At 72.3% G+C, this 54494-nt stretch carries 61 protein-coding genes and 1 pseudogene (1 of these 62 running past the window's edge); 20 read left to right on the top strand and 42 right to left on the bottom strand.

What is annotated here, in order from left to right:
- Nucleotides 1–857: the 5' portion of an RNA polymerase sigma factor SigJ gene (gene sigJ / locus AMK13_RS17970; protein ID WP_079272249.1), read on the bottom strand. Its footprint begins 136 nt before the window's first position; only the first 857 of its 993 coding nucleotides appear in the window; its start codon is at nucleotides 855–857; its stop codon lies beyond the left edge, outside the window.
- 91 nt (nucleotides 858–948) lie between these two features.
- Between sigJ and AMK13_RS17965 the strand changes: the two genes are divergently transcribed.
- The gene (locus AMK13_RS17965; RefSeq protein ID WP_074003099.1) at nucleotides 949–1398 is read left to right on the top strand and encodes a hypothetical protein; all 450 of its coding nucleotides are present in this window, start codon (nucleotides 949–951) and stop codon (nucleotides 1396–1398) included.
- A gap of 8 nt (nucleotides 1399–1406) precedes the next feature.
- On the opposite strand, the gene AMK13_RS17960 is transcribed toward AMK13_RS17965, so the two are convergent.
- The 5 genes from AMK13_RS17960 to AMK13_RS17935 form a co-directional block, all read right to left on the bottom strand.
- A complete protein-coding gene (locus AMK13_RS17960; protein WP_074003098.1) occupies nucleotides 1407–3497 on the bottom strand; it encodes an alpha-galactosidase in 2091 nt (696 codons plus the stop codon).
- A 108-nt stretch (nucleotides 3498–3605) separates the two neighbouring features.
- Nucleotides 3606–6050 carry an RICIN domain-containing protein gene (locus AMK13_RS45960; RefSeq protein ID WP_158077719.1) on the bottom strand — a complete coding sequence of 815 codons (2445 nt, stop codon included), beginning with the start codon at nucleotides 6048–6050 and terminating at the stop codon, nucleotides 3606–3608.
- Nucleotides 6051–6356: 306 nt separating this feature from the next.
- Nucleotides 6357–6923, bottom strand: coding sequence for a rhodanese-like domain-containing protein (locus AMK13_RS17945; RefSeq protein ID WP_074003097.1), 567 nt, complete (start codon nucleotides 6921–6923; stop codon nucleotides 6357–6359).
- A 104-nt stretch (nucleotides 6924–7027) separates the two neighbouring features.
- Nucleotides 7028–7777: a sulfite exporter TauE/SafE family protein gene (locus AMK13_RS17940; protein ID WP_074003096.1), complete on the bottom strand. Its 750-nt coding sequence runs from the start codon at nucleotides 7775–7777 to the stop codon at nucleotides 7028–7030.
- Entirely contained in the window at nucleotides 7774–8178 is a 405-nt protein-coding gene (locus AMK13_RS17935; protein ID WP_074003095.1) for a rhodanese-like domain-containing protein, read from the bottom strand. Before AMK13_RS17935 ends, AMK13_RS17940 begins: the two co-directional genes overlap by 4 nt.
- A 494-nt stretch (nucleotides 8179–8672) precedes the next feature.
- Between AMK13_RS17935 and AMK13_RS17930 the strand changes: the two genes are divergently transcribed.
- Entirely contained in the window at nucleotides 8673–9827 is a 1155-nt protein-coding gene (locus AMK13_RS17930; RefSeq protein ID WP_241852924.1) for a tyrosine-type recombinase/integrase, read from the top strand.
- A 50-nt stretch (nucleotides 9828–9877) separates the two neighbouring features.
- Here the strand turns inward: AMK13_RS17930 and AMK13_RS17925 are convergent, their stop codons facing one another.
- A complete protein-coding gene (locus AMK13_RS17925) occupies nucleotides 9878–10069 on the bottom strand; it encodes a helix-turn-helix transcriptional regulator (protein WP_074003094.1) in 192 nt (63 codons plus the stop codon).
- 240 nt (nucleotides 10070–10309) lie between these two features.
- On the opposite strand from AMK13_RS17925, the gene AMK13_RS17920 reads away from it, so the two are divergent.
- Nucleotides 10310–11695, top strand: a complete 1386-nt coding sequence (locus AMK13_RS17920) for an MBL fold metallo-hydrolase (RefSeq protein ID WP_074003093.1) — start codon at nucleotides 10310–10312, stop codon at nucleotides 11693–11695.
- A gap of 246 nt (nucleotides 11696–11941) precedes the next feature.
- Here AMK13_RS17920 and folE read toward each other — a convergent pair whose 3' ends face one another.
- The 14 genes from folE to AMK13_RS17850 all read right to left on the bottom strand — a co-directional run bounded on the left by folE (nucleotide 11942) and on the right by AMK13_RS17850 (nucleotide 22139).
- A complete protein-coding gene (gene folE, locus AMK13_RS17915; protein WP_074003092.1) occupies nucleotides 11942–12538 on the bottom strand; it encodes a GTP cyclohydrolase I in 597 nt (198 codons plus the stop codon).
- A 51-nt stretch (nucleotides 12539–12589) separates the two neighbouring features.
- The gene (locus tag AMK13_RS17910) at nucleotides 12590–13210 is read right to left on the bottom strand and encodes a PIG-L deacetylase family protein (protein WP_074003091.1); all 621 of its coding nucleotides are present in this window, start codon (nucleotides 13208–13210) and stop codon (nucleotides 12590–12592) included.
- A complete protein-coding gene (locus AMK13_RS17905) occupies nucleotides 13204–14037 on the bottom strand; it encodes a 5'-3' exonuclease (protein WP_074003090.1) in 834 nt (277 codons plus the stop codon). The genes AMK13_RS17910 and AMK13_RS17905 overlap by 7 nt, the downstream gene beginning before the upstream one ends.
- A gap of 29 nt (nucleotides 14038–14066) precedes the next feature.
- Complete coding sequence (locus AMK13_RS17900) at nucleotides 14067–15200, bottom strand: glycosyltransferase family 4 protein (protein WP_198959378.1); 1134 nt, start codon at nucleotides 15198–15200, stop codon at nucleotides 14067–14069.
- Nucleotides 15197–15754 carry a phosphoribosyltransferase gene (locus tag AMK13_RS17895; protein WP_074003089.1) on the bottom strand — a complete coding sequence of 186 codons (558 nt, stop codon included), beginning with the start codon at nucleotides 15752–15754 and terminating at the stop codon, nucleotides 15197–15199. Before AMK13_RS17895 ends, AMK13_RS17900 begins: the two co-directional genes overlap by 4 nt.
- Nucleotides 15751–16698 carry a radical SAM protein gene (locus AMK13_RS17890; RefSeq protein WP_074003088.1) on the bottom strand — a complete coding sequence of 316 codons (948 nt, stop codon included), beginning with the start codon at nucleotides 16696–16698 and terminating at the stop codon, nucleotides 15751–15753. The genes AMK13_RS17895 and AMK13_RS17890 overlap by 4 nt, the downstream gene beginning before the upstream one ends.
- Nucleotides 16695–17732 carry a glycosyltransferase family 2 protein gene (locus AMK13_RS17885; RefSeq protein WP_074003295.1) on the bottom strand — a complete coding sequence of 346 codons (1038 nt, stop codon included), beginning with the start codon at nucleotides 17730–17732 and terminating at the stop codon, nucleotides 16695–16697. The genes AMK13_RS17890 and AMK13_RS17885 overlap by 4 nt, the downstream gene beginning before the upstream one ends.
- Nucleotides 17732–18175, bottom strand: a complete 444-nt coding sequence (locus AMK13_RS17880) for a hypothetical protein (RefSeq protein ID WP_079272247.1) — start codon at nucleotides 18173–18175, stop codon at nucleotides 17732–17734. The genes AMK13_RS17885 and AMK13_RS17880 overlap by 1 nt, the downstream gene beginning before the upstream one ends.
- Nucleotides 18172–18735, bottom strand: a complete 564-nt coding sequence (locus AMK13_RS17875; RefSeq protein WP_074003087.1) for a formylglycine-generating enzyme family protein — start codon at nucleotides 18733–18735, stop codon at nucleotides 18172–18174. The genes AMK13_RS17880 and AMK13_RS17875 overlap by 4 nt, the downstream gene beginning before the upstream one ends.
- Nucleotides 18736–18746: 11 nt before the next feature.
- Nucleotides 18747–19529, bottom strand: a complete 783-nt coding sequence (locus AMK13_RS17870) for a reverse transcriptase domain-containing protein (RefSeq protein ID WP_074003086.1) — start codon at nucleotides 19527–19529, stop codon at nucleotides 18747–18749.
- 160 nt (nucleotides 19530–19689) lie between these two features.
- Nucleotides 19690–20403 (bottom strand): 7-carboxy-7-deazaguanine synthase QueE, encoded by a 714-nt coding sequence (locus AMK13_RS17865; protein WP_241852923.1) that lies wholly within the window; start codon nucleotides 20401–20403, stop codon nucleotides 19690–19692.
- Nucleotides 20400–20801, bottom strand: a complete 402-nt coding sequence (locus tag AMK13_RS17860) for a 6-pyruvoyl trahydropterin synthase family protein (protein WP_198959375.1) — start codon at nucleotides 20799–20801, stop codon at nucleotides 20400–20402. The genes AMK13_RS17865 and AMK13_RS17860 overlap by 4 nt, the downstream gene beginning before the upstream one ends.
- Entirely contained in the window at nucleotides 20798–21514 is a 717-nt protein-coding gene (gene queC, locus AMK13_RS17855; protein ID WP_338016305.1) for a 7-cyano-7-deazaguanine synthase QueC, read from the bottom strand. Before queC ends, AMK13_RS17860 begins: the two co-directional genes overlap by 4 nt.
- Nucleotides 21515–21761: 247 nt before the next feature.
- Nucleotides 21762–22139: a hypothetical protein gene (locus tag AMK13_RS17850; RefSeq protein ID WP_074003085.1), complete on the bottom strand. Its 378-nt coding sequence runs from the start codon at nucleotides 22137–22139 to the stop codon at nucleotides 21762–21764.
- A 288-nt stretch (nucleotides 22140–22427) separates the two neighbouring features.
- On the opposite strand from AMK13_RS17850, the gene AMK13_RS45955 reads away from it, so the two are divergent.
- A complete protein-coding gene (locus AMK13_RS45955; protein WP_158077718.1) occupies nucleotides 22428–23738 on the top strand; it encodes a helix-turn-helix transcriptional regulator in 1311 nt (436 codons plus the stop codon).
- Here the strand turns inward: AMK13_RS45955 and AMK13_RS41040 are convergent.
- The 3 genes from AMK13_RS41040 to AMK13_RS17830 all read right to left on the bottom strand — a co-directional run bounded on the left by AMK13_RS41040 (nucleotide 23716) and on the right by AMK13_RS17830 (nucleotide 27582).
- Nucleotides 23716–25506 (bottom strand): prolyl oligopeptidase family serine peptidase, encoded by a 1791-nt coding sequence (locus AMK13_RS41040; protein ID WP_079272246.1) that lies wholly within the window; start codon nucleotides 25504–25506, stop codon nucleotides 23716–23718. The genes AMK13_RS45955 and AMK13_RS41040 overlap by 23 nt on opposite strands.
- A 176-nt stretch (nucleotides 25507–25682) precedes the next feature.
- Nucleotides 25683–26537 (bottom strand): IclR family transcriptional regulator domain-containing protein, encoded by an 855-nt coding sequence (locus AMK13_RS17835; RefSeq protein ID WP_079272245.1) that lies wholly within the window; start codon nucleotides 26535–26537, stop codon nucleotides 25683–25685.
- Nucleotides 26538–26634: 97 nt separating this feature from the next.
- Nucleotides 26635–27582 carry a quinone oxidoreductase family protein gene (locus tag AMK13_RS17830; RefSeq protein WP_074003082.1) on the bottom strand — a complete coding sequence of 316 codons (948 nt, stop codon included), beginning with the start codon at nucleotides 27580–27582 and terminating at the stop codon, nucleotides 26635–26637.
- A gap of 898 nt (nucleotides 27583–28480) precedes the next feature.
- Here AMK13_RS17830 and AMK13_RS17825 point away from each other — a divergent pair.
- From AMK13_RS17825 to AMK13_RS17785, 9 genes are all read left to right on the top strand, one after another.
- Nucleotides 28481–28804 carry a hypothetical protein gene (locus AMK13_RS17825; protein ID WP_074003081.1) on the top strand — a complete coding sequence of 108 codons (324 nt, stop codon included), beginning with the start codon at nucleotides 28481–28483 and terminating at the stop codon, nucleotides 28802–28804.
- 1 nt (nucleotide 28805) lies between these two features.
- A complete protein-coding gene (locus AMK13_RS17820; RefSeq protein ID WP_074003080.1) occupies nucleotides 28806–29855 on the top strand; it encodes a hypothetical protein in 1050 nt (349 codons plus the stop codon).
- Nucleotides 29855–30562: an ATP-binding protein gene (locus tag AMK13_RS17815; protein WP_074003079.1), complete on the top strand. Its 708-nt coding sequence runs from the start codon at nucleotides 29855–29857 to the stop codon at nucleotides 30560–30562. Before AMK13_RS17820 ends, AMK13_RS17815 begins: the two co-directional genes overlap by 1 nt.
- 116 nt (nucleotides 30563–30678) lie before the next feature.
- Nucleotides 30679–31251 (top strand): WhiB family transcriptional regulator, encoded by a 573-nt coding sequence (locus tag AMK13_RS17810; protein WP_074003078.1) that lies wholly within the window; start codon nucleotides 30679–30681, stop codon nucleotides 31249–31251.
- The gene (locus AMK13_RS17805; RefSeq protein WP_074003077.1) at nucleotides 31248–32231 is read left to right on the top strand and encodes a DUF2637 domain-containing protein; all 984 of its coding nucleotides are present in this window, start codon (nucleotides 31248–31250) and stop codon (nucleotides 32229–32231) included. The genes AMK13_RS17810 and AMK13_RS17805 overlap by 4 nt, the downstream gene beginning before the upstream one ends.
- A gap of 83 nt (nucleotides 32232–32314) precedes the next feature.
- Nucleotides 32315–32539: a hypothetical protein gene (locus tag AMK13_RS17800; RefSeq protein WP_074003076.1), complete on the top strand. Its 225-nt coding sequence runs from the start codon at nucleotides 32315–32317 to the stop codon at nucleotides 32537–32539.
- A 179-nt stretch (nucleotides 32540–32718) separates the two neighbouring features.
- Entirely contained in the window at nucleotides 32719–33144 is a 426-nt protein-coding gene (locus AMK13_RS17795) for a MobC family plasmid mobilization relaxosome protein (protein WP_074003075.1), read from the top strand.
- A complete protein-coding gene (locus AMK13_RS17790) occupies nucleotides 33141–34883 on the top strand; it encodes a relaxase/mobilization nuclease domain-containing protein (RefSeq protein WP_074003074.1) in 1743 nt (580 codons plus the stop codon). Before AMK13_RS17795 ends, AMK13_RS17790 begins: the two co-directional genes overlap by 4 nt.
- A gap of 85 nt (nucleotides 34884–34968) precedes the next feature.
- The gene (locus AMK13_RS17785) at nucleotides 34969–35361 is read left to right on the top strand and encodes a hypothetical protein (protein WP_074003073.1); all 393 of its coding nucleotides are present in this window, start codon (nucleotides 34969–34971) and stop codon (nucleotides 35359–35361) included.
- A 787-nt stretch (nucleotides 35362–36148) separates the two neighbouring features.
- On the opposite strand, the gene AMK13_RS17775 is transcribed toward AMK13_RS17785, so the two are convergent.
- A complete protein-coding gene (locus tag AMK13_RS17775; protein WP_074003071.1) occupies nucleotides 36149–37039 on the bottom strand; it encodes a helix-turn-helix transcriptional regulator in 891 nt (296 codons plus the stop codon).
- 209 nt (nucleotides 37040–37248) lie between these two features.
- Between AMK13_RS17775 and AMK13_RS17770 the strand changes: the two genes are divergently transcribed.
- From AMK13_RS17770 to AMK13_RS17755, 5 genes are all read left to right on the top strand, one after another.
- Nucleotides 37249–38265 carry a zinc-dependent alcohol dehydrogenase family protein gene (locus AMK13_RS17770; RefSeq protein ID WP_074003070.1) on the top strand — a complete coding sequence of 339 codons (1017 nt, stop codon included), beginning with the start codon at nucleotides 37249–37251 and terminating at the stop codon, nucleotides 38263–38265.
- Between the two features lie 92 nt (nucleotides 38266–38357).
- Nucleotides 38358–38495 (top strand): hypothetical protein, encoded by a 138-nt coding sequence (locus AMK13_RS43530; protein ID WP_158077717.1) that lies wholly within the window; start codon nucleotides 38358–38360, stop codon nucleotides 38493–38495.
- A 29-nt stretch (nucleotides 38496–38524) separates the two neighbouring features.
- Nucleotides 38525–39790: an MFS transporter gene (locus AMK13_RS17765; protein WP_079272243.1), complete on the top strand. Its 1266-nt coding sequence runs from the start codon at nucleotides 38525–38527 to the stop codon at nucleotides 39788–39790.
- Between the two features lie 28 nt (nucleotides 39791–39818).
- Nucleotides 39819–40586 (top strand): glucose 1-dehydrogenase, encoded by a 768-nt coding sequence (locus AMK13_RS17760; protein ID WP_074003069.1) that lies wholly within the window; start codon nucleotides 39819–39821, stop codon nucleotides 40584–40586.
- Nucleotides 40587–40626: 40 nt separating this feature from the next.
- Nucleotides 40627–41040: a (R)-mandelonitrile lyase gene (locus tag AMK13_RS17755; RefSeq protein WP_074003068.1), complete on the top strand. Its 414-nt coding sequence runs from the start codon at nucleotides 40627–40629 to the stop codon at nucleotides 41038–41040.
- A gap of 75 nt (nucleotides 41041–41115) precedes the next feature.
- Here AMK13_RS17755 and AMK13_RS17750 read toward each other — a convergent pair whose 3' ends face one another.
- The 4 genes and pseudogenes from AMK13_RS17750 to AMK13_RS46310 all read right to left on the bottom strand — a co-directional run bounded on the left by AMK13_RS17750 (nucleotide 41116) and on the right by AMK13_RS46310 (nucleotide 44462).
- Nucleotides 41116–41967 (bottom strand): aldo/keto reductase, encoded by an 852-nt coding sequence (locus AMK13_RS17750; RefSeq protein WP_074003290.1) that lies wholly within the window; start codon nucleotides 41965–41967, stop codon nucleotides 41116–41118.
- Nucleotides 41968–42035: 68 nt separating this feature from the next.
- Nucleotides 42036–43070, bottom strand: coding sequence for a zinc-binding dehydrogenase (locus AMK13_RS17745; RefSeq protein ID WP_074003067.1), 1035 nt, complete (start codon nucleotides 43068–43070; stop codon nucleotides 42036–42038).
- An 82-nt stretch (nucleotides 43071–43152) separates the two neighbouring features.
- Nucleotides 43153–43359 (bottom strand): annotated as a pseudogene (locus AMK13_RS44945) (MFS transporter); the annotation flags it as partial.
- Nucleotides 43263–44462 (bottom strand): MFS transporter, encoded by a 1200-nt coding sequence (locus AMK13_RS46310; protein WP_074003066.1) that lies wholly within the window; start codon nucleotides 44460–44462, stop codon nucleotides 43263–43265. The pseudogene AMK13_RS44945 and the gene AMK13_RS46310, both read right to left, overlap by 97 nt.
- A 107-nt stretch (nucleotides 44463–44569) precedes the next feature.
- Between AMK13_RS46310 and AMK13_RS17730 the strand changes: the two genes are divergently transcribed.
- The gene (locus AMK13_RS17730) at nucleotides 44570–45451 is read left to right on the top strand and encodes a helix-turn-helix transcriptional regulator (protein WP_074003065.1); all 882 of its coding nucleotides are present in this window, start codon (nucleotides 44570–44572) and stop codon (nucleotides 45449–45451) included.
- A 449-nt stretch (nucleotides 45452–45900) separates the two neighbouring features.
- Here the strand turns inward: AMK13_RS17730 and AMK13_RS45950 are convergent, their stop codons facing one another.
- From AMK13_RS45950 to AMK13_RS17680, 9 genes are all read right to left on the bottom strand, one after another.
- On the bottom strand, nucleotides 45901–47055 hold the full coding sequence (locus AMK13_RS45950; protein ID WP_158077716.1) for a hypothetical protein: 1155 nt from the start codon (nucleotides 47053–47055) through the stop codon (nucleotides 45901–45903).
- Nucleotides 47056–47319: 264 nt separating this feature from the next.
- Nucleotides 47320–47673: a hypothetical protein gene (locus AMK13_RS42900; RefSeq protein WP_143204563.1), complete on the bottom strand. Its 354-nt coding sequence runs from the start codon at nucleotides 47671–47673 to the stop codon at nucleotides 47320–47322.
- Nucleotides 47674–47710: 37 nt separating this feature from the next.
- Nucleotides 47711–47911: a hypothetical protein gene (locus AMK13_RS17715; RefSeq protein ID WP_074003062.1), complete on the bottom strand. Its 201-nt coding sequence runs from the start codon at nucleotides 47909–47911 to the stop codon at nucleotides 47711–47713.
- 335 nt (nucleotides 47912–48246) lie between these two features.
- Entirely contained in the window at nucleotides 48247–48726 is a 480-nt protein-coding gene (locus AMK13_RS44930; RefSeq protein WP_241852922.1) for a hypothetical protein, read from the bottom strand.
- Nucleotides 48665–48877, bottom strand: a complete 213-nt coding sequence (locus tag AMK13_RS17700) for a hypothetical protein (RefSeq protein ID WP_074003061.1) — start codon at nucleotides 48875–48877, stop codon at nucleotides 48665–48667. Before AMK13_RS17700 ends, AMK13_RS44930 begins: the two co-directional genes overlap by 62 nt.
- 56 nt (nucleotides 48878–48933) lie before the next feature.
- On the bottom strand, nucleotides 48934–49281 hold the full coding sequence (locus AMK13_RS17695; RefSeq protein WP_074003060.1) for a hypothetical protein: 348 nt from the start codon (nucleotides 49279–49281) through the stop codon (nucleotides 48934–48936).
- 55 nt (nucleotides 49282–49336) lie between these two features.
- Complete coding sequence (locus tag AMK13_RS17690) at nucleotides 49337–49579, bottom strand: MarR family transcriptional regulator (protein ID WP_158077715.1); 243 nt, start codon at nucleotides 49577–49579, stop codon at nucleotides 49337–49339.
- A gap of 160 nt (nucleotides 49580–49739) precedes the next feature.
- Nucleotides 49740–50084 carry a hypothetical protein gene (locus tag AMK13_RS17685; protein ID WP_074003058.1) on the bottom strand — a complete coding sequence of 115 codons (345 nt, stop codon included), beginning with the start codon at nucleotides 50082–50084 and terminating at the stop codon, nucleotides 49740–49742.
- A 26-nt stretch (nucleotides 50085–50110) separates the two neighbouring features.
- Nucleotides 50111–50506 carry a DUF317 domain-containing protein gene (locus AMK13_RS17680; RefSeq protein WP_198959374.1) on the bottom strand — a complete coding sequence of 132 codons (396 nt, stop codon included), beginning with the start codon at nucleotides 50504–50506 and terminating at the stop codon, nucleotides 50111–50113.
- 156 nt (nucleotides 50507–50662) lie between these two features.
- On the opposite strand from AMK13_RS17680, the gene AMK13_RS17675 reads away from it, so the two are divergent.
- Entirely contained in the window at nucleotides 50663–50926 is a 264-nt protein-coding gene (locus AMK13_RS17675) for a hypothetical protein (RefSeq protein ID WP_074003057.1), read from the top strand.
- 7 nt (nucleotides 50927–50933) lie between these two features.
- Here AMK13_RS17675 and AMK13_RS42895 read toward each other — a convergent pair whose 3' ends face one another.
- From AMK13_RS42895 to AMK13_RS17655, 4 genes are all read right to left on the bottom strand, one after another.
- The gene (locus AMK13_RS42895) at nucleotides 50934–51419 is read right to left on the bottom strand and encodes a hypothetical protein (protein WP_074003056.1); all 486 of its coding nucleotides are present in this window, start codon (nucleotides 51417–51419) and stop codon (nucleotides 50934–50936) included.
- A 24-nt stretch (nucleotides 51420–51443) separates the two neighbouring features.
- Nucleotides 51444–52292, bottom strand: coding sequence for a DUF317 domain-containing protein (locus tag AMK13_RS17665; RefSeq protein ID WP_079272242.1), 849 nt, complete (start codon nucleotides 52290–52292; stop codon nucleotides 51444–51446).
- 14 nt (nucleotides 52293–52306) lie between these two features.
- Nucleotides 52307–53104 carry a DUF317 domain-containing protein gene (locus tag AMK13_RS17660; protein WP_074003055.1) on the bottom strand — a complete coding sequence of 266 codons (798 nt, stop codon included), beginning with the start codon at nucleotides 53102–53104 and terminating at the stop codon, nucleotides 52307–52309.
- 120 nt (nucleotides 53105–53224) lie between these two features.
- Nucleotides 53225–54037, bottom strand: a complete 813-nt coding sequence (locus tag AMK13_RS17655) for a winged helix-turn-helix transcriptional regulator (RefSeq protein ID WP_074003054.1) — start codon at nucleotides 54035–54037, stop codon at nucleotides 53225–53227.
- Nucleotides 54038–54494 lie beyond the last annotated feature (457 nt).

Raw genomic sequence — 54494 nt, 5'->3', positions numbered from 1 at the left:
GTGCGGCCGCCGAGCCGGGCGACCAGGCCGGGGCGGCCGTTGACGGTCCGTTCGAGGAGGGTGAGCCCGGGGGCGAGGTCGGCGAAGTGGACCAGGTACCGGGCGATCCGCTCGCCGCCCACCACCGGGCGCAGGGCGGCGCCGGCCAGGCCGCCGCCGTCGGCGGTCATCGTGGCGTCGGGGGCGAGCAGGCCGACCAGGGCCGCGATGTCCCGGGCCTCCCAGGCCCGCTTGAAGTCCCGTACCAACCCGGCCTGCGCGCCCGTCGGGGTCGCCGGGGCCTGGGCGGCCCTGATCCGGCGGCGTGCGGAGGAGGCCAGCTGGCGGCAGGCCGCCGGGGTGCGGCCGACGATCCCGGCCACCTCGGGGAAGGGGTAGCGGAAGACGTCGTGCAGGATGAACGCCACCCGCTCCGCCGGGGTCATCGCCTCCAGGACGACCAGGAAGGCCATGGTCACCGACTCGTCCAGGGTGACCCAGTCCGCGGGATCGGCCGGCCCGCCGCCGTCGGTCGGGCCGCCGATCCACTCGCCGCGGTCGGGCAGCGGCTCGGGCAGCCACTCGCCGACGTAGCGCTCCCGCCGGGCCCGCGCCGACCCGAGCTGGTCCAGGCAGACCCGGCCGGCCACCGTGGACAGCCAGGCGCCCGGCGAGGCGATGGCCTCCTGCTGCTCCCGGGACAGCGCGTACCACCGGGTGTACGTCTCCTGCACCGCGTCCTCGGCCTCGGCCAGCGAACCGAGCAGCCGGTAGGCCAGGTTGATCAGCTGCCGCCGCTCGCCGACGACCACGCCCGGGTCCGGTACGGAGGGGGTGCTCACGGTCGGGGCCGCTCCCCGGGTCTGCTCGTCTGTCATGGACCCTCGCCTCACACTTCGTCGACCTGTGTCGTCGGATGAGCGGGACACTATCGATCAGCTGCCGCGAGGCAGAAGAGGGGAGCGCGTCATGGCCATCGGGACGACGGCGGAGGCGGCCACGGGCACCAGGGGCACCACGGACACGGCGGCGGGGCTGCGCGCCCACACCTTCCTCCGGGCCTCCGTGGCGCTCCAGACCGTGGCGGTCCTCTTCCAGGCGGTCACGGCCGGGCTGCTGCTCTCCACCTCCTACGGCGAGACGCTGCACAGCGTCGGCGCGCGCGTGATGTACGGGTCCTCGATGCTGTACCTGCTCGCCGCCGTCCTGGCCTGGCGGCCCGGCGGCGGCTCGCCCCGTCCGGTCCTGTACGCCACCGGGTTCCTGGTGCTGGCCTCGGCGCAGGTCGTGCTGGGCGTCGCGCACGTGCCGTCGGTCCACGTCCCGCTGGGCGTGGTCGTCTTCGGGCTGAGCATGGCGGTACTGGTCCGGATGCCGGCCGTCCGCGCCACGCGGCGGACGGCCGGCACGAGGGGCTGAGCGGGCCCTCAGGACCCGAGGGTCCAGCGCTGGCCGGTGGCCGGGCGGGTGGTGACGGGGGTTCCGGCGGTGCCGGCGCCCGCGTCGAGGGCGAGGCCGGTGGCGACGTTGGTGACGGTGACGGAGCCGGTGGCCTGGTCCTGGGCCAGCTTCCACTCCTGCCAGGGGTTGCCGGGCGACAGGTCGAGCAGGTAGGCGCTGTCACCGGCCGAGGCCCCGGCGGAGAGCACGGTGTGCCGGTGGGTGCCGGTGGCGCAGTTGTCGCTGATCCGGATGGTCCCGTCGGGGTTACTGGTGAAGGTCCACTGCTGCGCCGGGTCGCCGGGGCGCGCGGGCTCCAGGTCGGTGATCGAGCCGAGCGGTGCGGTGCAGGAGCCGAGCAGGGACAGCGCGAGGCCGCCGCTGCTCAGGGAGTGGTACGCACCGTCGTCGACCACGCCGGACGGCCCGCCGGTGCCCTGCTTGGCCAGCCGGTAGAGGGCCGCGCCGTGCGGCGGGAGGGAGGCGCTGATCGGGCCGGTGACGGTCGAAGCCGAGCCCGTCCACAGCTCCTTGGCCTGGTAGCCGGAGCCGCCGAGGCCGAGTTCGGCGAGGCTGGTGGCGACGGTGCGGCCGGCCGACGGGTCCTGGTTGACCAGCAGCACGGCGGTGTCGCCGTTGGCGAGCTGCCGCTTGAGGACCACCGGGGCGTGCCCGTCGGCCGGCTTGGCGCCGACCAGGGTGGCGGGCTTCGCCAGGCCGTCCTGGTCGACGGCGATGACCTCCTTGTTCTTCAGGATCGCCAGGCTGGTGTCGTTGATCCCGGTGGACCAGGTGTAGCCGTCCGCGCTGTGCTGCGACTGCGCGGCGGTGCGCAGGTCGGCGCCGGAGATCATCGGCGCGGCGAGCATGGCGAGGACCGAGGCCTCCGTCCGCGACTCGTCGTCGGTGAAGGGCTTGTGGCAGGTGCAGGTGTCCGTGGTGCCCCACAGGCCGTAGACGTCCTGCCAGCCGGTGAACATCATGTCCAGGTCGTTCCAGCTGCCCGCGCGGACATTGCCCGGGTACTGCAGCGCGGTCTGCAACTGCCCGTTCCAGAGCACCCCGTCGAGCTCGCTGTCCCGGTCGCCGCCGATCCGGCAGAGGTTGGCGACCTGGCCGCACCAGATGCCGGTGGGCGCGTAGCCGGGGGCGTGGAAGGGGGCCGTCCCGGCGGCCTGGACCACCGGGTCGGTGCGGGCCGGGTCGTCGGCGGCGAGCAGGTACGGGACCCCGCTGTGGACGGGCTGGGCGGAGACGCTCAGGGTGACCTTGGGCTTCCCCTGGGCGGCGGAGGCCGCGTCCAGGGCGTGCTGGAAGGTCTGCACCCGGGCGTAGATGGAGCGGGTCAGCTCCTTGCCCTCGCCCTGGGTGTAGTAGTTGTGCCCGTCCGGGCCGACGATCTGCGGGCCGTACGGGCAGTCGTCGTACTTGACGAAGTCGACGCCCCAGGAGACGAAGTCGGCGGCGTCGGTGGACTCGTGGCCGAGGCTGCCGGGGTGCATCTGGCAGGTGAGGTAGGTGTCGGTGGCGTAGAGGCCGAACTTCATGCCCTTGCTGTGCGCGTACTGGGCGAGGTACGCGATGCCGTTGACGGTGTGGCCGTCGACGGTCCGCTCGGGGAAGTGGTCGGGGCGCGGGACCAGGTGGCCGGAGGTGGGGTCGTTGCCGGTGCCGTCGGTGCCGCTGACCGGGTTGCCGGCGTTGTCGTACAGCTGGAGGCCGCCGTCGGCGTTGCGGACCAGGTCGGAGCTCTGGCCGTCGCGGTGCCAGAGCGACCAGCCGTCGTCGATGGTGACGGTGTCGTAGCCGGCCGCGACCAGGCCGTTGGCGGCCATGAAGTCGATGGTCTGGACGACCTGCTCCTGGGTGACCTCGGTGCCGAGGGAGTTCCAGGAGTTCCAGCCCATCGGCGGGGTCAGGGCGTTGCCGTTGCCGAGGCCGGGGCCGGTGCCGATCGCGGTGGGGGTGGGGGTGGCGGTGGCGGGAGCGGCCGTGCCGAGGCCGACGGCTCCGAGGCCGGCGGTCGCGAGCGCGAGGGAGAGCAGGGATGCCGCGACACGGCGGCGGGTTCGGCGCATGAGCGCCCTCCTGAGGGGTGGGGGATGGTGAGATGACGAACCGTCAGGAAGCGAGGGGGTGCGGCCGGCCGGGTGGGGCCGGCCGGCCGCGGTTGTGCTGTGTGGGGGTCAGTCGGTGACGGTCGCGGTCGCGGAGCGTCCGGGCGCGAGGGTCACGGTGATGGAGGTGTAGGTCGTGCCGTCGACGGTCGTGGTGCGGGCCGCCCGCTGCTCGCCGTCGACGGTGGCGCGGGCGTGCTGACCGGGGAAGCGGGCCTCCCAAGTGACGGGCTCAGTACCGGTGTTGGTGACGGTGCTGCGCTGCGCGCCGTCGTGGCGGACGGTCACCGTGCCGCCGCCCACCGGGATGCCCGCGACCTGGAGCCAGCCCATCGAGGCGGGCAGCTGCGGGGTGGTGGAGAGCGCGTGGCCGGCGGCGTCGGGGGTGACGCCGAGCAGGCCCTGGACGGTCTGGGCGAGCAGGGTGAACGGGACCTCGGGGTAGTCGCCGTTCAGCATCGCGCCGCTCACGTGCGGCTCGCCGACGCTCTCGTAGACGTGCCGCATCCACTTCCAGGCGGTGCTGCGGTCGTGGTTGGCGAAGAAGGCGTCCGGCAGGTAGGTGTAGGCCTCCAGGTTCGCCGAGCGCTCCGGGCCGGAGTCGGCGGCGTCGATGGCGGCGAGCTGGGCGTCCCGGCGCGGGCCCGGGTCGAGCAGCCCCTTGACCGGCATCAGTACGCTCGCCTCGTAGCCCCAGCCGGTGATCGGCTTGCCGGCGGTGTCGTAGCCGTGGACGACCTCGCCGGGCTGCGAACCGTCCACGCTCCAGGTGGAGTTGACGTACGTGCGCAGCTGATCGGCGGCCTTCCGGTAGCCGGCGGCGGAGGCGGCGTCGCCCCGGGCGTCGGCCAGCGCGGCGGCGGAGAGGTAGGCCTGGTACTGGGCGCCGACCGCGTCCCCGGCCTCGGCGTAGGTGCGGGTGGCGTTCTCGGCATAACTGGCGGTGCCGGCGAAGATGCTGCGGCTGGTGGCCTGCGGGATCGGCACCCCGCCGTTGTCGATCGGGCCGGGGCGGGCGGCGATGAACGGGCCGAGGGTGTTGCGCACGTACCGGCCCAGGTCCGGGTCCTCGGCGTAGTCGCGGTCGCCGGTCCAGCGGTAGGCCTCGCCGGCCTGCTGGACGAGTTCGAACGGCGCGGGCAGCTCGCGGACGAAGCGGTCGGGGCTCCGGTAGTCGATGGCGCCGTAGCTGCGGGCGTCGAAGTTGAGCGCCCAGACCGGGTAGAGCTTGTTGACCTCGGTGGCCGAGGCCGCGAAGCCGCGCAGCATGGTCTTGTTCTCGGCGTCCAGGCCGAGCAGGTGGGCGCCGACCAGCTGGTGGGCGAAGTCGCGGCTGTAGAAGGCGGAGCGGAACGGGTAGCCGGCCCAGTAGGTGGCGTCGTAGGTGGTGGTGCCGGTGCCGCCGGGGTGGTTCTCGTCCTGGTCGAGCACGCCGGTGGCGCCGGCCTGCTGCACCCAGCTGTTGGCCTTGGCCTTGGCCCAGTCGAAGAGGGCGACGGCCTCGGGGTCGGAGGAGCTGATCACCGGGTCGTTGGGGGCGGCCGGGGCGACGGCGGCGTCGTCCACGTTGATCCAACCCGTGGGGGAGGAGCCGATGGTGAGGGTCAGCCGGTCGCCGGGGGCGACCCGGACCCGGGGGAGGGTGTACTTCGCGTAGAGGGACTGCTCGGGCAGCGGGAGGGAGCGCACCACGGTGCCGTTGACGCTCACCGAGAGGCTGCCGCCGGCGCCGCCCGTCGCGATCCAGGCGGACAGGTCGTAACTGCCCGCGGTGACGGCGGTCACCTGCTGGCTCACCGCGTAGCCGGGGCCGGCGTCGAGGTAGGCGAGGCGGGTGCCGCCGTGCGGGTTGTTGGTGGCGGTGCCGGTGTGGGCGGTGAAGGTCCAGCCGCCGGAGGTGCTGCGGGCGGTGGCGGCGCCGTTCGTGCCGCTCGTCCCGTTCGTGCCGCTCGTGTCGCTCGTGTCGCTCGTGTCGCTCTGCTCGAAGCCGGGGTCGGCGAGGACCAGCGGCTCGGTGCGGGTGAGCGTCCAGCGGTGGGCGGGGCGGTTGTCGCAGTGGTGGGCCACCGGGGCCGGATCGGCGGTCAGGCAGCCGCCGGTGCCGCGGGTGGTGAGGGTGTAGGTGCCCTGCGGCGCGCGGGAGACGGTGAAGCGCTCGGCCTCGGGGGAGCTGCCGCAGTCGGCGGTGGCGGGGCGGCGGTCCGGGCCGCCGAGGGTGAGGCAGCGGCCGCTGGCGGCGTTCACGAGCAGGTAGTCGGTGCCGGCGCGGCGCAGCTGCCAGCGCTGGCTGAGCAGCCGCCCGCAGGCGGCGCCGACCACCGGGGTGCCGGGGGCGGGCTGGGCGTACTGCGGGCCGAGGCAGCTGCCGTCCAGGGCGGAGCCGAGGAGGTAGCCGCCGCCGTCGACGAGCGGCGTTCCGGCGGCCGCCGGGGCCGGGGCGGCGCCGAGGGCCTGGGCGGCGAGGACGGTCAGGAGGGCGAGACCGGTGGGTAAGGCGCGGGGGCGGGGCGGCATGGCGGAGCTACCTCCGGTCGGGTGGCGGGGCGATGGCGTTTGAACGTTCAAATCGGATGGGTGGTGTGCGTTACGATGCATCGCATGTGATGGGTGACATTTCACATGGTGGGCTCGGTCACGTCAACGGGATGCGCGGTGACGGCTTCCGGGAGACAGCTGGGAGAAGAAGTGAAGGCCTCTGCCCGACGGGGGTGGGCAGGGGCCTTCACGATCTGGGAACGGTCGCGGTTCGGGCCCGACCGTCGAGGGGTCCGGACCGTGATTGGGCTCAGTGGCCCGAGGGGCTCAGCCCTTCGGCTGGGCTCAGCGCTTCAGGGCCGCGAGCGTCTCGTCCAGGCTCGGCGTCCCGGGGCGGGGCCGGTTGTACGGGAGCTTGGAGAGCATCGAGCCCATCGCGCAGGTGTTGGTCAGCGCGGAGAAGGCCAGCCCGCCGCCGACTGCGGCGGAGACCCAGCGGGCACCCGGCAGCGCGAGGTCGACCAGCACGCCGGCCAGCACCAGGGAGCCGGCCACCATCCGGACCTGGCGGTCCAGCGCCCACACCCGGCGGGCGCCGGCCACCTGGTCCAGCGGCCGCCCGGCGCTCGCCCAGGCGTTGGTGCCGCCGGTCAGGGTGAGGGTCGGGATGCCGGCGTCGGCCAGCACGCGGCAGGCGTTGTCGGCGCGCGGCCCGGCGGCGCAGACCACGGCGATCTCGCCCTGCCCGGCGGCCTCGCGCAGCGCGGGCAGGGCGCGGTCGAGCTGGTCGAGCGGGACGTTCAGGGCGCCGGGGATGTGGCCGGCGGCGTACTCGCCGGGGGAGCGGACGTCGATGAGGGTGAGCAGGCCGAGGCGGGGTTGGAGCTGCTCGACGGTCAGCGGCGTGGTCATGGGGGTGGGGGTCCTCTCGGATGGGGGTGGGTGTCGGTGGTGATGCGGGGAGGTGCGGGGAGGCTCGGGGGCAGCTCGCCGTGGTGATCAGCCCACCGTGGTGATCAGCTCACCGTGGTGATGAGCATCAGCGCGGCGACGGCGAGCAGGGCGACGGCGAAGGCCTTCTGGAGGGTGCGCCCGCTGAGCTTGTCCGCCAGCCGCTTGCCGTCCCAGGCGCCGAGGATCGCCGCCCCGGTGAAGGGGGCGGCCACGGCCCAGTCGATCGCCCCGGCCGAGCCGAGGCGGGGCAGCAGGGCGGCGAGCGAGTTGGCGGTGATGACCAGCAGGCTGGTGCCGACGGCCTCGGCCATGGTGAAGGCGAGCACCGAGACCAGGGCCGGTACGGCGAGGAAGCCGCCGCCGACGCCGAGCAGTCCGGTGACGGCGCCGAGCCCGGCGCCCGCCGCCGTGGAACGGCCGACTCCGGCGGCGGAACGTTCCTGCGCGTTCTTCGCGGGCGGCTTCAGCATCCGCCAGGCCGCGAGCGCCGCCAGTACCGAGAAGGCACCGGTCAGCAGCGCGCCCGGCAGATGGGCGGACAGCGCCCCGGCGGCCATGGCGGCGGGCAGTCCGGCGGCGGCGAACAGCGCGCCGGTGCGCCACCGGACCCGGCCCGCCCGGGCGTGGGCGAGCAGCCCGGTCAGCGAGGTCGCGGCGACGATCACCAGGCTGGCGGTGGTGGCCAGCGCCGGGCTGAAGCCCAGCAGGTAGACGAGGGCGGGGACGGCGAGCATGCTGCCGCCGCCGCCCAGCCCGCCCAGGGCCAGCCCGACCACCGCACCGGCGGCGAGCGCCAGGATCAGCGTGGTCATATCACGTGCCCGGCGCCGCCGTCGGACGTGGTGACCGGCAGCCCGGCCAGCGCCCAGGCACCCATGCCGCCGACCACGTTCAGCGCCTCGACGCCGCGCCGCGCGAGCAGCTCCGCCGCGCGCCCGGATCGGTTGCCGGAGCGGCAGATCGCCAGCACGGTCCGCCCGGTCGCCCCGGTCGGCAGCGGGACACCGGCGGCCAGCCCGATCAACGGCTGGTGCAGCGCGCCGGGGGCGTGTCCGGCGGCGAACTCGGCGGCCTCCCGGACGTCCAGTAGGACGGCGGCGCCGGTGCGGGCGAGCTCGTGGGCCTCGGCGGGGGTGGCCCGCCCGGGGGCGCCCGGTCCGTGGGCGTCGGGCCGGTGGGCGTGGGGCCCGTGGGCATGCGGCAGCAAGGGCATGAGGTGTCTCCAGTGGTGCAGACCGGACCGCAGTGGTCCGGCGGGTCGGGGGCGGCGCGGGCGTCCGTACGGGCCCGGTGGCCCGGTGCGGGTGGTGTGCCGGGTGCGTGGCACGGCCGGTGCGTCCTCGGCCCCGCCGGCACCTGGCCCGGCGGCGGTGGCCGGCCCCTCGGTGCCCCACCATAGTACCCCCGGGGGTATTATCGAAATCACTCGGCGATACCCCGTCCCGTATCGGCTCGGGCAGCCGTATGCTCGCAAATATACCGAGGGGGGTATCAGAACGGCGCTGCGGCGCCCGACACCGCCCAGGCCTACGAGCCGCCCACCCCCGCACCGCCCGGCCCCGAGCCGCCCAGTCCTATGCCGCCCAGGAAGGTCCCCCGTGTACTTCGCCCAGTTATCACGAGTCTGACGTTTCTGCCCAGCTCAGGGGCATGATCGACCATCCGGGGTCAGCAAAAGGTCAGCAGGACTCCCGGAGGTACCAGCAGATGGCGACCACAGGCCTCACCCGCGGCATGGGCAGCTTCTTCAAGGAGTGCGAGCATCCGGAGTCCCGCTGGAGCAAGTGCTCGCACGAGTACAAGATCAGGTACCGCAACGCGGCCGGGCGGCAGACGGAGGAGTCCGGCTTCGTCAACCAGGAGAAGGCGAAGGCCCGCCTCGCCGAGGTCTACCACGCGCGGAAGAACTCCCCGCAGAGCCAGCGGAAGGCGGAGCGCATCAAGAAGTACGGCGGGATGCAGTTCTCGGTCTACACCGCCGAGTGGCTGAAGGGTCAGCGTCACCAGAGCCCGACCTCGCTGCGGAACATCGACTCCATCCTGAAGAACCACCTCCTCCCTGCTTTCGGCAGTCGCCGCATGGGGACGTTCGACCACAAGGTCGTGGAAGCGTTCGTCGAGACCATGGAGCGGAACGGCGTCGGGCTGGCGGCCCAGACCAACGCCTTCGTCAGGCTCAAGACCATCCTGTTGGACGCGCACAGGCTGGGCCTCTACGAGGACAGCCCGATGAACGGCGTCCAGCCTCCTCAGTACGACCCGGAGCGGGTGGTGATCCCCTCCCTCGCTCAACTGCAGGAGATCCGGAGCGCCGGCGACGACGCCTTCCGCCTGGTTGCGGAACTCATGAGCGGCTGCGGTCTGCGCAACGGCGAGGCATTCGCCGTCAACATCAACAACATCGTCGCCGATGACGTCTACCGCGTCACCGAGCAGGTCAACCAGGCGACCAAGACCTACGCGCGCCTGAAGCACCGCAAGGTCGGCGAGTACCGCGACGTGCCGCTGCCGACGCGCACCAAGCAGGCCATCGAGCGGTACGCGGACACGTACGGGACCGTGGACGGCTACCTTCTGCGCAACCCCAAGGACATCGGCCTGGCTATGCCGCATCACGTCATCCACAACCAGTGGCAGAGGATCAGGGCCTCCGGGCAGGTCGACATCCCCGAGGGCATGGTCCTCTACGGCCTGCGCCACTTCTTCGCGTCGAACTGCCTCAGCAACAACATCCCGATCACCGACGTCGCGGAGTGGATGGGCCACCGCAACATCGAGATCACCTTCAAGATCTACCGCCACCTCATGCCCGGCTCCATCAGCCGCGCGGCGCAGGTCCTGGATCTCGGTCTGGCCGCGTGAACGAGTGCGGGTCTGCCCGTCACGGGCAGACCCGCACTTGCACCGCCGGCTCAGGCGCCGGACAACCGCTGCTGCCTCACCCAGGCATGCACCTCCGACACCTTGAACTGCAACTTCGCGTTCCGCCCACCACCGAATCGGTAGGGAACGAGTCCCACCCGAGGCGCGTCCCGGTATACCCACGCTACGGACATGTTCAGGTACTCGGCAGTCTGCTTGACGCTCATGAAGTGCTCGGGCACGGGCTCCTCCTGGGTGATCGGTCGAACTCGCGGAGCCTGAACTATCCATGGAGAAAGGCAGTTTGGCCGCGCCGTCGCCGCGTGATAGCGCCTGAAGGAGGGCCGCTTCCAGTGGCCTGGGGGCAGTGGTGTCAGAGTTCACGCGGCAGATCGCGAGCGCCTCGATTGCGTCGATAAAATACCCCCGGGGGTACACTCGGACATAGAGCCAGCCTGTCAGACCCGACGAGGAGAAATCCCGTGATCTTCAGCCAGTACTACCTCGACTGCCTCTCCCAGGCCTCGTACCTGATCGCCGACGAGCGCACCGGCCAGGCCGTGATCGTCGACCCCCGCCGGGACGTCGACGAGTACCTCGCCGACGCCACGGCGCGCGGCCTGACCGTCGTCGGCGTCATCAACACCCACTTCCACGCCGACTTCCTCGCCGGCCACCTCGAACTGGCCGATCTCACCGGCGCCTGGATCGGGTACGGGCGCCGCGCGGAGACCGACTACCCCATCCGCAAGTTCGCCGACGGCGAGCGGATCGAACTCGGCGACGTCACCCTGCAGATCCTGGAGACCCCCGGGCACACGCCCGAGTCGATCAGCGTCCTGGTCTTCGAGCAGCCCGACGACGCCGTCCCGTACGGCGTGCTCACCGGGGACGCGCTGTTCATCGGCGATGTCGGCCGCCCCGACCTGCTCGCCTCGGTCGGCGTCACCGCCGCCGAACTCGGCGCGATGCTCTACGACAGCGTGCACCGCAAGCTGATGGGCCTGCCCGACGAGACCCTGGTCTTCCCCGCCCACGGCGCCGGCTCGGCCTGCGGCAAGAACCTCTCCACCGACCGCCAGTCCACCATCGGCGCGCAGCGACTGACCAACTACGCCTGCCAGCCGATGGACCAGGACACCTTCGTCCGCATCGTCACCGCCGGCCAGTCCGCCGCCCCCGCCTACTTCGGCCACGACGCCGCCCTCAACCGGCAGGACCGCCCGCTGCTCGACCGCGCGAACGCCACCCGCCCCCTGTGCCCCGAGGGCTTCAGGGAGGCCCGGACCGCGGGCGCCGTCGTCCTCGACGCCCGCAGCCCCCAGGACTTCGGCGCGGGACACCTCCGCGGCGCCGTCAACGTCCCCGTCGACGGCCGCTTCGCCGAACAGGCCGGCACCGTCCTCACCCCCGACAGCACCATCGCGATCATCGCCCCGCAGGACCGCGAGGACGAAGTCGTCACCCGCCTCGCCCGCATCGGCTTCGACCACATCGCCGGCTACCTGCGCAACCCCGACAACGCCCTGCCCGCCCTCGCCGACGACCTCACCCCCGCCAGCCGCCTCACCGCCGACCAACTCCGCACCACCCTCACCGCCGAACAGCCCCCCACCGTCCTCGACGTCCGCACCTGCGGCGAACGCGAAACCGGCGCAATCGAAGGATCCCTGCACATCACCCTGGCCGAACTCCCCGGCCGCCTCGACGAGATCCCCACCGACCGCCCCCTCGTCGTCCACTGCGCCAGCGGCCACCGCTCCTCCATCGCCGCCAGCCTGCTGCGCCACCACGGCCACACCGACGTCTCCGACCTCCTCGGTGGCTACGGCGCCTGGCACACCCTCACCCACCCCGCCCGGGCCTGACCCCAGCCGTCCCGGCCCGCCCCGGCTGGGCCGCGGGCTGGGAAGCGGAACGTGGCCGTGGTGGGGCGCGGGGAGGTGGGTGTCGGTCACTGCTGCGGCAGCGCGAGTAGTCGGGCGTGCAGGCGTTATACATCCCGGCTGCTGGCGATGTTCCGGTACTGGTCCTTGCTGGCGGATTACCAGCTGGCGGCAGCCTCGGGCAGCCTGCGACGTTCGGGGTTCCTGATGCGTCGAGGGGGGAGGCGGCTACAGGCGGACGGGCAGCGCGAGGCGTTCGATGCGGGCAGCGAGGTTGGGGTCGCTTTCGGTGCGGCCGAGCCGGCATATGGTGGTGGTGCGTACCGAGGTGGCCTTGACGCCGCGCATGCTCATGCACAGGTGCTCGCCGGTGGTGAAGACGGCGACGTCGTCGGTGGCGGCGGCCTTGGCGAGATCGTGGGCGACGTCGCGGGTGATGCGTTCCTGGAGCTGGAGGGCGTGGGTGTGGGCCTCCAGGTGCCGCACCAGTTTGGACAGGCCGAGGACGGCGGTGGCCGGCACGTAGGCGATGGAGACGTCGAGGCGGAAGGGGAGCAGATGGTGCTCGCAGACGCTCCACGCCTCGATGCCGGTTAGCAGGACGAAGTCGCCGAACCGGCCCTCCTGGGCGAAGCTGGTGTCGAGCCTGCCGGGGTCGTGGTCGAGGAACTCGCCCCACCAGTCGGCGAACCGGCGGGGCGTGTCCTTGAGACCGTCACGGTCGGGGTCTTCGCCGAGGGCAAGCAGCAACTCGCGGGTCAGCTCTTCGACGCGCGGGCGGTCGACCGGGCGGCGGCGCTGGGCTTGCACGGGTATGGACGTCATGGTCATCCCTTGGGGTGAGTTGACGGTAGGTGGGCCGCGAAGTGCGGCGTGTCAGAGGTGGGCGGCGCTCGGCAGACAGCCGAGGATCGGTACAGCGGTGAACGCCTCGGCGTACTGGGTTCCGATGCGGGCGCCCCAGAGCCGGCCGAGGTTCTCGGCCATGGGCCCGAAGTGCTGCTCGATCGGCTGGCTCACGTGCTCGCGCAGCGCGGCCATCTTGGTGTCGAAGGTCGCGGTGGCGTCCACGATCACGTCGGCGCGCACGGGGCCGTCGAGAGTGAGCGAGTTGTAGGTGTCGCAGGTGTAGAAGCGGCTCGGTCGGCCGGTGGCGATCCGAGGCTCGGGCACGGCCGCGAGCACGGCGGCGGCGACGGCCCGGTGCTCAGGGTGGACGTCGTGGAGCGGGTGGGTGATGACGACGTCCGGCTCTGCCTCCAGCAGCACTTGCTGCATGGTGGCGTGGTCGAGCCGGGGCACTTGGCGCAGTTCGGCCCCGAGGACGGCGGCGCTCTTGCGGGCCTCGGCGTCGCGGACTTTGTCGCGGTGCGGGACGACGATGGTGACGGCGGCGCACCGGGTGTGGACGGCGAGGGTGGCGCCGGCCCAAAGTTCGGCGTCGTCGGGGTGGGCGAAGGCGGCCAGGACCGAGCCGGGCACGGCACCGGTCACCACAGCCCCAGTTTCTCGACGACGTCGGCGGGCTTCGGCAGCTGGGGGCTGGCCTTACCGCGGACGGTGACGGGCACGTCCAGGTCGCGACGCACCGTGATCATCGCCTCCCAGCGCAGCACGTCGGCCCAGGCGGTGGTGATCGCCGTGCCCTTGGCGCCGGTCAGCCGGCCGGAACCGGGCAGGTCGTGCAGCCGCATGCCGTCGCGCAGCAGGGTGGCGGCGATCTTCGGCCCGACGCCGCGGACACCGGGGATGTTGTCGGACTTGTCGCCGGTCAGGGCGCGGAAGGCCGGCCACTGGGCGGGACTGACGCCATACCGGGCGATGACCTCGTCGGTGGTGATGATCCGCCGGGAGGACTTCCGCGAGCGGTTGAGGATGCGCACGCGGTCGTCGAGGAGCTGGTAGAAGTCCATGTCCCGCGACATCACCAGGACCGGCCGGGAGGCGGCGGCCCGGGTGGCGAGGGTGGCGATCACGTCGTCGGCTTCGGCGTTCTCGATCTCGACCCACCGGATCCCGTACGCGTCCAGGCCGTCCTTCACCGGGGCGAGGAACTGCAGCGGCTTGAGCGCCTCCGGTGTCGCCTCCCGGTTCGCCTTGTACTCCTGGTCGGCGGCGACGCGCTCGGACGTACCGTGCTCGCCGTCGAAGACGACCAGGACCTCGGGCTGCGCGACGTCGAGGTCGTCGCGGACCGTGGCGCGCAGCAGGGCGAAGAAGGCGAACAGGCCGGTCAGTTCGCGGGTCTTGTCGCGGGAGAAGATCGGGGCGGGGAAGCCGAAGGTGCCGGCCCACAGAAGGTTGAACCCGTCGACGAGCAGCAACGGCGCAGGGGTTACAGGGGTTTCGGGCATCACGACACCGCCTCCAGGAAGAAGTCAGCGATTCGGCGCGGCTCGAACTCGGCCGCTCTCCGATACACGGTCTGTGTAGTCGCGGCGTACAGTATGTCATCTTCCAGCAGGGTTTGTGCCGCCTTCTGGAGAGCGGTCGGGCCGTCGTCGTGGTCGACGAGGAGGTGGTCGCCGTTGCCGGTTGGGCTGATCAGGGCGGGCAGGTTGCCGACCCGGTAGGCGACGACTGGGGTACCGACGCTCATTGCCTCCAGTGCGACCAGGCCGAAGGTCTCCTTGTGGCTGGGAACGATGACCACCGCCGCGCCGGAGAGCCAGGGAATCACCTCGTCCCAGGCCAGCGCCCCGCGCAGACGGACGTTCGGGGTTCGGGCGGCTGCTTTCCTGCAGGCGTCGAGGAGTTCCGACTGGGATCCCGTACTGTCCTCGAACCCCGCTTCGGCGAGGGCTACCTCGAGGGGCCGGTCCCAGTCGGAGGTGGCCTCCAGTAGGTCGAGTACGCCCTTCTCCGGCCCGAGCCGTGCGAGGACGCGTACCGGGCCGCTGCGGCGCAGTTGCTCGCGGAGCTCCGGTGCTGGTGGGGCCACGGTGGGGTTGGGCATGAGTGCGTTGGGAACGACGCGGAGGTTGCACGGGCCCCAGCCGGCCAGCTCGTCGCGTACGACGGCGGAGGGCACCAGGACGCGGGTGGCGCGGGCGAGCGCGGGCCCGGCGTCGAGGCTGTGCGGTTTGACGTGGGCGGCGAGGGCCCGGCGGACGTGGCCGGGGATATCGCCGCGCAGGCGGCCGAGGCCCCACAGCGCGTCGGTGAACAGGACGGTGTCGATGCGGTGTTCGGTGATCAGGTCCCGGATCTGGCGGGTCAGCCTGGTGTCCTGGTAGGTGACGGCGCGGCGCAGCACGTCGTCGTCGCACGGGAACTGCACGTCGTCGAGGCGCAATCGGGCGATGATGACGCCGGGGAGGCCGGGGCCTTCGGGCTGGGGTGCGGCGGTGGCGATGACGGGCCGGTGGCCGTTGCGGGCGAGCCCGAGGGCCAGTGCGGCCGTCGCGCGTTCGATGCCGGCCGGGGCGTCCGGGGTCCAGGAGACGAGGACCAGCAGAACGCCGCGGGAGGAGGGGCGGGTGATCACCGGGCGCTCACCCACTTCAGGGCGGGGACGGGCTGGGTCTGGCCGCTGTGCGGCCTCTCCCAGGGGAAGACGACCCAGTCGTCGACGCCCCAGGCCCACCGGTCGGGGGTCTGCGCGCACCCGCGGTTGCGGAAGAGTGCCGCCGTCATGATCTCGGCGGAGTAGTCGAGCCGGTCTTTCAGCGCATCGGTCACGGCGGTGAACGTCGCTCCGGTGCCGGCGATGTCGTCCACGAGGAGCACTGTCCCGGACAGGCGCCCGGGCAGGGAGTCGGCGAGCTGGACCTCGACGTCGCCGGTGGCCTGCTGGAACGGGGCGTCGCTCTTGTTGTGCCTGGCGGCGACGGTGTGGAAGGGCACTTTGAGGTAGTCGGCCATGAGGCGGGCCGGTTTGATCCCGCCGGAGGCGACGCCGATCACGCAGGTCACGTCCGGGTCGATCCCGACGACGGACTCGGCGATCAGGCGGGCCGCGTCGAAGCACTGGTAGTGAGTCGGCGCGTACGGGACGCGCTGTGCGAAGACCCGCCTGCCGGTGCGCGAGGAGTTGGTCACGAGGTGCTCCCGGACGTGGGCAGGCGCAGGTCGGCCGGGCTGGTGACGGGGACGGACGCGGAGATGCCGGTGGCGCCGTGGGTGTTGCGCCAGGCGTAGCCGTCGGCGCGCAGGACGGTGAAGCCGTGCGCGCTCGTGCGGGTACGCAGCCGGATGCGGACGCCGTCGGGGATGGCGAGCGGGCCGACGATGTCCTGGGCCTGCTCGTCGGTGAGCATCTGCTCGGCCGCGAGGGCGGCGCCGTCGCCGATGGGGAGCATCTGGAGGAACGTCACCCCGCCGGCACCGAGTTGGGCGGCGCGGTCCAGCAGTTCCTGGGCCTCGTGCTGGTTGGACTGCATGAGGACCATCTGGAGCTGCACGAACAGGCCTTCGTCGACGGCGGCGCGGATGCCCGCGACGGCGCGCCGGTAGCTGTCCTGGCCGCGCCAGCGGTCGTGGGTGGCCTCGGTGGCGCCGTCGAGGGAGACCCGGATCGCGTCGAGGGAGTCGGCGAGTTCCTCGGCACGGCGGGTGAGGTGCCAGCCGTTGGTGGTGCAGCTGACCACGCTGGTGCCCTGGCGGCGGACCGCGCGGGCGAGCTCGGGCAGGTCGCGCAGCAGCAGCGGCTCGCCGCCCGAGATGTCCACGCCCAGCACCCCCGAGGCGGCGATGTGGCCGGCGAGGACGCGCCGCTCCGCCGTGGTGGACTCGCGCACGCTCTTGTCGTCGAGGCACTGCGGGCAGTCCAGGTTGCAGCGCACGATCGGGGACCAGCACATGCTCAGCGGGTATTCGAGCGCGAGCGTCGAGGGATCCGCCTCGGGCCAGGCGGCCACCTGCTGGTCGTCCAAGGCGACGCAGCCGGCGGGCAGGGGCTGGGGCGGCAGGTGGTTAGTGCCCACCGCGGGGTCGTGCACGACGGTGGTGCCGTCGAACGTGGCGGCAGCGAAGGCGCGGATCATCGGGTGATCACCTCGGCGTCGGTCAGGTGCTTTCCGGCGGCGGCGACAAAAGCGTCGCCGCGGTCGGCGGGGGCGGGGAGGGACAGCAGCTGGCGGTAGTGGGCGAGCGTCGCGGGCCAGGAGGCGAGCTTGGCCTGCCACTGGGCGGCGGCGTCCGGCGGGTCGAGATGGAAGCCCACGGCTTGACGCAGCGGGACCACGAGGCAGCCGGAGGCGATCAGGGCCGCGCCGAGGTGGGTGTCCTCCATGCCCCAGCCCAGCGCCCCGAACTCCTCGTCGAAGCCGCCGACGTCGACCAGCTGCTCGCGCGGTACGGCCAGCAGCGCGGTGACGACCATCCGCGGCAGGTCCCAGTCGTAGTAGGACCGGCCGTACCCGAGGGTCTGGAAGTCGTTGGTGGCATCCAGCGGGCGCCCATCCAGCGCGTCGGCGAGCGTGAGGCCGGAGTACGGCAGGACCTTGCCCACCGGGGGTTTCCAGGTGACGCGGTGGTCAGCACCGAGGAGCGGGGGCGCCTTGGGCAGCAGCGGCTCACCGCAGGGCGACGCACGATAGGCGACGTTGTGCCGGAACCCGGTCAGCACGGTGTCGGCCTCGGCGCGCACGGAGACATCGGCGAACACGTGCGGGGGCAGCACCATGTCCGCGTCGACGAACAGGACGGTCGGTGCCTGGGCGAGGAGGGCACCGGCGTTGCGCGCGGCCGCCGAGCCGCGTCGCTCGGCCAGGCGTACCGCGGTGGTGACCACGGGGTGCTGGCGGGCGATCTCGAACGTCGCGTCCGTGGAGGCATCGTCCACGAGGATCACCTCCACGTCGGCCGCGTGCTGCTGTGCGCCGAGCGCGTTCAGCACTGTCGGCAGGGCGTAGGCGGTGTTGCGGGCCGGGATCACGACCGACATCGTCCGGCCGGCGGCGGCCTGCGCGGGGGTGGGCTGGTGCCAGTTCAGGCCGGTGCGCTCGGTGAACCCGGTGGTGAAGTACCGGTGGGCGTTGGCCTGGGTCTTGAGCGCGTCCGCGAGGCTGATGTGCATCACGGCCACCTCCATTCGTCGAGCACGGCGGCGGCCTGGGGCCAGCCGTGGGGGTCGGGGATCCAGTGCAGGACCGGTCGCTCCGGCAGGGCCAGGAGGTCGGCGAGCAGGACCAGGTAGTCGGGTTCGAGGACCAGCAGCACCCGCTGCGGAACGCCGTTGGCGGTGAAGTCGCGCCGCAGCTGCCCGTTCACGATCAGGCGCAGCCCCTCGACCCGGTCGGAGTCGAGGCGCTGGTCGTACGAGGCGATCAGGTCGTCCGCACGCACCAGGCCGAAGGCCGCGGACAGGAAGCGGATCCGACTGCGGGCGTGCGGGTGATCGGCGAAGCGGGCGTGCAGTTGCGGGGCGATGCCTCCTGCGTAGCGCTCGAGGGCGGGCAGGAGGCCGGCCTCCAGCGCCTTGCGACGGGAGCAGCCCGCGATCACCAGGTCGCCGATCACGCCGCCCTCACGACCCGGAAGCCGATGCCCGGCGAGCCGAGCTCGGCCGGCGCGGCGTTGAGGAATGTGCACCGGGCGTACAGCGGCAGTGAGTTGTAGGAACCGCCGCGGATCACGAAGCCGTCGCCAATCGTCTTCGAGGCCGTCCACTCCCAGCAGTTGCCCGCCATGTCCCACAGCCCGGCCGGGGTCCGACCCCGAGGGTGGGAGCTGACCGGGGTGAGCCGTCCACAGGAGTTGCGCAGGTTCGCCCGTCCCTCGGCCGGTTCCTCCTCGCCCCACGGGTACCGGCGGCGTTCGGGCCCGGAGGCCGCCCACTCCCACTCCTTCGACAGCGGCAGCCGGCCGCCCAGGTCAGCCGCGATCCGGGCCGCCTGCGCCTGGGCGACCCCGACCAGCGGCCGGTGGTCCGGAGCGAGTCCGAGCTGGGCGGGCGTGACCGGGGTCGCCGTCCACTCCAGGTCGACCACCTTCACCGGCTTCCTCCGGTCGCCGAACAGGCAGACGCCGCCCGGCACTGGCACCCAGGCGAGCCTGTGGCCGATGAGGTTCGTCGTCATCGATGCCCCCTTCATCCGGCGATCAGGAACAGGTCTTCGGCGTTCACGCCGGCCCAGACCTTGGATTTGGCGAGGTTGGGCCGCAGCCCACAGCGGGCCAGCGCCCCGGTGATGGTGTCGAGGGCCTCTCCGGCCTGCTCGGCGCCGCCGCAGAAGACGCAGTAGTTGTCCGCGAACCGCACCGTGCGCAGCCCCGCGAGCCTCGCGTCCGCCCGCGACAGCCGTAGGTTGATCAGCAGCGGCGCGAGCGCCGTGCCCGGGACGAGCGGACACGGCAACGGCTCCAGCACCCGTTCGAACAGCCGCAGGAACGAACCGTCCGCCACGTGCTCGGCCAGCCAGTCGGTGACCTCGGCCGCGCACGACCCCTCCGACACCCGCCGCACGTCCACGTCCGCCACCCACCGGAAGCCTTCCCGTAGGTGCCGGTCGGAGTCGCGCACAGCGGTGACTCGGTTCCGCCCAGCCCGGTAGCCCGAGACCCAGTCGGCGAACGCCCGCTGTTCCAACACCGGCTCGATCGCAGACCGCATCGCCCGTTGGACGACCCGGTCCGCGACCGTCGGGATCACCGAGGGCATCGCCTTGCCGGTGTAGGTGGTGATCGCCACCTCGCGCAGCGGACCCGGCGTCCAGGAGCCCGTCCGAAGTTCCTCGGCCAAGGCCTCCAGCCGGCTGTCCAGGCCCTGACGGAACTGTGCCCAGCTCATTTTGTCGGCGCCCGGCGATCCGGCACGGCGCATGCAGGCCCGTGCGGCGGCCTTGAGGTGACGGGGTTCGACGAGGAGCGGCATCAGCGAATGTGCGCGCGGAGGGCGGGAGTTGGCTATAGTTGGCTGTGCCTGGACGGCATGCAGGATCCCGCTCTCCTCCGCACCGAATGCTTGGCCGCTACCCAACACGCGCGGCCTCGGGGAGCCGGAACGACCGCGCCGTCCAGGCGCCTTCTTGTCCTCATCGGCCACGTTCGTCCTCCCAGAGCAGCGTGTGCAGTCGCGGGGTGAGGTTCCAACCGCGCTCCAGGACTTCGTCCGCCAGCTCCCGCATTCCGCCGAGGACCGTCTCGCTGCTCGTTCCCTCCGGCATGATCCAGACGTCGGGAAGCGAGAACGTCTCGACCAGGGAGGCGACTTCGTCGAGCTCGGCGGCCTCGTGGACGACGAACTTGAACCGGGCCTTGCCACAGGCCGCCAACGCCTCCAGCGCCTTCGGGACGATCCGTCGGTCCCCGGGCGCGGCGAAGGCTTCCAGTTTCGGCGACACGTTGAACGCCGCGACCGACTCGACCAGCTCCGGCCGCGGGACGACGGTGCCGTTCGTCTCCACCTCCACGCGCCGCCCCGACAGCAACTGCACCAGGTCGACGAGCTGGGGCTGCTGGAGCAGCGGCTCACCGCCGGTGACCACCACCAGCCGCGGCGAGCGGGCCGTCACCCACGCTGCCAGGTCCTCCACGCCGCGCCGTGTGGACACCTCGCGCAGGTCGAACCGGCTCCAGTCCCACGTCTCCGGGGTGTCGCACCCCGGGCAGTGCAGGTTGCACCGCGACAGCCGGACGAACAGGGACTGCTGCCCGATGCTGGGGCCCTCGCCCTGGAACGTCGGTCCGAAGCACTCCGCCACCAACAGGCCCTTTCCGGCGGCGACCTCACCGCCCAGAACGCTCACCGCTCCTCCAGCACGAACTCGGCCCAACTGCTCGCCGTTTCCGACACCCGCACCGACGCCAGCCGGCCCGGCAGCGAGGGTTCCACGTGCTCCACGAACCAGTCGGCCAGCCAGGTGGCGAGGTTCTCCGACGTCGGCGCGACCGGCAGGACGTCGTTCAGCGTCCGGTGGTCGAGGGTGGTGTCGATGAGTTTCTTCACCGGGGCGAGGTCGCCGAAGTCCGTGACGAAGCCGGGCGGCACCAGCCGGTCGGCGGTGAGGACGAACTCCACCGTGTAGGAGTGGCCGTGCATCCGCGCGCACTGGTGCCCCTCCGGCAGGTCGGGCAGGGAGTGGGCCGCCTCGAACCGGAACGTCTTTCCGATCCGGTGCCGGCCGGGCATGACGACCCCGTTCATCGGGCCGCCCCGGTGGGCGCGGTGGCGTACTCGGTCGGGTCTTCGACCTCGGCGAGCGCGAACGCCTTGATCCGCTCGGTGCACGTCCCGCACGTCCCGCAGTGCAGCTCGCCGCCGCGGTAGCACGACCAGGTGTCCGCGAACGGCACACCGACCTGACTGGCGACCCGCACGATGTCCGCCTTCGTCTGGTCGATGAACGGCGCCAGCAGCCGGAAGCCCTCGGCGATGAACCCCTCGTTGCCGACCCGGGCCACCTCGGCGAACACGTCGAAGAACTCGGTGCGGCAGTCCGGGTAGACGGCGTGGTCGCCGGCGTGGGCACCGAACGCCACCGCGTCCGCCCCCGCGGCGACCGCCGCACCCACAGCGACCGAGAGCATGATCGCGTTTCGGTTCGGCACCACGGTGCTGCGCATGCTCTCGGCGGTGTAGTGGCCGTCGGGCACCTCGACGCACGGGTCCGTCAGCGCTGATCCCGACAGCAGGCGGCCGAGGCCGCTCAGGTCCACCACCTCGTGGCGGGCGTGCAGACGGTCGGCTGCCTGCCGGGCGAAGCCGAGCTCCTTCCGGTGGCGCTGCCCGTAGTCGAAGGAGAGCAGCGTGAGCCGGCTTCCGCTGTCGGCGAGCCAGTACGCGACGGTGGTGCTGTCCAGCCCACCGGAGGCGATCACCACCGTGTGCTGCGGGGGAGCGTGTTCAGTCATCTCCATACGTCTTCCTCGTAGTCCTCCGCTGCCGGAGGTCGGAGTGAGTCCGGCTGTTGCACGCCCGTGATGGGCCAGCCGATGGGCCGGCGATGCACGGACGGGCCGTAGCCGGTTTGGACGCGAGGACCTCGCCCCTGACGATCCAGGGCGGAGCCGTTGTCAGATGGTGGGCAGAGCAGGCGCGCGACTGCGAAAGCGAAGCAGCCCGCCCACCACGTGAATTCCGCGGTGATGTCCCGAAGCCGCTTGGCTAGGTCTCTCCGACGTCGGGCGCGGAGCGGGTGGGGGCCTGCCCATGCGCGACGCCTTGGTGCTCCACCTCGTGGTCGACGAGCATCCCCACGAGGGCGATCACGAGGACGTTGCCCAACAGCCACAGCGTCCACATGAACGTCTCCACAGGGTCGCCGGGCTCTGCGCCCCGTGCCCTGGTGGCCGGACCGGGCGGACGCCGAGGCGATTTCGTGGTCGGCGCATCCGTGGCGAGGTGCGAGACGGGCCCGCCCTTGAGGTCGGGAACGAGCCTGACGTCGGAGACGTCGACGGACGGATCCGCCGGGGCCCGTCGCGGTGCGGCCGGCTGGGGAGCGGGCACGGGACCGGTCGGGGGAGAGAGGATCGTGGTCATCGGCTTCCTTGTCTGGAGAGCTGCTGAGCCGGGTGGTGGTGGTGCCCCGGGCACAGCCGGAATGCGCGAGACGCCGAGGTGCGTCCGGCTGCGGCAGTGCGGAGGGTCAGCCCCGATCCAAGGCGGGAAATCCTTGGGGCTCATACGGAAGCACCTGCCAAGCCCAGTGCAACAGTGCAGACTTGTGGCAACGTGTAGCAGTGATGTTGAAAAGGTGCCGATGACCTGGGCAGTTGGCGGACCGGGAACTCTTGGGGGAATGCGATGACACGATGGGGACGGCTCGCCGTGCAGCGCAGGGCGGCCGGCTACACCCAGGAGCAGTTGGCGAGACTGATGGACGTCGACCGCACAACAGTCCATCGCTGGGAGAAGGGCACGGCGACGCCGCAACCGTGGCAGATGCCGAAGCTCGCGAGACTGCTGAAGGTCTCCGCGACCCAGTTGCGCTCCCTGCTCCCCGGAAGCTCGGATACTGTCGACGAGCTGGCAGTCACCCCGAGGGAGGACGACGGTCGAACGGAAGTGGTCCACCGGCACAGTCAGGGTGAGCAGACGACGGCGCCCGTCGCGTCTCCTTTGGCACAGGCGGACGGTCTGGTCGCCGACTGGCTGTCCGTCAGCTCCCTGATCGAGGGAACTGCAACGTCGCTGCCGGTGACCGAAGCCGATATCGGTGCCGCCGAGGGAATACTCGATCTGTTCCGTCAGCTCGACCACACGCACGGGGCTCGGCAGTACCAGCGACAGGTCAGCTCCTACATCGACAACGAACTCGAAGCGCTTCTTCGCCGCCAGGCCGCGGACGAATCGGTCGCTCGCCGGCGTGCAAGGCTCACGGCCGGATTCTGCGAGCTCGCCGGATACCAGGCGGTCGACACCGGAAGCCCCGACCAGGCCCAGGCGTACTACCGGCGCGCGCTCACCCTGACGGCTGTGACCAATGACCAGGCGTACAGCGCCTACCTCGTGGCGGTGAACCTCGGGCACCTCGCGCTGCACTGCGGCGAGCCGGAGACCGCCCTGCGTTGGGCGGCCTCGGCCCAGGCAGCGGCCGGGACTGCCGCGAGCCCGGCAACCCGGGCTGCCATCACCGCGGTCGTGGCTCGCGCGAACGCCAGGATGCGCAGGGAGACCGAGGCGACCAAGCTGATCATCCAGGCCGAGAAGCTGCTCGACACTGCTGACCACCAGGACGAGCCCACCTGGATCCGCTACTTCAACCACGCCTACCTCGCGGACGAGGTCGCCCACTGTCTCCACGACCTCGGTCGCGCCCCGGCCGCGAGGAGCCAACTCGCCGAGGCCCTCAGCGGTGTCGGCGAGGACCGGGTCCGCCGGCGAGCGATCGATGCCGCCCTGCTCGCCGCCACCTGGCTGCGTACCGGGCACCTCGACCGGGCGTGCGCGGCCGGCCGGGACGCCGTCGCCTATGCCGCCAGGACAGGGTCAGGCCGGTGCATCGAGCGGGTGGCCGGCGTCCTGGCCGACCTGCGGGCCCACGACGACTACGCCCCGGCCCGGGAGCTTCGCGAGTTCGCCCGGGTCGTGCTGCCCGAAGCCGACGGCATGGCCGTCACGCTCTCGGGCGGCTCATGAGGCGGCGGTAGAAATCGAGTTCGGCGCGGAGGGCCTGTTCCCGGGCGGCGGGCGCTGACAGGTAGTGGTCGCCGCCGTCCAGCATCAGGCTGTCGTGGCCACCGCCGAGGGCGGCCAGGTCCTGGGCGAACTGCATGGCCTCCTTGGCGGACGTGATCGTGTCAGCGGTTCCGTGGATCACTAGCACGGGACAACGGATCCGTTCCGGCGTCACTGCTCCGGCAGGCCCCCGCAGCACGGCCGAGTGGGGACGCTGGAACTCCGGGACGGACAGCTCCCACCGTGCGGGGTCGATGATTGCCGAGGTGGCCGTCGCGCCGGCGAACGGCCCGGGACGACTCGCTGCCTGGAGCGCCGTGTACCCGCCGGCGCTCGCGCCGCTGATGAACATCGCCCCGGGCAGTGCCGCGCCGGTCGAGCGCAGGTGCTCGGCCACCGCGGCACAGTCCTCGACGTCGTACTCGCCCCAGTGGCCGTGCAACGCCCGCCGGAACGCACGACCCCGGCCGGTGCTGCCCCGGTAGAGGACGTCGGCGACGGCGAATCCGTGACTGACGAAGAACTGGGTCGTCCAGTCCAGCCGCAGGGGCACATCGTCCGTCGGGCCGGGGTGTGCTCGGACCAGAAGCGGCACGGGTGCTGCCGTCTCTGCCGGTCGGTGGAGCAGGAAGCTCACACGGCCGTCGCCACCCCGGGCGGTGTCCATCGACGGCGGGACGGGCGACCAGGGCGGGGCGGGCACGCACCCAGTGCTTATCGGGACAGCCGGGGCGTCGGCTTGTGCCGCGAGGTCGAGCGACCACAAGCCCGGGGCGGACGACGGGGTGGAGCCGATCACGGCAAGCCGGCCGTCGTCGACCGCGATGTACGGCTTCACCGAGGTGAGGTTCGGGCCGAGCCGGCGCCGACTGCCTGTGGGATCGACAGCGACGAGTTCGGTGGAGAACCCGTTCAGTAGGGTCAGCACGACGGTGCCGTCGGGGGCGAATCCGTACGACTGGTAGCCCGCCTCCCAGGGTGCCGGCGCACAGTCCGCATCGGTGGGCAGGACCGCCGTCACCGTGTCGTCGCGAAGCCGGTAGAGGTTCCACCAACCCGTTCGGTCGGACATGAAGTACAGCAGTCCGTCGGGCCCCCAAGACGGCTGGACCACGGACTCCGAGGAGCCGCCTGCGACGACCCGACCCGCTCCGGGGCGGCCGGATCGGATGTCGGCCAGCAGGAGGCGGCAGCTGTCCCAAGGCATCTGGTCCCGGCCCCACTCCAGGTACGCCAGGGCGTCCCCTGCAAGGCGGGGACAGGAGAGGAATTTGGAGGAGCGAACCAGGATCTGAACGTCTCCGGCCGGAGTCACCGCGACGATCTCGTCCGCAGCGCCGTCACCACGGACCGCGAACACGCTGCCCTCGGGGCCCGGAGTGAGGTCGCCGTAGTGCTCGGAGCCACGGACGGGAACGATCCTGTCCGGCGCGCGGCCGAGTGGTTGGCGGAAGAGGGAACCGCGGTCCCCGATGAACCACACCGCGCCCTCCACCACGGCGAAGCTGCCGCCGCCGTAGGCGTGGAGCTCGCCCCCGACGGAGAAGTCGGACGGCGTCACCGCGGAGGCATTGCCGGATCGCTCCAAACACATCACGCGCCGGACCCCGCCGTGATCGGGGTCGGACTGCAACCACCACAGCGATCCTGCCACGGCCTGGAGTTCGTCGTACGCTACGACCTTCCGCGCGACCCACGCGGGTGACAGCCCTGTGTCCTGAGACCTCATGGGAGGGATCCTGCCGAATCACGCCGGTAAGTGCCACCGCCGTAAAGTGACCGGTACACGACGTTGGGACGCCCGGTCCGAGTTCGGAGAGAGGCTGGGAGGGTTCCGGAATCCTCAGCGCTGCCACCCGGTTCCGTTCACGGGTGGCAGCGCTGGGCAGGCTCGGCGGCTGTGGGCTACATGGCAGCCGCGATCGGGCTCGTGGTCAGCTCGCTGATGCTCTCGGCCGCCTTGCGGGTGTGGTAGATCAACGGGCGCAGGTCGGTGGGCATATCGGCGGAGCGCCGAAGCAGGAGGACGGAGCCCATGATGGAGTCGTGCCACAGGACCGGGGCGGAGACGGAGTCCCAGCCGGGCATGCACTCCTGACGGCCGACTCCGAAGCCGAGGTGGCGGATCTCGTCGAGGGATGCGTTGAGGGCGTCGTTGTCGCGGATCACGCCGGGGCCGGCGGTCGGCGGGACCTCCTCGGCGAGCACCAGGTCCTGGATGGTCTGGGGCAGGTAAGCGAGGATGACTCGTCCGGAGGCGCCGGTCCGCAGAGAGCGGGAGACGGAGACGACGTCCTCGGCGGACATGCCGACTTCGGCGGGATCGATGTCGCCGATGACGTAGTCGGTGCACAGGCGCTTCGCGCCGCCGAAGGGGGAGAGGACGTAGAGCAGGGCGAGGCCGTCGGTAGCGGCGTGGAGGCGTTCGAGGATGGTGTGGGTGGACGCGGCGCTGGGGGAGTGGGCCATGGCCTGGACACCGGCGCGGGCGGTGCCGGTCCCGAGGCGGTAGCGGCCGCGGCCGATCTGTTCGAAGACGCCGCCGGTTACACCGGTCTTGAGGATCCGATGGGTGGTGGCGTCATCCAGGCCTGCGGTAGCAGCGATGGAGCGCAACGAGTGCACCTCGCCGGAGAGCTGGGTAAAGGCCCGCTGGACGGCGAAAGCGCGGGCCGCGAGTGAGGACGGCGGCTTGCTCGGTGCCTCGTCCTGGTGCTGCTCGGGCACCGCGTCGGGCGCGGGCGTGGTAGTGCTCGTCATGTTCGGCTTCCGGGGGATCGTCGCGTCGTCCGGCGACGGCGCGAGGGGGACGTTCCGCGGTAACCCGCCTGGGGCAGGCGTACGGGAGGGCAGCCGGTCAGCGGTCGACGTCAAGGACGATCTTGCCGGTGGTGAGGCGGGCGGCGAGGTCGTGGTGGGCCTGACGGGCCTGGCCGAGCTTGTACACCGGGCCGTTGAGCGGCTTGAGCCAGCCTTCGGTGACCGCCGTGAACAGCGCGGACATTGAGTCGTTGATGTGGGTGCGGGAAGGGTAGAGGTTCGGCAGCCAGAAGCCGCTGACCGCCTTTGACCCGGCGAGCAGGCTGGTGATGGGGACGAGGCCGTTCGCACCGGTCACCGAGCCGAAGACCGCGAGGCGTCCGCGGGGGGTGAGGGCGGCGAGGGTGGCGTGGACGACGTCGCCGCCGGTCATCTCCATCGCGGCGGTGACGTGGCCGCCGGCGGCGTCGAGGATCCGTTCGGTGAGGTGCTCGGCGGTGGAGGAGTCGACGACGGCATCCGCCCCCAACTCTGCGGCGATCCGGCGCTTCTCCTCGCTGGAGGCCATGGCGACGACCTTGGCTCCGGCGTGCTTGGCGAGCTGGACGGCGAGCGAACCGACCCCACCCGCTGCGGCCGGTACGAGGACGGTGTCCCCGGCGGTGACTCGCAGGTCGGTGAAGAGCAGGTGCCAGGCGGTGTTGCCCTGGAGTGTGAGGGCGACGGCGTCGTGGTCGGCGATGCCGTCCGGAACCTCGAAGGCGAGCTTCCGGTGAACGACTGCGGTTTCGGCATAGCCGCCGCCACGGCTGAGCGCGATGTAGCGGCGCCCGTCCTCGGCGATGCCGAGCACCTCGTTGCCCGGGATGAACGGGGCGGGCATGGGCGCGGGGTACGAGCCTTCGCGCAGGTGGACGTCGGCGTAGTTGACGCCGGCCAGCCGAGTGCGGAGTCGAATGTGGCCGGGACGGCTCTCCGGTTCGGGCAGTTCGGTCGGCTCCAGGACCTCTGGGCCACCGAACTCCCGGACGGCTATTGCGCGCATCTTTATCAGCCCCAAGTATTGCATGTTGGATTGTCGGCGAGTTCCCGCTGGCGGGTCGCTCGGACAGCGAATATACCTGCCACGGAACGCCGGATTCTGTTTGCGCATATAGGGGTCAAGTCCATTGCTTAGATGGAGATTCTTGGCGAGTGGTATTCGTCACGTGACGCTGAGTATCGATGCCGGGGTGCTTGCTCACTGTGAGGATGCGGGGGAATTTTGCTACGCGTGACTGACTTCTCTGCTTGCGGAGCGTTGCCTTACGCTTCGTGGGAAGATCATTTCTCAGTCTCCGAAAAAGCCTTCGTTCTTCCCGCGTAGATACCCTTGATTTGTTGACCTGTATCCGGGTCGCTACTTAATGTCTCCCTGTCGCCGCAATCGCGGGCCGCCTGCTTGATGGGGAATTAGGTAATGGAGCTTCAGCTTCCTCCGGCTGTGATTCGGGGCCGGGCCGACCGGTGCTTCCGGGCCTCGCAGCCAAGGGCAGGGTCACCGCGAGTGAGATCAGGCGCCCATTCATTCCCTACGTACGGTGACCCCGGCTGTCGAAGGCCTGGGGACGGCGACCGGCTTCGGGCACTGACCGTCACGGGCGGAGGCCACCTGCCTGCGGGCTCTGCCGGAGCCTCGACCGCGTACGGAAGAACGGGATGGATCTGTCGGCCGCGTTGCCCCTATGGTGCTGCTCCCACCGCACGGTCAGCCGGCGGCCAGGGGAGGACGGGCGGCTGAGCGCCGGCCCGGTGGGCCCCACATGAGACCGGCGTCCCGGAGCTACCAACTCCTGGACGCCGGACCCGACGCCCCGGAGGGTGTCGATTCACTACCACGCGCGCAGCGGGACTTCTTCGCACGAGGGCCGCCGCGCGCGCTCCTACGAAGCAGGGAGTATTGCATGCCCGCCACACCCAGCGGAACCCTGGCCGGCCCGGACACGGACGCACGCCCACGCCTCGCCGCCAGGCTCGCGGACATGATCCCGGGCGCTGCCGCGGTCACCGTCGGCTTCACCGACCCGGTGACCCAGTGGCCCCACGCCTACGCCCGCGCCACCGACGCCGCCGGCCGCCCGATCCGGCTGAGCCCCGTCGCCAGAAGGATCGTCGCGCGGTGGATCGTCCGGGCCCACCCGGACGCAGACTGGACGCGCCCGCACCTCCTCGACCTCGCTGACGGGCAGCTCGCCGTCCGCACGGACAGCCCGGTCCGGGGGCGCTGACGTGGCACGAATACGGTCCGTCAAGCCGGAGACCTGGGTCTCCGAAACGCTGTCCGAGGTCTCCATCCCGGCGATGGTCACCTTCCTCGGCATGACCAACCACGCCGACGACCACGGCCGCCACCGCGACAACGCGGCGATCGTCTACGGCCTTATCTGGCCGATGCGCGACGAGATCAACCGTGCGGACGTCGAGGACCACCTCCAGCAACTCGCCGCCGTCGGCGCGATCTGCAGGTACACCGGCTGCGACGGCCGCAAGTACTTCCACTACCCGACCTGGCGCAAGCACCAGAAGATCGACAAGCCGAGCCTGTCCCGGCTGTCCGCGTGCCCGCACTGCGAGCCGGAGCGGTGCGGCGTCTGCAAGGGCCCCTGCATCCAGCGGGCCACCCTCGCGAGCGCTCCGGGAACGACCGCCGAGGCCGCCGCGCACGCTCCCCGGGGGTTCGCCGAAACCTCGGCGAACCCTCCCGCAGCCCTGCCGCAGCCGAACGAACCCTTCCCGGCATCCGCCATGCCGACGGCTCCCGCCGCTGCCGACGTGGCGGACCCGGCGATCGACGCCGAGCGCAAGCCGGTCCCGGTCCCCCGTAAAACCGCAGGTCAGGCGGCATTCGGTGAATCCTCCCCGAAGGTTCGCCGAAACCTCCCGGAGCCCTCGGCGCCTGGATCTAGGATCTTGGATCCTGGATCTTCTTTTCCTACGGGGCGCCAGGCGCCCGGCGCAGACACCGTCTCGGTGAACGGGCTGATCGGCGAGTACGTCGCCGCCTGTGCCGAGCGTCCGCCGGGAAGTGTGCTCGGCCACCTCGGCAAGGTCGTCAAGACCCTGCTGGACGAGGGCATCGCCGCCGACCACGTCCGCGCCGGACTGCGGCGGTTCGCCGAGATCCAGGGCCACCCGTCCCGGCTGCCGAGCCTGGTCAACGACGCCATGAACGCACGGGGCGCCGGTTTGGTCCGGCCGGGAATCCGGCCTAGCGTGCCCGCTCACCAGGCGTGGACCAACCCGGTCGACGCCGTCGCCGCCTATGCCGAGGAGCTGTGATGCGCACCCACCGCGACCCGCAGACCCTCGCCGACGCCCCCTCGGTGCTCGACCGGATGGCCCGCATCCTCGCCGCCCGGGGCATCGACCAGCACACGGTCGACGCCCTCCCGGACGAGCCGGAGCCGTACTCGGCGGAGCAAGCCCTGTCCGCCGGGCTGCCGCCGCGCTACCGCGACGCGATCGCCCAGCACCCCCAGGTCCTCGCCTGGGTGCGGCAGGTGGCCGCCCTGACCGCCGCCCCGAGCCTCGGCGCCCGCCGCCAGGTCACCACCGGCCCCAGCCTGCTGATGGCCGGAGCCGTCGGAGCCGGCAAGACCCACGAGGCGTACGGCGCCATCCGGGCCCTCGTCCAGGCCGGCATCGGTGTGCGCTGGCGCGCCACCACCGCCGCTGACCTCTACGCCGAACTCCGCCCCAGCGCGGACACCGACGCCGAGCGGGTCCTCGCCGCTTACAGCCGGGTGCCGCTGCTGCTCCTGGATGACCTCGGCGCCGCAAAGAGCTCGGAGTTCGTCGAGGAGCAGACCTACCGGCTGATCAACCGCCGCTACAACAGCCTGCTCCCGACCCTGATCACCACCAACCTGCCGATCAAGGACCTGCGCACCTGCCTCGGTGACCGCGTCACCTCCCGGCTCGCCCAGATGACCACCCGGGTCAGCTTCGAGCCGGTCGACCGCAGACGCCTCCCGCGCGCCGCCTGAGCCGCCGCCGCGCCCGGCCGCCCGCAATCACGGCGAGCCGCCCGACCTCCACCGACCCAGCGCACCTCTCCGCCGACGCTGACCTCGCGCGCGGAGAGCGATCGGAGCACACCCGCATGACCACCACGACCCGCCCTGCCCGCCATCGCGCCCTCGGCGACCAGACCTGGCAGGACCAGGCCGTCTGCACCCCGAGCGAGTACAACCCCGTCGACCCGGAGACCTTCTTCCCCGGGCCGGAGGACGCCGACAGGATCGCCACGGCCAAGGCCCTGTGCGCCCAGTGCCCCGTCGCCCGCGCTTGCCTGGACGCCGCCCTCGAAGCCGGCGACACCCACGGCATCCGGGGCGGCCTCACCGAGGAGGAACGCGAACCCCTGCACGTCAAGATCAACGACCGCCTCGACTACAGCCGCGTCAACGACACCCTCGCTGGACGCGACATCCACCTCACCCGTGCCGAACGCCGGGCTGTCGTCCTCGCCGGATACCGCCAGGACGTCCCCGTGGAACGCCTCGCCTGGCTCCTCAAGATCACCGAAGAGCACGCCCTCAAGCTCTACCGCGAAACCCGCCGAGCCATCCGCCACCGGCAGATTGCCGAGGAAGCCGCCCGCACCGCCTCGGGCCGAACCGCCTCGGCCGGCACCGAGCAGCTGGTCCGCGACGCCTTCGGGACGGCCGCATGAGCACCGCCACCACGACCAACCCGACCACCGCTCACGTTACCGGCTGGGACCGGGCGGTCGTCATCGCCCTCGGCGCCGCCGGCTGCGCGCTCTCCTACGACGCGCTGCAGCAGATGGCCATCGCCATCCACGTGAGGGGCCTGCTCACCTACCTCTTCCCGATCATCGTCGACGGCTTCATCGCCTACGGGGTGCGCGCCCTGCTCGTCCTGCGCACCGCACTGCTGAGGGCCCGCGCTTACGTGTGGACGCTCTTCGGCGCGGCCACCGGGACGAGCCTGTGGGCCAACGCCCTGCACGCCGTCCGGCTGAACGAGCAGAAGGCCACCTCGGGCCTTCGGCTGGGCGACACGGTGGTCGCGGTGCTGTCTACCATCGCCCCGCTCGCCCTGGCCGGCGCCGTCCACCTCTACATCCTCATCGCCCGCGGGCCGGTCGGCCCCGCTGACCGGGGCGGTCACGGGGACCGGCCGGCCGAGGCCGACGCCGGTCAGGTCACCCCTGACCCCGGACAGGTCACCACCGAGGAGGTCGCACTGACCGAGCGGCTGGCGGTGCTGACCGTCGGTCAGGACGGAGCCGGTCACCCCGCCCCCGGTCAGCCGGTCAGCCGCCCGGTCACCGCCCCGACGCCGAAGCCGCAGCCGACCCCGGTGAGCGCGGTCAGCCTGACCAAGCGCTCTGACCTGGGCGGTCACCCGGACACCGTCCGGGCGGTCAATGACCGACCGCAGGTCGAGCCGCCGGTCACTGCCTCTCCGGTCACCGACCGGGACGGCGACCGCCGCCCTGACCTGGACACCGAGGACCTGCTGAAGATCGCCCGGCAGGCGGTCAAGGAGGAGGACAAGCTGACCCGCCGGGTGGTCGCCGAGGCGATCCGGGGTCAGCAGATACCGCTGTCCAGCGCGACCCTGACCCACCTGATGGCCCAGCTGCGCGAACAGCACGGTCAGCCGGTCACCGCCGACCGGAACTGACCGACACCAAGCGCCGGGGTGACCGACCAGGTCACCCCGGCCGGTCACCCACCCGCGTCACCGTCGAACGGGAGTACCCCACCATGCGCACCACCCCCGCGACCTGGGCCGAGGCGGACGCCTGGCTCGCCGTCCTCACCCGGCGCGGCCATCTCCATCGCGTCGAAGCCGGCCCGGATGGCGTTCGCAGCGTCCAGCATGGCCAGCACTCCCGGCCTTGGACCCTCCACCACCCCGTCCTCGCCCTCGACTTCATCGAGGAACTCCTCGTCGACATCCGCCAGCACGACACCGAGGCCAGCCGATGACCACCTACGCCCAGGACAGCACCACCCCTGGACCGGAGCGTGACCGCAACAGGGCTCCTGGCGGAGCAAGTTGTGGGGTAAGGAGTCCTTGCCCCGCCTGCGCCCCGAACGGAGCGCAGGCACCCCGGTCGGCGGCAGACCCAGGGGGGCCTGCCGCCGACCGGGGAGTCGGCCCAGGGGTGCCGATCACGGGGGAGGACGAGCAGCAGCCGACCGCTGCCCGCGCCGCGCCGCGCCGACGCCTTCGCCAGAGCGTGCCGCGCGCCAACCGCGTCTGTCCCCGCTTCAGCGACCCCGAGTGGTCCCTCCTCCAGCACGCCGCCGCCCGAGCCGACGTCGCCCCCGGCGGCTACACCGCTGCCGCCGCGGTGGCCGCCGCCGCCAGCACCGACCCCAGCGCTGCCGTCGCTGACTACCGGCGAGGCATCCAGGAACTCATGGAGTCCAACCGCCAGCTCGGCGCCGTGGGCAACAACCTCAACCAGCTCGCCCACTACGTGAACGCCGGCGGCCAGCCGGGTGCCGAGCTCCGCCAGCTCCTGGCCCGCGTCGAAGCCTCCATCGACGCGGTCGATGACGCCGTCGACTGGCTCATCCGCCGGTGATCCCCAAGATCCGTACCGGCACCGACCGCGCCTTCCCCCTCATCGACTACCTCTTCGGCCCCGGCAAACACGAGGAACACACCAACCAGCACCTCGTCGCCTCTTGGAACAACTTCGCCCCCGACCCCGGCCCCAACCCGGATCGCCACCAGGTCGCCAAACTCGCCAACCAGCTCGACCAGCCGGTCAAGGCCCTCGGCCAGCAGGCACCGGCCACCAGGATCTGGCACTGCTCGCTCCGAACCGCCCCCGGCGACCGGCGCCTCGACGACGCCGAGTGGGCCACCATCGCCCGCCGCATCGTCCACGCCACCGGCATCGCCCCCGAAAGCGACACCACCGCCTGCCGCTGGATCGCCGTCCGCCACGCCGACGACCACATCCACATCGCCGCCACCCTCGTCCGCCAGGACGGCCGCCTCGCCAACCTCTCCTTCGACAAGCGCAAGGCCCAGGCCGAAGCCCGCCTCATCGAGAAGGAGTACGGCCTGCGCCAACTCAACCCCGGCGACGGCACCGCCGCCAAGAACCCCACCAGCCAGGAACACTTCAAGGCCGAACGCACCGGCCGCACCGAACCCCCACGCGAAACCCTGCGCGAAGCCGTCCGCCAAGCCCTCGCCGGAGCCGACAACGAGCAGGAGTTCTTCACCCGCCTGCGCGAAGCCGGCCTGCGAGTGAAGCTCCGCCACGCCCCCTCCGGCGACGTCCTCGGCTACAACGTGGCTCTGCCCGGCGACCGCAACCGTGCCGGCGAGCCCATCTGGTTCCCCGGGTCCAAACTCGCCCCCGACCTCTCCCTGCCCCGAATCCGCCGCCGCCTCGACGCCGCACCCGCCACCGCAACCCCGGAGCCGGACGACCGCCCGGCCCGCGCCGACCGCTCTGCTCCCGCCCGCCGCCGCCGGGATGCCGCCGGTATCGCCGAGCGAACCCTCGCCGTCCTCGACCAGGACGACGACGAAGCCGCCGCGCAGCTCGTCGGCGCCGGCGAACTCCTCGACGCCCTCGCCCAGACCTCCCCGGCCGCCACCCGGACCGAACTCCGAGCAGCCGCCCGCGCCTTCGACCGCGCCACCCGCAGCCACGTCCGCGCCGAGAACGCCGACATCCGCGCCCTGCGCTCCGCCGCCCGCGGAATCGTCCACGCCGGCAGCGCCCTCGGCCGCGGCGAGGACGGCGGGGCCACCGCCATGGTCCTGTCCACCCTCGTCATGGTCACCCTCGCCGCCGCCCGCTGGCACTCCGCCCGAGGCCACGCCCAGCAGGCTGCCGCCTCCCGCCAGGCCGCCGACCACCTGTGTATCGCCTACCAGCAGGCTGCCGCCAGCCCGATACGCACGATGCGCGAGGCCGGCCGCATACTTCCCGCAGCCGAACGCCGACGCCACGACACCACCATCCGCACCGTCCTCGGCGACGACTGGCGGCCGTCGGCACCGGGTCGCGACGCCCTGGCCGCGGTCCTCGCGGAAGCCGAGAGGGCTGGCCACGACCCGAAGGCCCTGCTGGAGGAAGCCGCCTCCTGGCGCGAACTCGACACCGCCCACAGCCGCGACGGCGTCCTGGTCTGGCGCATCCGCCGTGTCGCCGACCTTCCTGCGAGCCCTGAGCCCCCGCTCCAGGCTCCGACAACCACCAGGAACGGCGCGAAGCCGGGCCGTCCTGCACAGAACCCCGTCCCGCCGGAACCGGCCCAGCCCGCGATCGACCCGCACCGTCCGACCCCGCGCCGCTAACCCCACCGGCCCGGCGGGCACAAACCCCTCGACACCCGGTCCCACCAGGTGTTACGCAAGAACCCGAGCACCGAATGGAGAGCCCGTGACCAGAACCGACGAGCGCACCACCACCCCGAACCCGATCACCACCACCTCGGCCGCCTCCGACCCCCTCCTGCAGCTGGAGTACGACAGCCGACCTCCGAGCGGCCCGGACGCGGTGTGCCTCGTGAAGTGCCCCACCGAACTGGCGCTCCGCGGAGTGCCCGTCATCTGCCCCACCTGCCGAGCGCGCCGGGACTGGCTGCTGATCAACCACCGCCGCCACGTCTGGATCGGCTGCCGCTGTGGCATGGAGTGGCTGGAGCCGGAGATCACCCGCCGGGATTTCGACGCGATGATCGCCGACCCGACCTGGACGCACTACCGCACCCTCGATGAGGCCCGCAGCGTGCTGGGGTTCGACGGACTCTTCGCCGGGCTCTACCTGGAGTAACGAGCGGTATTGCATCGGATGCAACATCCGGCATGTGCTGCGCATGGTGGTGAGCTGCGACTTTACCGGGGGATCGGCTGGGGCCGGTCCCCCGGTTGGCGTTCCTGGCGGGGCGGGCGCAACCGATGCAACGATGTTGCGTTGGATGCAACGTGAACAGAGTGCTGGACCTGCCGGGAGCAGCCCATCCGGTGCTGGCCTCCGGGGTCGCCTATCTCGATTCGGAACCGGCTGCCTTCGAGGCGACGCTAGAGGGCTCGGCGCTGCAGCAGCGGGCCCGGTTTCTGGATGTTGAGCGGACGATCGCGCCGCGGCTGCGGCTGGTTCGGTGTTTCGCGGAGTACACCAACGAGTACCCGTGGCAGTGGACACCGTTGGAGACGGAGCCGTTCATCGACAGCCTCCGATCGCGCCGGCAGGGTCTGGCTGTGTCGACGGGGCGGAGATACCAGGACGCGCTGCGGCTGTTATGCGGCTATGCCACCGATGGCCGGTACGGGTGGCTGGCTCGGTATCTGGACCTCTTCGTACGGTGCCGGTGCTGTTCAATGCGGCGGACGGACGGGTGGAGGAGACCCGGGCCCGCCGACGCAAGGGCGCTCTGGCCGCGCTGCGGGACGCGGTCGCATTGAAGACGGTGTACGCCTTCGGTCTGCGGCGCCGGAGAACGCGCGGGTTCGCCGATTCCCGGTCTCCCGGCAATAGGAACTCGAGCGTTGGCTTAGTGGGCTGTCGGAGCTCGGGTTCAGTGGTGTCTGGAGGTTGCCCAGCGGGGGCGTGGCGTTGGTCAGTGCTCCGCTGTCTGGCGAGGAGGGGCACCAGCTTCCTGCGTAGCGGCCCAGGTGGCGAGCAGGCGTAGGCCCTGTTCGCTGGGTGAGCCAGGTTCGGCGGTGTAGATCGTGAGGGTGAGGCCAGGTTCGGCGGCCATGTTGAGTCCTTCGTAGGCGAGAGTGAGGTCGCCGACCGCGTGGTGGTGGAAGCGTTTGGTGCCGGTGCCGTGGTGGCGGACGTTGTGGGTGCCCCAGCGGGTGCGGAACTCGTCGCTGCGGGTGGAGAGCTCACCGACGAGGTCGTGCAGGTCCTTGTCGTGGGGGTCGCGCCCGGCCTCGGTGCGCAGGATGGCCACCGCAATGTCGGCGGCCTGGTCCCAGTCGGGGTAGAAGTGGCGGGAGGCCGGGTCGAGGAATTGGAACCGGGCGAGGTTCTTCTGGTTGCCGGGGACGTCGTACACCTCGGCGTAGAAGGCGCGGGCGAGCTGGTTGGCGGCGAGCAGATCCATCCGACCGTTGCGGACGAACGCGGGGCCTGCAGTGACGGCGTCGAGCAAACACTGCAGGCTCCGGTGCGCCTTCCACTGGCGGCTGGTGCGCCGGCGGGGCCGGGCGAGGGTGTCGGAGCCGTCGGCTGCCTGGGCGAGGTGCAGCAGGTGGGCACGCTCGGCGTCGTCGAGCTGGAGCGCGCGAGCTACGGCCTCCAGGACCGCAGGTGAGACGCCGGCGAGGTTGCCGCGCTCCAGTTTGGCGTAGTACTCGACGCTCATGTCCGCGAGGGCGGCGACCTCGCTGCGGCGCAGGCCGGGCACCCGGCGGCGGCTGCCCGTCGGCATGCCGGCCTGCTCGGGGCTGATCTTCGCGCGCCGCGAGGTGAGGAACTCGCGGACCTCCTGGCTGTTGTTCACGCCTTCGACGGTACGGGCCGCCGGGCCCGGGAGGGATGTACTGCCGGTACACCCCTTGATGGTGACTCGCTGCGCGCACCGGAAGCGCCTTTCCTGGAGACGTGGCGCTCCCCGGCCAGCCCCGCCGGCCTCGGGCCCGCGCCCGACACGCATTCGGCAGTGGCCGGCACGCCCGGCTGTCCGCCCCGGAACACGAAGGAATCCCTCTCATGCGCGGCGCAGTCATCCACGCCCCCCGGGACGTCCGCTTCGAGACACTGGACGACCCGAAGATCCTCCACCCCACCGACGCGATCATCCGAACGGCCGTGACCTGCGTGTGCGGTTCGGACCTGTGGCCCTACCGCGGGGCGGAGCCGGTCGGCGACCCGCACCCGATGGGGCACGAGTATGTCGGCTTCGTGGAGGAGGTCGGCTCCGCCGTCACCTCGCTGCGGCCGGGCCAGTTCGTGGTCGGCTCGTTCGCGACCTCCGACAACACCTGCCCGAACTGCCTGCGCGGCTTCCAGTCGAACTGCGTGCACCGCGAGTTCATGTCCACCTGCCAGGCCGAGTACGTCCGTATCCCCAATGCCCAGGGCACCCTGGTCGCCACCGACGGCACCCCGGGCGAGGAGTTCTGGCCGGGTCTGCTGGCGGTCTCGGACGTGCTGGGCACCGGCTGGTGGGCCGCCGACGCGGCCGAGGTCAAGCCCGGCTCGACCGCGGTGGTGGTCGGTGACGGCGCGGTCGGCCTGTGCGCCGTGATCGCCGCGAAGGAGATGGGCGCCGAACGGATCATCGCCATGTCCCGCCACGCCTCCCGGCAGAACCTCGCCCTGCAGTTCGGCGCCACCGACATCGTCACCGAGCGCGGCGACGAGGGCGTGGCCCGGATCAAGGAACTGACCGGCGGCATCGGCGCCGACAGCGTCCTGGAGTGCGTGGGCACCGCCCAGTCCATGCGACAGGCCCTGCACTCGGCCCGACCCGGCGGCAGCGTCGGCTTCGTGGGTGTCCCGCACGGGGTCGCCGTCGACGGCCAGGAGCTGTTCTTCTCCCATGTGGGCCTGCGCGGTGGCCCCGCCCCGGTGCGCCGCTACCTGCCTGACCTGATCGAGCGCGTCCTGGCCGGCAGCATCGACCCGGGCAAGGTCTTCGACCTCACCGTGCCGCTGGACCAGGTTGCCGAGGGCTACCGCGCGATGGACGAGCGCCGCGCCATCAAGGCCCTCCTCAAGCCCTGACCGCGACGGTCGAACCGGCCGGGGCCCGGCGGCGGGCCACCGCCCGCACCGGGCCCGCAGGCCCCGGCCACCCGAGCCCCAGGACGACACCCATGCCCGCCCCGCTGCGCCACGCCCTGCTCCGCCTCGCCCCGCCGGCCGCACTGCTGTCGCTGGTCCTCGGCCACCTCGACGCCGACCCCGGCCGCCTGGCCCGCGCCGAGAAGATCACTCTCGAAGCCACCCCCTGACCCGCCCCCGCCCACGGAAAGAAGCCCGTATGCCCCGCCCCGTCGGCCCCGCCACCGGCAAGCTCCCCTTCGTCGTGTGGGTGCTCGCCGCCGGCACCTTCCTGATGGGCACCACCGAGTTCGTCGTCGCCGGGCTCCTCCCGGAGATCGCCGGTGACCTCGGCGTCGGTGTCTCCCATGCCGGACTGCTGATCACCGCCTTCGCCGTCGGCATGATCGCCGGCGGCCCGACCATGGCCCTGGCCACCCTGCGCCTGCCCCGGCGGCGGACCCTGGTCCTCGCCCTGGCCGTCTTTGCGCTCGGCCACGTCGTCGCTGCCCTCAGCACCGACTTCACCGTCGTTCTCGCCGCCCGCCTCGTCACCGCGCTGGCCACCGGCGCGTTCTGGGCCGTCGGCTTCGTCATCGCCACCGAAGCGGCGGGCCCCGGCCGCTCCATCCGCGCGGTGGGCGCCATGATGGGCGGCCTGACCCTGGCCAACGTCGTCGGCGTTCCCCTCGGGTCCGTCGTCGGGCAGGCCACCGGCTGGCGCGGTCCCTTCTGGGCCCTGGCCGTCCTCGCCGCCCTCGCCGCCTCGACCGTGGGCCGCCTCGTCCCCGACACCGGGCACCGGGCCGAGGTGTCGGCGCGTGCCGAGGTCCGGGCACTGCGGCAGGGCAGGCTGTGGTTGGCACTGGCCGCCGCCGTCCTGATCATGGGCGGCGTCCTGGCCACCTACACGTACATCACGCCGCTGCTGACCGGCCGCGCCGGCATCCCGGAGAACGCCGTGCCGCTGGTGCTGGTCGCCTTCGGCGCCGGCGCGCTCGGCGGCAACACCATCGGCGGGCGGCTCGGCGACCGCCGCCCCATGGCCACCACGATCACCGCCGCCGCGGCCACCGCGGCCGTCCTGCTGCTGCTCGTCCCGTTGTCCACCAACCCGGCGACGGCCGTCGCCCTGGTCTTCCTCATGGCCCTGACCGGCTTCGCCGTCAACCCCGTCGTCACCTCGCTGGCCGTCCGCTTCGCCGGCGACGCCCCCATCCTCACCTCCGCCCTGACCACCTCCGCCTACAACACCGGCATCGCCGCCGGCTCCGCACTCGCCGGCCACGCCCTCGGCACCGGCCTTGGCCTGACCGGACCCGCCCTCGTCGGCGGCATCCTCGCTGCCCTCACCCTCCTGCCGCTGGCCGCCCTCGCCCTTCGCGGAGCCGCCCGGCCCGCACCGGGCCCCGCCCCACGGACCGGCTCCGTGCCGCCACCGGCCGCCCCGCACGCCGCCGGCACACAGATCCCCGTCGGCCGGTGAACCCCGAACCTGTTGGGAGAACACCGCGATGAACCCCGTCTACGACTTCACCGGCCAGGTCGCCTTCGTCACCGGCGCCTCCTCCGGGATGGGCCTGGACACCGCCCGCGCCTTCGCCGCCGCCGGCGCGGCCGTCGCCCTCGCCGACCTCGACCGGCCCGCCCTCCACCAGGCCGCCCGCGAACTGGCAGACCAGGGCCACCAGGTCCTGGCCCTGCCCTGCGACGTCACCGACGAGCAGCAGGTCGCCGCCGCCGTCGACCGCACCGTCGCCACCTTCGGCCGCCTCGATGCGGCCTACAACAACGCCGGCATCCAGATCCCGCCCGCCGACGCCGCCGACGAGGACGCCGAGATCTTCGACCGCGTCCACGCCGTCAACCTGCGCGGCATCTGGGCGAGCATGAAGCACGAGCTGCGCCACATGCGCGCCCAGGGCAGCGGCGCGATCGTCAACTGCTCCTCCCTCGGCGGCCTGGTCGGCATCCCCGGCCGCGCCTCCTACCACTCCTCCAAGCACGGCGTGATCGGCCCGACCGGCAGCGCCGCCCTCGAATACGCCCCCCGCGGGATCCGCATCAACGCGATCTGCCCCGGCACCATCGACACCCCGATGGTCCAGGACATGATCGCCAACGGTGAGCTCGACCGCGCCGAAGCCGAGGCGAACCAGCCCATCGGCCGGCTCGGCACCGCCGAGGAGATCGCCCAGGCCGTCCTATGGCTGTGCAGCCCCGGCGCGAGCTTCGTCGTCGGCGTCGCCCTGCCCGTCGACGGCGGCTACGTCGCCCGCTGAACCCCCGAGCACTGCCAACACCTGAGAAAGGCCGACCGCCATGGAACTCGTCCAGCCCCAGCCCACCAGCAAGGCCCCCGCCGACTGGTTCACCGGAGACGTCTGGTGGGACGTCATCGTCGCCGGGCAGGAACCCTCCCGGATGCGCGCCAACCTGGTCCGCTTCGCCCCCGGTGCCCGCACCCACTGGCATGCTCACGCCGTCGGCCAGACCTTGCACGTCGTCTCCGGCACCGCCCTGATCGGCACCCGCGACGGCACCCTCTTCGAGGCCCGCCCCGGCGAGACGGTCAGTTGCCCGCCCGGCGAGGAGCACTGGCACGGCGCCGCCCCCGACCGCTTCATGGAGCACATCGCCATGTGGGAGGCCACCGCCGACGGCACCCCCGAGACCACCTGGGCCGAACCCGTCACCGACCAGCAGTACAACGGCCCCCGCACTCGCCAGCGGTAGCGGGCACCCCGCCGCCAGGCCGCCCTGACAGGCCGGCGACGGGGCACCTCGCCCAGGCCCGTGCCCCAGTCGGTATCAGCTCTCCAGACGGCGCTTGCTGAGCCAGGCGACCATCTCAGGGTCGTGGTGGTCGAAGAACAGGGTCTTGCCGGTGTCGAGAGCCGCGATCTGCGCCAGCTCCTCGTCGGTGAGGGCGAAGTCGAAGACGTCGATGTTCTGCGCCATCCGGTCGGGGTTGACGGACTTGGGGATGGTGACGATGTCGCGCTGGACCAGCCAGCGCAGCACGACCTGGGCGACCGACTTGCCGTGCGCCTCGCCGATGCCGGCGAGGACGGGGTGGGTGAACAGGTCGTTCTTGCCTTCGGCGAAGCCGCCCCACGCCTGGTGCTGCACCCCGTGCTCGCCCATCAGGGCCTGGTCGGCGGTCCGCTGAAAGAAGGGGTGGGTCTCGATCTGGTTGACGGCCGGGGCGGTCTCGTTGTTGAGGATCAGGTCCAAGAGCCGGTCGGGGTAGAAGTTGGCGACGCCGATTGCCCGCGCAAGGCCCTCGCGGTTCGCGGCCTCCATGGCGCGCCACTGACCGTAGACGTCGCCGTAGGGCTGGTGCATCAGGTACAGGTCGACGTGGTCCAGGCCCAGCTTGGCCAGGGAGGTCCCCAGCGCGCGGCGGGTGTTGTCCTGGGCGGGGGCGTCCTGGACCCACAGCTTCGTGGTGACGAACAGCTCCTCGCGCGGGATGCCGCTGTTCTTGATCGCGTGGCCGACGGCCTCCTCGTTGCCGTAGGCGGCGGCGGTGTCCAGCAGGCGGTAGCCGGCCGCGAGGGCGTCGGTGACGGCCTGCTCGGTCTGGTGGGCGGGGATCTGGTAGACGCCGAAGCCGAGGATCGGCATCTCGACGCCGTTGTTCAGGGTGACGTGCTGCACGGTGTTCTTCCTTCGCTGTGCGGGGTGTGTCGCCGGTCGCCGGACAGAGTGCGTCCGGGAGCGCGTGGTCAGGGGGTGAGGAGGGCCTTGAGGACGTGCCGGTCGGCCATGGCGCGATAGGCGTCCGGGGCCTGCTCGATCGGGAAGGTGCGATCGAAGACGCGGCCGGGCCGGATCGTGCCGTCCAGGACGTCGGGCAGAACCTGGTCGATGTAGTGGCGGGCGGGGTCGACGCCGCCGGTCAGGGTGATGTTCCGCATGATCATTTCCATGCCGATCGGCCCGTCGGTGTAGCAGGGGACGCCGACGCGGCTGATCACGCCGCCGTCGCGGACAGCGGCGAAGGAGGTGGTGAGGGTCTGCATCGAGCCGACGCACTCCAGGACGGCGTCCGCGCCGCGGCCGACGGTCAGCTGCCGTACCTGCTCGGCGCCCTCGTCGCCGGTGGCGAGGACGACGCCGGTGGCGCCGAACTCGACACCGAGGTCGGTGCGGTCGGTGTGGCGGCCCATAAGGATCACCTGCTCGGCGCCCAGGCGCCGGGCTGCGAGGACCGCGCACAGGCCGACCGCGCCGTCCCCGACGACCGCGATGCTGCTGCCGGGGCTCACCTGGGCGGTGACGGCGGCGTGGTGGCCGGTGCAGAACACGTCGGTGAGCGTCAGCAGGGAGGGCAGCAGCGCCTCGTCTACGGCGGCGGGGATCTTGACGAGGGTGCCGTCGGCCTGCGGGACGCGCACGGCCTCGCCCTGGCCGCCGTCGACGCCGTCGAAGCCGTACCGGCCGCCGTGCGGGCAGGAGGTCTGCAGGCCGTGCTCGCACCACCAGCAGGTGTTGTCCGCGTAGGTGAACGGGGACAGCACCAGGTCGCCGCGTTTGAGGCCGGTCACCTCGGGGCCGACGTCCTCGACAGTGCCGAGGAACTCGTGGCCCATCTGCCGGCCGGTGCCGCTGGCGGGGGCGGAGCGGTAGGGGTGCAGGTCGCTGCCGCAGACCGCGGCTCGCAGCACCCGCACGATCGCGTCGGTGGGGTTCTTGATCACCGGGTCGGGCACGTTCTCGACACGCACGTCTCCGGCTCCGTACAGCACGGTTGCTCGCATGGGTCCAAATCTCCTTGAGCAGGCCGGCGGCGGCGATCAAGCCGGTGCGCATGCCGGCGGTGAAGGGGCCAGCGGTGACGAGGGCGCCGTAGACGGCGACGGCCACGGTCCCGCCGACCTGGCGGAGGGTGTTCAGCACGCCGGAGGCCAGCCCGGCCCGCTCGGCCGGGACGGAGCCCAGCATCAGGCCGGTCATCGCGGGGACCGCCAGCGTGCCGCCGAACGACACCGGCACCAGCGCCAGCGCGACCACCCACACCGGCACGGTGGCCGGCAGCAGGCACAGCACCACCAGCCCGGCACCCATCGCCACCTGCCCGGCGACCATCGTGGCCTTGGCGCCGAAGCGGAGGGTGGCCGCCGCTTCGGGACGAAGGACACGCCCACGCTCTGCAGCGTCATCGGCAGGAACAGCAGGCCCGCGACGGCCGCCGACATGCCCCGGAAGGTCTGGAAGTACAGGCTGAACAGGAACGTCACCCCATAGAAGCCGACGTTCAGCGCGAACCCGGCCACCAGCGAGGCCACCACCGGGCGGGAGCGGAACAGGTCCAGCGGCATCATCGGTGCCCGCCCCCGCGCTTGGCGGACCAGGAACACGGCCGCCGCCACCGCGAGCACCAGCGCCCCCACGATCCGGGCGCTGCCGAACCCGGCCTGGCCGCCCTCGATCAGCGCGTAGGTGAGCGCGCCCAGCGCCGCCACTGCGGCGACCTGGCCGACCACGTCGAACGGCACCGACCGCCGCGGGGAGGAGGGCGCGCGGCCCAGCAGCACGAGTGCCAGCAGGCCGACGGGTAGGTTGATGAAGAAGATCCACCGCCAGTCCCACCCGGCCAACGCCCCGCCGACCAGCGGGCCAGCGGCGGAGCCCACCGACCCGCCCACCGCCCACAGCGCCAGCGCCCGGGTGCGCCGCTCGGCGTCGGGGAACGCCTCGCGGATCAGCGCCAGGGTAGCCGGCATCATCACCGCTGCCCCCGCGCCCTGTACGAGCCGGGCCGCCACCAGCACCCCCAGCGTCGGTGCCAGCCCGCACACGGTCGACGCCGGTAGGAACAGCACCAGGCCGAGGCCGAACGCCCGCTTCGCGCCGATCCGGTCCGAGACCGACCCGGCAGAGAACAGCAATGCGGCCAGCATCAGGGTGTAGCCGTCCACCACCCACTGCAGCCCGCTGATTCCGCCGCCCAGGTCGGAGCCGATCGCGGGCAGCGCGACGCTGACGATCAGCGCGTCCAGCGTGATCACGAAGAACCCCAGCAGCGCCGCCCCGAGCGCGAACCGCGCACCCGGCACCGGAGCCGGGCCGGTGACAGGCTGCCGGCCGTGGGCGTGGGCGGGAGCGGTGGCGGGAATCGAGGCGTCTGTTCGGGTGGTCGGATCGGTCATGCCCTCCAGACAACCGCGCCCCGGGCGTCAGCGGGGCGGTGAAGCAGACCCTGACAAGGACCCCCACGCCTGTGTCCCGTGAGGGGTGCGGCCGTAGTGTCGAGGGCATGGACCGACGCAGCGAGATCCGCGACTTCCTCACCACCCGCCGGGCCCGCGTCACCCCCGAGCAGGCCGGCCTCACCCCCTCCCCGCTCGACCGCACCCGCCGCGTCCCCGGCCTGCGCCGCGAGGAAGTCGCGCAGCTCGCCGGCGTCAGCGTCCCCTACTACACCCGCCTCGAACGAGGCGACGCCCGCGGCGCCACCGACGCCGTCCTCGACGCCATCGCCCGCACCCTCCTGCTGGACGACGCCGAGCGCGCCCACCTCTTCGACCTTGTCCGCGCCGCCAACGCCACGGCGATCGGCGCAGCGGGAGCGGCCCGCCCCGCCCGCCAGGCCGTCCGCCCCGGCCTGCGCAACCTCGTCGAAACGATCAGCGGCGTTCCCGCCTACATCCGCAACGCCCGCCTCGACCTCCTGGCCGCCAACACCCTCGCCCGCGCCCTGTTCGCCCCCATCTTCGACAGCCCCGCCCGCCCGGCCAACGCAGCCCGCTTCACCTTCCTCGACCCCGCCGCCACCGCCTTCTACCCCGACTGGGCCGCCGTCGCCGACCAGAACGTCGCCACCCTGCGCGCCGAATCCGGACGCAGCCCCCACGACAAGGCCCTCACCGACCTGATCGGCGAACTCTCCATCCGCGGCGGCGACGCCTTCCGCCAGCGATGGGCCCGCCACGACGTCCGCCGCCACCGCGCCGGTGCCAAGCGCATCCACCACCCCCTCGTCGGCGATCTCACCTTCACCTACGAGACCACCCAACTCACTGCCGGCGACGGCCTCTACCTCATCCTCTGCACCGTCCCGCCCGGCAGCCGCGACGCTGAAACCCTCGACCTCCTCGCCAGCTGGAACAGCCCCCAGCCCACGCAGAGAACCCAGTGAGATTGCCCAACACTGGACGAATGCGACACTCCGGGAATAAGCACTCTCTGCCGGTATAACGCGCGGTATTGCAGCGGATGCAATATTCGGTGCCGTGCGTGAACGGCCGTGACCAGGGATTCCATCGGCCCAGCCTGTGACTCCAAGCCCGTACGGACGGTCTCGCCGAAGGCCGCGGGATGACGGTGGATGTGGCGAGCCGCAGGTCGCTTGCCTCGCTGAGGTCGACGAACGTGGCGGCTGAGGTTCGTTCGTGCGGATCGAAACGTCGGGCGCCGATCGGAGCCGATGTTCCAGGACACACGGTTCGGGCCCGGTTCCTGAAGGAGTCGGGCCCGTCCTGGAGGCTCGGGTAGTCAGACCATGAGGGCTGCGTCCCGGGTCTTCAGGTTGTCCAGCGTGGTGAGATGCCGTCGGAGGCCCAAGGCTGCGGCCCCGAACCGCAACTCCTACCAGCTGATCAGGGCGTAGGCGGGGCCGCCCGGGCTGCCCTGCTGGGCGCCAGTGCCGCTGGCGCCGGTGAAGCCCGACTGCGGGCTCGGGTTGGGGTTCGGGCCGCCGCCGTTTCCTCCCTGGCCTCCCGTGCCGCCGGTGCCGCCGTTGCCCCCGCTGCCTCCGGCACCGGTGCCGGCGGGCGGAGTGACAGTCGTCGTCGGCGGCACGCCCCCGGCGCCGCCCGCCCCGCCGGCGCCGCCCGCGCCGCCAAGCTCGCCCGAACCGGGCCGACCTGCCGTGCCTTGACCGCCGGTGACACCGCCGGCACCAGCGGCACCTGCCGGGCCGGTGGTCCCGGAACTGCCGGGCAACGCCGAGCCCGTGCCGGAACAGCGCCCCGCGTCGCTGCGGCCCCCGCCGCCGGCACCGCCTACTCCGCTGAGGCCGCCGGAAGCGCCGCCCGAACCGCCCGCGCCGCCCGAACCGCCGAACTTGCCGTTCTCCCCTCCTTGCCCGGCACCGCCGCCGGGGCCCGGGCGTCCGGCGCTCCCGTTGCCACCCGCGCGAGCGGTGACCCGGGCGCTGGGCCCGGAGACCTGGGCGAGCGTGATGAAGGTGTCGGCACCGCCCCCGCCGCCGCCCGCGCCGGCGGTACCGGTCTGGCCGCTGGCGAAGGCGGTTCCTGCGGCGCCGCCGCCACCGCCCGCTCCACCGCCGCCACCGACACTCCGGCGGCCGGATCCGGGGACGAGGACGCGGAAGGTCTGGCCCGCTGCGACGGTGGCGGTGCACTCCGAGTAGCCCCCGCTTCCGCCCCCACCGCCCCCGCTGCCGCCGCTGCCACCAGCGCCCCCGCCACCGCCCATGACCGGGCTGGTGACCAGGATCGCGTAATAGCCGCCGCCACCGCCGCCCCCGCCGCCGCCTCCGCCGCCTCCGCCCGCCCCGGCGCCGCCGCGGCCCCAGACCCGGATGGTCATCTGCGTGACCCCGGACGGAACCACGAAGGTGTAGATCCCCGGGGTGAAGGCCTGCTCGCCGTGCGGCACCGCGGCGGGAACGACGGGCGAGGCCGCCACGGCCGGGCTGCAAGGCAGCACGGACATGACCGCCACAGCACCGACGGCGCCACGACTCAAAGAAGTCATCCGACTACGGAAAGTATGCATGTCTCTTATCATCCAGACTCCCCGCCTCCACGGCTACGCCGATCGGTTGCTCAGCGCCGACGCGCACCCTGCCCGCGATCCATCGCGCCCCATTTCGGAGCGCGACTTCTTGGAACCCGGCCAGGCGGGATACAGGAGCGGCCAGGGCGCTGTCGGGGCGCTGACACCGGTGAGAAAAGCGTGGCGCACCATGGCTCGGTCTCTGCGGTATAGCCGAACGAGGCGAAGGGCCGCTAGAAACGCCGGTTCTTCGCCTCGTTCCGGTCAGCTTCCAGGGTCAGCGCCGTGGCGGGCTGACGGAAGTCGGTCGGCGGCGTCCAGTCGGTGGAGGCTGAGTCGTGCAGCGGCTGGGCGCAGGCCGAGGTCCGCCGCGATGGCGTCCGGTCCGGCGCCGGGATCGGCGCGCAGACGGTCGCGGACGGCTTCATCGGTCCGGCGTTCGGCCGCCAGCGCGGTGCGGTACGCGGCCAGTGCGCCGCCGGCCAGTATGAGCAGGCCAACAGCGCACACCCCGTACCGGCTGTCGATGGCGCCGAGGACGGCGGTGACAGCGCCGGTCGCTGCGACGGTGCAGAGGCCGATCAGTAGTCCGGGACGGTGGGTTGGGTGAGCGGTCATGGGTGGGGCGTCCTTTCGTTCCGACAGGGGCCCGCTGCTACCACCGGCCTCGGAAGTCGCAGCCGGGGCAGGCGCCTTCGCCTTCAACGTGGCCCTCGTAGCAGCAGTCGACGGCCGCGTGCAGGATCGCCTGCTCGACGGTGGCTGCACCGGTGTGCACGGCGTTGGCGACGATCAGCTGGAGGACGGCGGAATCCGGGGCGAGGAACGGAGGCGAGGGCATCGGGGTGCCGGTCATGATGGCACGTCGGTGCGGTCGGTGTGGAGGTCGCTGCGGTAGCCCTGGCCACGGGGCTTCCAGATCTGAAGGTGCTGGGCCTCCAACGCGGGCGGTCCGGGACGCCGTCGTCGGGGACGGGCAGAGCACCTCTGCTCTTGCGCTTGCGGGCGGCGCCGACGCTGATGCCCAGGTGCGCGGAGACCTCGGTGTAGCCCCAGGGTGGCTGGCCGGCGGCCATGGCAGTTGTCCTTCCTCGCTGCTCCGGTGATGAGTGTATGTAGCGGCGGGTAGGTGGGGGTACAGCAAGGCCGCCCCGGCCGGATCGGCGCAGGGGCGGCCTTCGTCGGTGGCAGTCAGGAGTCGGCGAGCCGGTTGGCGAGTTCGAGTGCGGCGGTCGCCACGGTGAGGGCGGAGCACAGGCCGGTGACCTCGCGCAGGGTGGGGCGGACGAGGCGGGGCCAGTCGTCTCCGGCGGCGGGCCAGGTGGCGAGGGGCACCACGGTGGTGGCGAGGCCGAGGCGGGCGGTGACGTCCCAGCCGGCCTCGGGGGCGGGCTCCCAGCGCAGGAGGATGCGGCCGAAGGGGAGCCGGGGCGCGGTGTTCGGGACCCAGAGGACCTTGATCGGGTGGCTGGTATGGGCGGGGACGCTGTGGACGAGTGCTCCGCTTGCCCACGGTGGTACGGGGTGGAGGGCGAAGCGGTCGAGCGGGCGGGGGCGGTGGGGGCGGTAGCCGGTGGGGATAGGGCTCTCCTTCGGTCGGCGGCGAGGGTCAGGCCCAGGCGAGCTGGTCGCGGACGTCGGACGGGAGGTAGTCCTCTTGGCCGTCCTCACTGATGTAGGCGATGCCGTTCTGGACGACGACGTCCGTGCCGACGTAGTGGGCGAAGGGCCAGTCGGGGTTCACGGCGAGGCGGACCCGAAGGTTCGGGTCGAGGGCCTGGAGCTTGGCGACCAGGTGGCCGACGGTGAGGTACTGGGGCATGGCGGTTCTCCAGGAATGGACGATGCGGTGAGCGGGTGAAGCGACAGCGGTGGTGGTCACGAAAGGTGGAGGCGGGGCCGGATGAGGAGGAGGTCGTCGGCGGGCCACGGGTCGCAGGTGTCCCACGGGTAGCCGGTGGTGAGGACGACGGTGCCGTTCGGGCCTTGGACCTTCGGCAGGCCGCACACTCCGCAGCCGCAGCCCGGGTGGTAGGGCCCGGGACGGGCCGGGTAGGGGCCAGAGGCGAAGTAGTCGGCCCGGGCAAGGCGGCCGGGCACGGAGGGTTGGAAGGCGGAGACGATCAGGTCGTCGGGCCGGACCTGGTCGGCGCGGACGATCCGCAGGTGGGGACTTGTGAGGATGCGGCGGCTCGCGCAGTGCTCGGTGGTGGCGGTGACGACCACTGGGTGGAAGTCGACGTGGTGGGTACTCGTGGTGCCTCCTTCGGGGCGCGGGTGATCAGTCGGCGAGGCGATAGGAGCGCAGGGCCAGCGGCTCGCCCTCGGCTTCGAGCGCCACCAGGCCGTCGGTGACCAGGCGGTCGAGCGATCTGGCGACCGCGTGGTTGCGCAGGCCGAGGGCGGTGCCGATCTGGCCGACGCGGGCGCCGCCGGGTCTCTTGGCGAGGTGGGCGACGACCAGCGTGTCCCGGCGTAGGCCGTCCTCGTGGACGTCGTCGAAGGTCAGCAGCAGGCCGCTCAAGCTGAGGGCGAGGCTGAGCACGAACGTGGCTGACCCGGTTGGGACGGAGAAGGCGTTGGCCAGGCCGAGCACGGCGATGGCCGGGCCGGGGATGCGGGTGAGATCGATGGTGATCGTCAGGGTGGTGCCCTTCGGCGAAGTCGATGGTGGGAGCCGCCGGTCAGCTGCGTTGGCTGGGAAGGAGCCGGGCTTCGCCGCCGTGGGATTCGATCAGGTCCCGGACCAGGGCGCCGGGGACGTACAGGTACACGGCCTCGGTGGGGTCATCCTCCTCGGACCCCGGGTCGAGGTAGGTGCGCCAGGTGTCCCACGGTTCGGGACGGAAGGTGGGGAAGCCGACCTCCAGGGTCAGGGCGGGCAGCAGGAAGACGTCGACGGGGTCGGGGGCGATCACCGAGAGGCAGAAGCTGTCGGCACAGACGATTCGGCTGTCCTGTACGGCGAGGCCGAGCGGGTCGCGGGGTGTGCCGTGGACGATAGCGCGGTCCAGTCGGGGTGTGGCCAATTGGTGCTCCGTTCAGGGGTGTTGGGTCAGCGGGTCGGGTTGGCGACGAGCGCGGCGAGGAATCCGGCGACGGCCTCGGAGGGTGTGTGGACGCCGAACTCCTGGGTCCAGGCGGCGGCGTCGGTGGGACGGACCTGCGCACGCCAGACGATGCCGCGGTGCCAGGAACCGGGGTCCTCGGGCAGCCAGCCGACGTAGACCCGCCCGTCCGGGCTGGTGCAGTGAAGGTTGGCCCCGGGGGTGTCCACGATGGCCCAGCCGAGGCCGTCGAGCAGGGCGAGGACCGGCTCCGCGCTGTGGTCGGAGGAAAGCCAGCCGCGCTCCTGGACGGCGGGGCGGACGGGGCGGACGGGGCGGGTAGGAGGCTTCCGGACGTGCTCATAGGGCCGGATCCCTTCGTTGACCTGCGGTTTCGGCGACATGAGTACGTTGACATGCGACCGGCCGAAGCTCGTAGTCGTTTCCGGCGGCTACCGGTCTGCCGTCGGCGAACCGACGCGGGAATGGATCGGCAGGGCTCGGTGCTGTAGCGGGGCTACGGCGCGGGGCCGTACGCAGGTCTGAAGGGGGAAACGGCGTTGGAGCCAAGCAGAGGTCGCGACATAGCGGCGCTGGAGCGCAAGATCCGCAGCGCGGGCCGGGCATGGACGAGAGGCGACATCGCCATGATCGCCGACGGCCAGTGGGCCGTGAGCACGACGAGCCGTGCCGAGCGGGCGCAGGCCGAAGCGGCGCGGGCCCGGCTGGTGGACGGCCGACGCGTGGAGCTGACGCTGGAGGAACTGGCGCGCGTGGTGGGCGCCGCTGACCCGGGCGCCCACCACGACCGTGCCGCAGACTGACCGGCCACTACCGCCGGTTCGCGGTCGCGGCAGCCGGAGCGGCTGCGGCTGGTGGGGCGGGCCGCTCTGCGGGAAGAGCCAGCGGGCGCGGAGCGTGCGTGCTGCGCGCGCTGGCGGCCTTCACGCGCTCGGCGTCGGGACCGTGCTGGGCCTGTAGGGCGAGTTCGCGGGCGTCGACGACGTGGCGGATTGCCTGCAGGGCAGTGTTGCTCTCGGCGTGGGCGGTCCGCAGGGCACTCGCCGACTCCGTGATCCGGTCGAGGTCGTAGAAGGCGGGGACGTGACCGGGCTGGGTGAGTGCGTGCAGCCGTTCTTGGTGCACGGCAACGGAGTTGGAGACCACGGTGAGGTAGCCCCTGATGTGCATGGCCGCGCGCAGCAAGGGGTCCTCGACGGGGCGGCGGATCGCGGCCTTCTCCAATTCGGCGATCGGCTGGCCCCAGGCCTTCTCGATCATCGTGTCGGCGTGCTCCAGAGCGGTGGCGTTGGGCACGGGGTTCCTCCGGGGTGCGGGTGGTCAGCGGGAGCGTCCGGCAGACGCGGCCGGGGGCGCCGGAGGGCGGGTGGCGGTGCTGTAGGCGAGCGCGGACGGCGCGGTGCGGGGAACGGAGAGCGAGCGGGAGGTGGCTGCCCGGACGCGCGCTACCTCCAGGGGGCTGGGCGCCGTCGGCGTCGCGGTGGCGACGGCGGGCAGGTGCTCCAGGTCGACGCGCCGCATGTACCGGTGGACCGGGACGGGGTCGGTGACGGCAGTGGTGAGGGTCTGGAGCAGGTGCTCGGGCAGGCGCGAGGAGGCGGTGGCGTACCAGATGCCTCGGGCCGGGCCGACCTCGAACAGCCAGCGCTCGGTGTCGGCGGCCATCTCGGCTTCGTGCCGCAGCGGGTCGTCCCGCCGGTGGAGCTGGATGAGGCGGTCGGGCGACTGGTAGCTCAGGAACGGGGTGGCGGGGTCCAGGCGCCAGCCGTCGGCCAGGAGCCGGAGGGTGGTGGCGGCTCCGGAGGTTCGGCCGCCGTCGCCCAGGTAGGCCTCGGGGCCCTGCGTGTAGGCGGCGGCGAGCGCGGCGGTGAAGTCCTCGACGACCTCGGGTGGTGTGCGGTTGTCGAAGGTGACCAGCCACTGCGGTGGGGCGAAGGCGTCCGACCCCGCGCTGATCTTCCACAGCGTCGAGTCCTCGCCCTCGGGCAGGAAGGCCAGGCGGGCCCGCAGGTCCGGCGCGGTGACGAAGGTGTTCGCCAGCTCGTCCCTGCTGAGGGCCCAGCCGGCGTCCAGGAGGCGCTGGATGGCCGGGGAGCCGTTGGCGTCCCCGTTGGCGAGGTAGCGGGGGATGATCCGGTACTCGAAGGGCTTCTCGGGGGTGTACGACATTGGATCGTCCAGGGTCAGCGGCGGCGTGCGGCGGTGGGCACGGGTCGGGCGGCGGACGGGGTGGCGGGCGCGGCCGACCGACTGCGGGGTGCCGGGTGGGCGCCGGCGGCTTCGGAGGGTGGCCGGGCGGTGAGGTGGGGCAGGTGGTGGGCGGGGATGTCGCAGCGTTGCCGCTCCACGGGTGCGGGTGAGCTGACGAGGAGAGTGGCGCGGACGAGGGGGTAGAAAGGCACGCCGATGGTGAAGTCTGCACGCCAGGAGGGGTTTCGCAGGTTGCCCGCGAGCATGCTCCAGGCCGGCGGGGTCCGGCCAGCGGCTTCGGCGTCGGGCGGCTGGTGGCCCACGCGGTGCCGGTAGACGGCGGTCAGGTCGGGTGAGACCTGGTCGTGGAAGCCCGGGGGGCTCTGGTCGGGCCGCCAGCCGCGGTCGGCGAGGACGGAGGCGGGGGTTCGCGGGAGGTGGTGGGGGCCGCCGTGCAGGAAGTCGCGGTGGCCGCTGCTCAGGCCGTGGACGAGGGTGGTCATGAAGGCGGCGGTGATCTCGGCGGGCGTGCCGGGCGCGAACGACGCACGCCACAGCGGGGCGGAGCCGGGCGAGCGGTAGCCGTGGACGGTCCAGGCGCCAGGGCGGCCGGTCGCAGGTCCGCCGGTGATGACGGCGGTTCGGCAGGGGCTGGTGAAGCGGAGCGTTCCGTCGGACGAGCGGTCTCGGCCCCAGCTGGGGGAGGCGTTGAGCGCGTCGATGATGAGCCGTTGGTCACCGGGGCCGGCGAGACGAAGCGGGTGGACGAGCAAGAGGGAGGTGGAGAGCACCGGGAGGATCCTGAACGGGGAGCGGGCCCGCACGCCGTCGGGGGCGAGGACGGGTGCGGCGGTGTGCGGAGAGGGGAGTCGGAGATGGGGGAGGGGTTCTGGGGCGGGTGTTCACGGCGGTCACCGCCCGCGGGAGGGGCGGGAAGCCGCTGTCACCGCTGTGGGGACGCGGGGCTGTGGGGCGGGGGCGTGGCTGAAGAGATTGGTGGGGGCGGGGCTTCGCCGCAGTGCCGCCGCGGTTCGTACGGTGTCCGCTCCGGTGATGAGGGTCCGGGTGGCGGCCGGCACCCGAACGGCCGGGGCGGCCGAGTGCCGGTTGTCCCACTGCTGCACGGCGGTGTACACGGGGGCGAGGGCGCGACCGGCGTCGGTCAGGATGTAGGGGTCGCCGTGTCGGGAGCCGGTGCGGGCGACCAGGCCGTCGGCCTGCATGCGGTTGAGCCGGGTGGCGATGAGTTGCTCGGAGACGCCGACGCGCTCCCCGAGGTGGCTCACCCGCGTGCTCCCGTGTTCCGAGAGCAGCCGGACCACCTCGGTGGTGTCCACCAGGTGCAGACGGCGCAGGGCGTCCTCGATCCGGTCGGACCGGCCCTGCGGTGCGTGGTCGAGGTGTTCGGAGGACCATTGGGCGACCGTGCGGTAGAGCGGGCCGAGCGTCCGTGCGCCGACGCTGAGCCGGTACGGGGCCCAGCGGTCGAAGGCGTTGTCGCGGTTCAGTAGACCGGCGTCCGCCATGGCGGCGAGGCGTTTGCTGACGTACGGCTGGTTGACCGCCGGGTGGTGGTGGGCGATGTCGCGTACGCGCATCTCCGGGCCGTACTTGGCGATCGTGTGGACGAGGTGCGTGGTCCACTTCGGGGCCAGTTGGCGCAGGACGCTCTCCACGCGTGTCGCGTCGGCGGTGGTCATGGTGGTGGTCGGCTGGGCGGGCATGGTCGGGGGACTCCTGGTCAGCGCGTGCGGGCGGAGGACGAGGTCCGCGCCGGGGAAGCGGCAAGCGGTGCGGAGGCGGCTGGAGGGGCAGCGGCGGGGCCGCGCTGCGGTAGAGGGCGGCGGCCTCGCGCAGGCGGGCGGCAGGGGAGGCTTCCAACGCCTTCCGGCCCACCGGGGTGAGCGAGACCATGCGCCCCACCCGGGCGGCGTCCGTTGCGGTGTCGGCCGCGATCAGGCCAGCGGCGACCAGCGGCTCGACGGTCTCGGCCTCGACCGGCGCTTCGCGGCCGTTGCCGTGGATGACCTCCTTGCCGCAGAGCACGTTCTCGCGCATCCACAGATCCCCGAGCTGCACCTCGCGCAACGCCCTGCGTGGGGTGCCCTGTTCGTCCGTGGGCTGCCCGGCGTACTCGCCGCGCTCGACGGGCGACAGCGTCTCGACGGCCGTCTTCGCGGC

The sequence above is a fragment of the Streptomyces sp. CB02056 genome (assembly GCF_001905545.1).
Classification (GTDB): domain Bacteria; phylum Actinomycetota; class Actinomycetes; order Streptomycetales; family Streptomycetaceae; genus Kitasatospora.
The sequence above is the reverse complement of the archived record's forward strand: the minus strand, read 5'-3'. Positions and strand labels throughout refer to the sequence as shown.

Coding starts and splice junctions, on each gene's coding strand:
- AMK13_RS17965 (WP_074003099.1), top strand. CDS start 949: ATGGCCATCGGGACGACGGCGGAGGCGGCCACGGGCACCAGGGGCACC.
- AMK13_RS17960 (WP_074003098.1), bottom strand. CDS start 3,497: ATGCGCCGAACCCGCCGCCGTGTCGCGGCATCCCTGCTCTCCCTCGCG.
- AMK13_RS45960 (WP_158077719.1), bottom strand. CDS start 6,050: ATGCCGCCCCGCCCCCGCGCCTTACCCACCGGTCTCGCCCTCCTGACC.
- AMK13_RS17945 (WP_074003097.1), bottom strand. CDS start 6,923: ATGACCACGCCGCTGACCGTCGAGCAGCTCCAACCCCGCCTCGGCCTG.
- AMK13_RS17940 (WP_074003096.1), bottom strand. CDS start 7,777: ATGACCACGCTGATCCTGGCGCTCGCCGCCGGTGCGGTGGTCGGGCTG.
- AMK13_RS17935 (WP_074003095.1), bottom strand. CDS start 8,178: ATGCCCTTGCTGCCGCATGCCCACGGGCCCCACGCCCACCGGCCCGAC.
- AMK13_RS17930 (WP_241852924.1), top strand. CDS start 8,673: ATGGCGACCACAGGCCTCACCCGCGGCATGGGCAGCTTCTTCAAGGAG.
- folE (WP_074003092.1), bottom strand. CDS start 12,538: ATGACGTCCATACCCGTGCAAGCCCAGCGCCGCCGCCCGGTCGACCGC.
- AMK13_RS17890 (WP_074003088.1), bottom strand. CDS start 16,698: ATGATCCGCGCCTTCGCTGCCGCCACGTTCGACGGCACCACCGTCGTG.
- AMK13_RS17885 (WP_074003295.1), bottom strand. CDS start 17,732: ATGCACATCAGCCTCGCGGACGCGCTCAAGACCCAGGCCAACGCCCAC.
- AMK13_RS17875 (WP_074003087.1), bottom strand. CDS start 18,735: ATGACGACGAACCTCATCGGCCACAGGCTCGCCTGGGTGCCAGTGCCG.
- AMK13_RS17870 (WP_074003086.1), bottom strand. CDS start 19,529: ATGCCGCTCCTCGTCGAACCCCGTCACCTCAAGGCCGCCGCACGGGCC.
- AMK13_RS17860 (WP_198959375.1), bottom strand. CDS start 20,801: ATGAACGGGGTCGTCATGCCCGGCCGGCACCGGATCGGAAAGACGTTC.
- queC (WP_338016305.1), bottom strand. CDS start 21,514: ATGGAGATGACTGAACACGCTCCCCCGCAGCACACGGTGGTGATCGCC.
- AMK13_RS17850 (WP_074003085.1), bottom strand. CDS start 22,139: ATGACCACGATCCTCTCTCCCCCGACCGGTCCCGTGCCCGCTCCCCAG.
- AMK13_RS41040 (WP_079272246.1), bottom strand. CDS start 25,506: ATGAGGTCTCAGGACACAGGGCTGTCACCCGCGTGGGTCGCGCGGAAG.
- AMK13_RS17835 (WP_079272245.1), bottom strand. CDS start 26,537: ATGACGAGCACTACCACGCCCGCGCCCGACGCGGTGCCCGAGCAGCAC.
- AMK13_RS17830 (WP_074003082.1), bottom strand. CDS start 27,582: ATGCGCGCAATAGCCGTCCGGGAGTTCGGTGGCCCAGAGGTCCTGGAG.
- AMK13_RS17825 (WP_074003081.1), top strand. CDS start 28,481: ATGCCCGCCACACCCAGCGGAACCCTGGCCGGCCCGGACACGGACGCA.
- AMK13_RS17815 (WP_074003079.1), top strand. CDS start 29,855: ATGCGCACCCACCGCGACCCGCAGACCCTCGCCGACGCCCCCTCGGTG.
- AMK13_RS17810 (WP_074003078.1), top strand. CDS start 30,679: ATGACCACCACGACCCGCCCTGCCCGCCATCGCGCCCTCGGCGACCAG.
- AMK13_RS17805 (WP_074003077.1), top strand. CDS start 31,248: ATGAGCACCGCCACCACGACCAACCCGACCACCGCTCACGTTACCGGC.
- AMK13_RS17800 (WP_074003076.1), top strand. CDS start 32,315: ATGCGCACCACCCCCGCGACCTGGGCCGAGGCGGACGCCTGGCTCGCC.
- AMK13_RS17770 (WP_074003070.1), top strand. CDS start 37,249: ATGCGCGGCGCAGTCATCCACGCCCCCCGGGACGTCCGCTTCGAGACA.
- AMK13_RS43530 (WP_158077717.1), top strand. CDS start 38,358: ATGCCCGCCCCGCTGCGCCACGCCCTGCTCCGCCTCGCCCCGCCGGCC.
- AMK13_RS17765 (WP_079272243.1), top strand. CDS start 38,525: ATGCCCCGCCCCGTCGGCCCCGCCACCGGCAAGCTCCCCTTCGTCGTG.
- AMK13_RS17760 (WP_074003069.1), top strand. CDS start 39,819: ATGAACCCCGTCTACGACTTCACCGGCCAGGTCGCCTTCGTCACCGGC.
- AMK13_RS17755 (WP_074003068.1), top strand. CDS start 40,627: ATGGAACTCGTCCAGCCCCAGCCCACCAGCAAGGCCCCCGCCGACTGG.
- AMK13_RS17745 (WP_074003067.1), bottom strand. CDS start 43,070: ATGCGAGCAACCGTGCTGTACGGAGCCGGAGACGTGCGTGTCGAGAAC.
- AMK13_RS46310 (WP_074003066.1), bottom strand. CDS start 44,462: ATGACCGATCCGACCACCCGAACAGACGCCTCGATTCCCGCCACCGCT.
- AMK13_RS17730 (WP_074003065.1), top strand. CDS start 44,570: ATGGACCGACGCAGCGAGATCCGCGACTTCCTCACCACCCGCCGGGCC.
- AMK13_RS45950 (WP_158077716.1), bottom strand. CDS start 47,055: ATGCATACTTTCCGTAGTCGGATGACTTCTTTGAGTCGTGGCGCCGTC.
- AMK13_RS42900 (WP_143204563.1), bottom strand. CDS start 47,673: ATGACCGCTCACCCAACCCACCGTCCCGGACTACTGATCGGCCTCTGC.
- AMK13_RS17715 (WP_074003062.1), bottom strand. CDS start 47,911: ATGACCGGCACCCCGATGCCCTCGCCTCCGTTCCTCGCCCCGGATTCC.
- AMK13_RS17700 (WP_074003061.1), bottom strand. CDS start 48,877: ATGCCCCAGTACCTCACCGTCGGCCACCTGGTCGCCAAGCTCCAGGCC.
- AMK13_RS17680 (WP_198959374.1), bottom strand. CDS start 50,506: ATGTCGCCGAAACCGCAGGTCAACGAAGGGATCCGGCCCTATGAGCAC.
- AMK13_RS17665 (WP_079272242.1), bottom strand. CDS start 52,292: ATGTCGTACACCCCCGAGAAGCCCTTCGAGTACCGGATCATCCCCCGC.
- AMK13_RS17655 (WP_074003054.1), bottom strand. CDS start 54,037: ATGCCCGCCCAGCCGACCACCACCATGACCACCGCCGACGCGACACGC.